General features: G+C 53.3%; 45 protein-coding genes and 1 pseudogene (1 of these 46 only partly in view). 24 read left to right on the forward strand and 22 right to left on the reverse strand.

The genetic code is table 11. The annotated features are described in order from the left end of the window. The first annotated feature begins 837 nt into the window (after positions 1-837). The 4 genes from CKW20_RS22100 (at position 838) to CKW20_RS22115 (ending at position 7,166) form a co-directional block, all read left to right on the forward strand. Positions 838-2,907 carry an ATP-dependent endonuclease gene (locus CKW20_RS22100; protein WP_256585092.1) on the forward strand — a complete coding sequence of 690 codons (2,070 nt, stop codon included), beginning with the start codon at positions 838-840 and terminating at the stop codon, positions 2,905-2,907. After that, positions 2,904-4,886, forward strand: a complete 1,983-nt coding sequence (locus tag CKW20_RS22105) for a UvrD-helicase domain-containing protein (RefSeq protein ID WP_095054774.1) — start codon at positions 2,904-2,906, stop codon at positions 4,884-4,886. The genes CKW20_RS22100 and CKW20_RS22105 overlap by 4 nt, the downstream gene beginning before the upstream one ends. Before the next feature lie 155 nt (positions 4,887-5,041). Then, positions 5,042-6,208: a restriction endonuclease gene (locus CKW20_RS22110; protein ID WP_095054775.1), complete on the forward strand. Its 1,167-nt coding sequence runs from the start codon at positions 5,042-5,044 to the stop codon at positions 6,206-6,208. Between the two features lie 76 nt (positions 6,209-6,284). Next, entirely contained in the window at positions 6,285-7,166 is an 882-nt protein-coding gene (locus CKW20_RS22115; RefSeq protein WP_095054776.1) for a restriction endonuclease, read from the forward strand. Positions 7,167-7,181: 15 nt separating this feature from the next. Here the strand turns inward: CKW20_RS22115 and CKW20_RS22120 are convergent, their stop codons facing one another. Further along, positions 7,182-7,811 carry a hypothetical protein gene (locus CKW20_RS22120; RefSeq protein ID WP_141228974.1) on the reverse strand — a complete coding sequence of 210 codons (630 nt, stop codon included), beginning with the start codon at positions 7,809-7,811 and terminating at the stop codon, positions 7,182-7,184. A 252-nt stretch (positions 7,812-8,063) separates the two neighbouring features. Here CKW20_RS22120 and CKW20_RS22125 point away from each other — a divergent pair, with 252 nt between their 5' ends. The 3 genes from CKW20_RS22125 (at position 8,064) to CKW20_RS22135 (ending at position 10,357) form a co-directional block, all read left to right on the forward strand. Further along, positions 8,064-9,113: a DUF4238 domain-containing protein gene (locus CKW20_RS22125; protein ID WP_095054778.1), complete on the forward strand. Its 1,050-nt coding sequence runs from the start codon at positions 8,064-8,066 to the stop codon at positions 9,111-9,113. Between the two features lie 429 nt (positions 9,114-9,542). Beyond that, a complete protein-coding gene (locus tag CKW20_RS29330; protein ID WP_141228975.1) occupies positions 9,543-9,920 on the forward strand; it encodes a hypothetical protein in 378 nt (125 codons plus the stop codon). Further along, positions 9,917-10,357 carry an antitoxin Xre/MbcA/ParS toxin-binding domain-containing protein gene (locus CKW20_RS22135; RefSeq protein ID WP_095054780.1) on the forward strand — a complete coding sequence of 147 codons (441 nt, stop codon included), beginning with the start codon at positions 9,917-9,919 and terminating at the stop codon, positions 10,355-10,357. The genes CKW20_RS29330 and CKW20_RS22135 overlap by 4 nt, the downstream gene beginning before the upstream one ends. A gap of 418 nt (positions 10,358-10,775) precedes the next feature. Here the strand turns inward: CKW20_RS22135 and CKW20_RS22140 are convergent, their stop codons facing one another. From CKW20_RS22140 to CKW20_RS22155, 4 genes are all read right to left on the reverse strand, one after another. Beyond that, the gene (locus CKW20_RS22140) at positions 10,776-10,958 is read right to left on the reverse strand and encodes an AbrB/MazE/SpoVT family DNA-binding domain-containing protein (protein ID WP_095054781.1); all 183 of its coding nucleotides are present in this window, start codon (positions 10,956-10,958) and stop codon (positions 10,776-10,778) included. A gap of 240 nt (positions 10,959-11,198) precedes the next feature. Continuing rightward, the gene (locus CKW20_RS22145) at positions 11,199-13,277 is read right to left on the reverse strand and encodes a hypothetical protein (protein ID WP_095054782.1); all 2,079 of its coding nucleotides are present in this window, start codon (positions 13,275-13,277) and stop codon (positions 11,199-11,201) included. Further along, positions 13,274-17,281, reverse strand: coding sequence for a hypothetical protein (locus CKW20_RS22150; RefSeq protein ID WP_095054783.1), 4,008 nt, complete (start codon positions 17,279-17,281; stop codon positions 13,274-13,276). The genes CKW20_RS22145 and CKW20_RS22150 overlap by 4 nt, the downstream gene beginning before the upstream one ends. Before the next feature lie 69 nt (positions 17,282-17,350). Next, entirely contained in the window at positions 17,351-17,575 is a 225-nt protein-coding gene (locus CKW20_RS22155) for a hypothetical protein (RefSeq protein WP_095054784.1), read from the reverse strand. A gap of 1,489 nt (positions 17,576-19,064) precedes the next feature. Here CKW20_RS22155 and CKW20_RS22160 point away from each other — a divergent pair. From CKW20_RS22160 to CKW20_RS22180, 3 genes are all read left to right on the forward strand, one after another. Next, positions 19,065-19,514, forward strand: coding sequence for an antitoxin Xre/MbcA/ParS toxin-binding domain-containing protein (locus tag CKW20_RS22160; protein ID WP_256585094.1), 450 nt, complete (start codon positions 19,065-19,067; stop codon positions 19,512-19,514). Between the two features lie 919 nt (positions 19,515-20,433). Continuing rightward, on the forward strand, positions 20,434-21,453 hold the full coding sequence (locus CKW20_RS22170) for a metallophosphoesterase (protein ID WP_095054786.1): 1,020 nt from the start codon (positions 20,434-20,436) through the stop codon (positions 21,451-21,453). A gap of 915 nt (positions 21,454-22,368) precedes the next feature. Further along, on the forward strand, positions 22,369-22,614 hold the full coding sequence (locus tag CKW20_RS22180; protein WP_095054788.1) for a hypothetical protein: 246 nt from the start codon (positions 22,369-22,371) through the stop codon (positions 22,612-22,614). Positions 22,615-22,702: 88 nt separating this feature from the next. Here CKW20_RS22180 and CKW20_RS22185 read toward each other — a convergent pair whose 3' ends face one another. Further along, entirely contained in the window at positions 22,703-22,888 is a 186-nt protein-coding gene (locus tag CKW20_RS22185; protein ID WP_218228011.1) for a hypothetical protein, read from the reverse strand. A 289-nt stretch (positions 22,889-23,177) separates the two neighbouring features. Between CKW20_RS22185 and CKW20_RS22195 the strand changes: the two genes are divergently transcribed. The 4 genes from CKW20_RS22195 to CKW20_RS22210 all read left to right on the forward strand — a co-directional run bounded on the left by CKW20_RS22195 (position 23,178) and on the right by CKW20_RS22210 (position 31,051). Further along, a complete protein-coding gene (locus CKW20_RS22195) occupies positions 23,178-23,708 on the forward strand; it encodes a hypothetical protein (protein WP_256585095.1) in 531 nt (176 codons plus the stop codon). A gap of 437 nt (positions 23,709-24,145) precedes the next feature. Next, positions 24,146-25,687, forward strand: coding sequence for an AAA family ATPase (locus CKW20_RS22200; protein ID WP_095054790.1), 1,542 nt, complete (start codon positions 24,146-24,148; stop codon positions 25,685-25,687). Between the two features lie 379 nt (positions 25,688-26,066). Beyond that, the gene (locus tag CKW20_RS22205) at positions 26,067-30,410 is read left to right on the forward strand and encodes an NACHT domain-containing NTPase (protein ID WP_095054791.1); all 4,344 of its coding nucleotides are present in this window, start codon (positions 26,067-26,069) and stop codon (positions 30,408-30,410) included. A 200-nt stretch (positions 30,411-30,610) separates the two neighbouring features. After that, positions 30,611-31,051, forward strand: coding sequence for an antitoxin Xre/MbcA/ParS toxin-binding domain-containing protein (locus CKW20_RS22210; RefSeq protein WP_095054824.1), 441 nt, complete (start codon positions 30,611-30,613; stop codon positions 31,049-31,051). 663 nt (positions 31,052-31,714) lie between these two features. On the opposite strand, the gene CKW20_RS22220 is transcribed toward CKW20_RS22210, so the two are convergent. From CKW20_RS22220 to CKW20_RS22250, 7 genes are all read right to left on the reverse strand, one after another. Next, positions 31,715-32,593 (reverse strand): hypothetical protein, encoded by an 879-nt coding sequence (locus tag CKW20_RS22220; RefSeq protein ID WP_095054793.1) that lies wholly within the window; start codon positions 32,591-32,593, stop codon positions 31,715-31,717. A gap of 708 nt (positions 32,594-33,301) precedes the next feature. Next, positions 33,302-33,991 carry a hypothetical protein gene (locus tag CKW20_RS22225; RefSeq protein WP_095054794.1) on the reverse strand — a complete coding sequence of 230 codons (690 nt, stop codon included), beginning with the start codon at positions 33,989-33,991 and terminating at the stop codon, positions 33,302-33,304. A gap of 203 nt (positions 33,992-34,194) precedes the next feature. After that, complete coding sequence (locus tag CKW20_RS22230; RefSeq protein WP_256585096.1) at positions 34,195-34,506, reverse strand: hypothetical protein; 312 nt, start codon at positions 34,504-34,506, stop codon at positions 34,195-34,197. Positions 34,507-34,721: 215 nt separating this feature from the next. Continuing rightward, the gene (locus tag CKW20_RS22235) at positions 34,722-35,099 is read right to left on the reverse strand and encodes a hypothetical protein (RefSeq protein ID WP_095054795.1); all 378 of its coding nucleotides are present in this window, start codon (positions 35,097-35,099) and stop codon (positions 34,722-34,724) included. Next, positions 35,099-37,021: an integrase gene (locus CKW20_RS22240; RefSeq protein WP_095054796.1), complete on the reverse strand. Its 1,923-nt coding sequence runs from the start codon at positions 37,019-37,021 to the stop codon at positions 35,099-35,101. The genes CKW20_RS22235 and CKW20_RS22240 overlap by 1 nt, the downstream gene beginning before the upstream one ends. Then, positions 37,018-38,874: an integrase gene (locus CKW20_RS29335; RefSeq protein ID WP_141228976.1), complete on the reverse strand. Its 1,857-nt coding sequence runs from the start codon at positions 38,872-38,874 to the stop codon at positions 37,018-37,020. The genes CKW20_RS22240 and CKW20_RS29335 overlap by 4 nt, the downstream gene beginning before the upstream one ends. Before the next feature lie 10 nt (positions 38,875-38,884). Next, positions 38,885-40,291 carry a site-specific integrase gene (locus CKW20_RS22250; protein ID WP_095054798.1) on the reverse strand — a complete coding sequence of 469 codons (1,407 nt, stop codon included), beginning with the start codon at positions 40,289-40,291 and terminating at the stop codon, positions 38,885-38,887. A gap of 1,722 nt (positions 40,292-42,013) precedes the next feature. Here CKW20_RS22250 and benA point away from each other — a divergent pair. The 4 genes and pseudogenes from benA to CKW20_RS22270 all read left to right on the forward strand — a co-directional run. Beyond that, positions 42,014-43,198: pseudogene (gene benA, locus CKW20_RS22255) on the forward strand (benzoate 1,2-dioxygenase large subunit); the annotation flags it as partial. Continuing rightward, entirely contained in the window at positions 43,195-43,683 is a 489-nt protein-coding gene (gene benB / locus CKW20_RS22260; protein ID WP_095054799.1) for a benzoate 1,2-dioxygenase small subunit, read from the forward strand. The pseudogene benA and the gene benB, both read left to right, overlap by 4 nt. A 10-nt stretch (positions 43,684-43,693) precedes the next feature. Continuing rightward, entirely contained in the window at positions 43,694-44,707 is a 1,014-nt protein-coding gene (gene benC, locus CKW20_RS22265) for a benzoate 1,2-dioxygenase electron transfer component BenC (RefSeq protein WP_095054800.1), read from the forward strand. A 47-nt stretch (positions 44,708-44,754) separates the two neighbouring features. Further along, entirely contained in the window at positions 44,755-45,528 is a 774-nt protein-coding gene (locus tag CKW20_RS22270) for a 1,6-dihydroxycyclohexa-2,4-diene-1-carboxylate dehydrogenase (RefSeq protein ID WP_095054801.1), read from the forward strand. 161 nt (positions 45,529-45,689) lie between these two features. On the opposite strand, the gene CKW20_RS22275 is transcribed toward CKW20_RS22270, so the two are convergent. Continuing rightward, a complete protein-coding gene (locus CKW20_RS22275; RefSeq protein WP_095054802.1) occupies positions 45,690-46,052 on the reverse strand; it encodes an NUDIX hydrolase in 363 nt (120 codons plus the stop codon). A gap of 222 nt (positions 46,053-46,274) precedes the next feature. Here CKW20_RS22275 and CKW20_RS29980 point away from each other — a divergent pair, with 222 nt between their 5' ends. After that, entirely contained in the window at positions 46,275-46,493 is a 219-nt protein-coding gene (locus CKW20_RS29980) for a DUF2188 domain-containing protein (protein WP_095054803.1), read from the forward strand. 50 nt (positions 46,494-46,543) lie between these two features. Here CKW20_RS29980 and osmE read toward each other — a convergent pair whose 3' ends face one another. After that, the gene (gene osmE, locus CKW20_RS22285) at positions 46,544-46,909 is read right to left on the reverse strand and encodes an osmotically-inducible lipoprotein OsmE (protein WP_095054804.1); all 366 of its coding nucleotides are present in this window, start codon (positions 46,907-46,909) and stop codon (positions 46,544-46,546) included. A gap of 11 nt (positions 46,910-46,920) precedes the next feature. Further along, complete coding sequence (locus tag CKW20_RS22290) at positions 46,921-47,160, reverse strand: hypothetical protein (protein WP_095054805.1); 240 nt, start codon at positions 47,158-47,160, stop codon at positions 46,921-46,923. Positions 47,161-47,251: 91 nt separating this feature from the next. On the opposite strand from CKW20_RS22290, the gene CKW20_RS22295 reads away from it, so the two are divergent. The 3 genes from CKW20_RS22295 (at position 47,252) to CKW20_RS22305 (ending at position 49,159) form a co-directional block, all read left to right on the forward strand. Next, positions 47,252-48,478 (forward strand): RtcB family protein, encoded by a 1,227-nt coding sequence (locus CKW20_RS22295; protein ID WP_095054806.1) that lies wholly within the window; start codon positions 47,252-47,254, stop codon positions 48,476-48,478. Positions 48,479-48,576: 98 nt separating this feature from the next. Beyond that, positions 48,577-48,813, forward strand: coding sequence for a hypothetical protein (locus tag CKW20_RS22300; RefSeq protein WP_095054807.1), 237 nt, complete (start codon positions 48,577-48,579; stop codon positions 48,811-48,813). A 115-nt stretch (positions 48,814-48,928) separates the two neighbouring features. After that, positions 48,929-49,159, forward strand: coding sequence for a hypothetical protein (locus CKW20_RS22305; protein WP_095054808.1), 231 nt, complete (start codon positions 48,929-48,931; stop codon positions 49,157-49,159). Between the two features lie 247 nt (positions 49,160-49,406). Here CKW20_RS22305 and CKW20_RS29985 read toward each other — a convergent pair whose 3' ends face one another. Then, a complete protein-coding gene (locus CKW20_RS29985) occupies positions 49,407-49,601 on the reverse strand; it encodes a hypothetical protein (RefSeq protein ID WP_095054809.1) in 195 nt (64 codons plus the stop codon). Between the two features lie 189 nt (positions 49,602-49,790). Here CKW20_RS29985 and CKW20_RS22315 point away from each other — a divergent pair, with 189 nt between their 5' ends. Beyond that, the gene (locus CKW20_RS22315) at positions 49,791-49,985 is read left to right on the forward strand and encodes a hypothetical protein (protein ID WP_007895586.1); all 195 of its coding nucleotides are present in this window, start codon (positions 49,791-49,793) and stop codon (positions 49,983-49,985) included. Positions 49,986-50,610: 625 nt separating this feature from the next. Here the strand turns inward: CKW20_RS22315 and CKW20_RS22325 are convergent. The 5 genes from CKW20_RS22325 to CKW20_RS22345 form a co-directional block, all read right to left on the reverse strand. Then, positions 50,611-52,002 carry a VOC family protein gene (locus CKW20_RS22325; protein WP_095054811.1) on the reverse strand — a complete coding sequence of 464 codons (1,392 nt, stop codon included), beginning with the start codon at positions 52,000-52,002 and terminating at the stop codon, positions 50,611-50,613. A gap of 128 nt (positions 52,003-52,130) precedes the next feature. Next, entirely contained in the window at positions 52,131-53,348 is a 1,218-nt protein-coding gene (glcF, locus tag CKW20_RS22330) for a glycolate oxidase subunit GlcF (RefSeq protein ID WP_095054812.1), read from the reverse strand. Between the two features lies 1 nt (position 53,349). Beyond that, positions 53,350-54,399, reverse strand: coding sequence for a glycolate oxidase subunit GlcE (gene glcE, locus CKW20_RS22335; RefSeq protein WP_095054813.1), 1,050 nt, complete (start codon positions 54,397-54,399; stop codon positions 53,350-53,352). Next, the gene (gene glcD / locus CKW20_RS22340; RefSeq protein ID WP_095054814.1) at positions 54,399-55,898 is read right to left on the reverse strand and encodes a glycolate oxidase subunit GlcD; all 1,500 of its coding nucleotides are present in this window, start codon (positions 55,896-55,898) and stop codon (positions 54,399-54,401) included. Before glcD ends, glcE begins: the two co-directional genes overlap by 1 nt. A 98-nt stretch (positions 55,899-55,996) precedes the next feature. Next, a complete protein-coding gene (locus tag CKW20_RS22345) occupies positions 55,997-56,926 on the reverse strand; it encodes an alpha/beta fold hydrolase (protein ID WP_095054815.1) in 930 nt (309 codons plus the stop codon). Positions 56,927-57,133: 207 nt separating this feature from the next. On the opposite strand from CKW20_RS22345, the gene CKW20_RS22350 reads away from it, so the two are divergent. Then, positions 57,134-57,671: the 5' portion of a diguanylate cyclase gene (locus CKW20_RS22350; protein ID WP_095054816.1), read on the forward strand. The gene runs 536 nt beyond the window's last position; the window shows 538 of its 1,074 coding nt (coding positions 1-538); it begins with the start codon at positions 57,134-57,136; the stop codon falls past the right edge of the window.

The raw sequence follows: 57,671 nt of genomic DNA on the forward strand, positions 1-57,671 counted from the left end.
AAGTCGTAGTGAAATATCTAAAAGACGCTGGTAATGTCCTGGCCACGTTCGCCAAACCATTAAGGGATGGAGGCGAAAATAGAAGCCCTGGAGCCGCGAACCTCCGGGGCTTTGTTTTTCTATCTGGCAACTACGTTGATGATCGGCAACACGGCTGTGCTGCTCAAGGTTAGAGAAGGTATTTGATCGCGACGGCCATCATTGCCCCCACCATAGCGATAACGCAAAACACGTACACCATGGTTTGGCAGAAGTGAACGAGCGGCCTGAAGGGAGGGAGGCTGACAGGCGCGATGGCAGGCACTGTGACAGGCTCTCGGGCTCCGCTTCTGATACGCATGGAGTCAGTCCTCAGTTGAGCGATTTGAGCGTGAATTTCTTCGAGTTCAGCGGGAGTGAAAAGTGATTTGGACATTGTTGCCTCCGCTAGAGGATTCAGGCGCATCGCCGCATTCTATCGCTGATTCGGATTTAGGGCTCTCCTGACTACTCTCCCGACCATCGGGTGATGATTTTTTTGATCGCTGTTGGCCAATCGATAGGGAAGCTAATGACCGTAGAAAACGTTTCTTGATATCACAAGGCCGCAACGTAACAAGTGATTGTGTGAGTACCTTGATGGGCTTTGCTCTTGCTTCATTAGCAGGGAGTACACACTTACGAAGTGGGCTTGCTCAAGCGTAGTGATTCTACCGCCCATACCGTTCTTTCCGTGGCACTGGTTTCCCGAGCAATATCATGACATATAGCTATCAGCCTTCAGGGATGAGTCTTGTAGTGGCGTGAACGGCCAAGATGCCAATCCCTGTCTCGACATGTGTTTCAGGGAGCGACGCTGTGTACCTATCTGCTTTAAAAATCGAGAATTTCCGACAGTTTGGTCTGGCTGGGCATGGCTTGGAAATCAGCTTCAACGAAGGTGTGACAGCGCTGGTAGGGGAAAACGATGCTGGCAAGACAGCCGTCATCGACGCAATCCGCTATGTGCTTCAAACCCGTGATGCCGAGTATCTGAAGCTGCAGCTCGAGGATTTCCATATTGATGATGCCGGTGTCCAGGCTGACGCGATCACCTTGGTCTGCACTCTGGATGGTTTGAGTAAAGCTGAGCTAGGTGCCTTCGCAGAGTATGTGACCTACAAGAACAAAGTCGGACGTTTGCATATTTATTGGTCAGCCAAGCGTGTGCTCGGCTCTAGTCTCACTCGCAGGTGGGTGGACATCAGTGTTCGCTCGGGCGAAAAAGGAGAAGGCCTGTCCCTAGATGCCGGCGTTCGCCAATTGCTCGCCACTGCCTACCTTAAGCCATTGCGGGACGCTGAACGTGAGATGTCACCAGGGCGCAATTCCCGTTTGTCCCAAGTGTTGAGTAGTTTCCCGAATATCGATGCCGGTAAGGACTTCGACACAGCAGCTCCGCCAGCCACTACGTTAGATGCTGAAGCGCTGAGCGTCGCGGGTATGGGGGATTACATGCGCCACTTGGTGAATAAGCACAGCGCTATTGTCAGTGCCGAGCAGGCGATCAATGTTAACTACCTTGCACCTCTGTCTCTCGCTGGCCAGCCGCTGACAAGTCGTATCAGTTTCGGTGAGGGTGGCACTGAGTCGGCGCGACTCAAGCAGATCCTTGAGCGCCTTGAGCTTGGTTTGCTCGACCATGCGTCGGGAGAGTCGCGCGGCATTTACGGGCTGGGCTCCAACAACGTGCTGTTTATGGCCTGTGAGCTGCTGCTCCTCGGAAAGGAGCCGGACGGATTGCCTCTGCTTCTGGTTGAGGAGCCCGAGGCCCATCTGCATCCGCAGCGACAGCTGCAGTTGATGGAGTTCCTTGAGAAAGCAGCGAAGTCTGGCGAAGGGCTTAGGCCAGTTCAGGTAATTTTGACCACCCATAGCCCCAACTTGAGCTCCAAGATCCCGATTCAAAATTTGGTGATGATGCAACGAGGACAGGCGTTCTCGCTTGCAGAGGATCAGACCTGCCTCGGTGCCGATGACTACAGATTCTTGAGTCGCTTCCTAGATGTTACGAAAGCCGGATTGTTCTTCGCGAAAGGGCTCCTGGTGGTTGAGGGAGATGCCGAAGCGATACTTCTGCCAGCGCTCGCCCGAAGGCTCGGAAAAGACCTCACCAAGCACGGCGTCTCCGTTATCAACGTCGGCGGAGTAGGGCTTAGGCGCTACTCGAAAATCATGCAACGCCGAGATATTTCGAAAGGGGAGATAGAGATTCCCACTGCATGCATCACCGATATGGATGTCATGCCGGATTGCGCTCCAGAAATACTTGGATTAGTGAAGGGGGCGGCAGATCCCAAATGGGCGAAAACGGATCGACGCTGGAAAGCTATTTGTGATTTTGGAGTCACGTCAGCGGATCAAGAGGCCGGACTGGAAGAGCATCGAAAGAAGCGAATGGAAAGCGATGGCCAATGTGTCCGAACCTACGTCGCGGATCATTGGACTCTCGAATATGACCTAGCCTATGCCGGCCTTGCTCGTGAAGTACATGCTGCTGCGTATCTCGCAATTAACGAGGAGAAGATCGACCAAGGCAAAGCGACCAAAGCTACTCTCCTGGGCGCTGCGGATGGCGCTTTCAAAGTTATTGAGGCCACCCATTCCTCCAAGGAAGCCCGTTGCTCTGCAATTTACAAGCTGTTCAAAAGGGCCTCAAAATCCATTGCGGCTCAGCATCTTATCGACCTAATCGACGAGCGATTCGTCGCCGGCACCTTGGATGTTACTGGCTTGCGTGGCCTGTTACCCAAGTACGTTATCCATGCCATTGAGTACGCAACTCGTGGATCAGCGATACCTGCTGCGGCAAGCACCGCGTCTGCAATCATCGCCAGTGTTGTCACCGATCCTGAATCTCCTGCTGGTGTCGAGGAGAGAAAGGAATGAATCTCAACCAGCTCATTAATCCGATAACTGATGATGACGTGGAATGGGTCGTTGGCCTAATGGAGTTGGAAGCACTGGATGAGCCACGTCGCAACTTCCTCAAATCCATGAGCACGGTGGACGTTTCTGCCTGCCCTGGTAGCGGGAAGACCACACTCGTTGTCGCCAAGCTTGCGATACTCGCCCGCCACTGGAAAAGCCGAACTCAGGGGATCTGCGTTCTATCGCACACCAACGCAGCGAGGGAGGAAATTGAGCATCGCCTTGGTGGTTCAGATATTGGGCAACGCCTGCTTCGTTATCCGCACTACATCGACACGATCCATGGTTTCACAGGGCGATTCCTCGCTTCGCCATGGCTACGGTCGAAGGGCATCGCTCTGGCTGCGATTGATGATGAGCTCACGCATACTGCTCGCAGGAAAGCGCTAAATTCTTGGGAATACGGGGGTATGAAGAAAGCCTTCGAATCTGCGTATCTCAACATAGAGAAGCTGCGTATCGAGACTGTCGACTTTGACAATCCCCTTGCTGGCCGAGAATTCCACTTTGCACCCCACACGGCAACCTACAAAAGCGCGTCCAAAGCTTTAAGCCATGCAGCAAAGACGGGGCACTTTTGCTTCGATGAGGTCTTTGTCTTAGCCAATGCGCTGCTCGATGAGGAATCAGCGGTGCCTGCCGCGTTGCGCGTGCGCTTCCCCTGCATACTGGTCGATGAGATGCAGGACACAAGGCATGACCAGGCCAGCATTCTCGGCAGGGTGTTTCCACGCCATGATCCAGATGTCTGCGTCATTCGTGTGGGAGATCCAAACCAAGAGATTTTTGAGGAAAAGATCGTACTTCCGGAGCCCTTCCCTGATCTGACAAGCTTTATGGAAATTGCGAGTAGCTTCAGGTTCAGCCAGGCGATTGCGTCGATTGCCAACCCCTTCGCCTATCTTCCAATTACAGGAGGGTTGGTTGGCTTGCGTCGGGACGTCGACAACCAACCCGCCCCCAATACAATCATCGTATTTCCAGATAACGACGTCAGCCAAGTACTCGATGCGTATGGGCGTCTACTGGTTGAGCATCTTCCAGCAGATGTCCGCAAAACCAATGTCTTCGCGCTGGGTGCGGTTCATCGGCTAGGGGATGACAAGCCAAATCACTACCCCAAGGCGGTTGAGCATTATTGGCCCTCGTATCAGTCGGGGGTGAACAAGGCTTCCTTCAAGCCACGTACATTCGCAGAGGGGGCGCATATTGCGCGCCGATATCTTGAGCGCGATGCGACGGCGGCGTCAGGTGTGGAGTTAGTTGCGTCCTGCCTGCTCACATTGGTACGACTGGCATTTCCCAAAGAATTGATTTCTGCCAGGTCGCGCCATCACCAGTGGCTCGAGCAACTGATGATAGGACGGGCAGAGCTGGTTGCTCTCTACCGCGAATGCCTCCAAAGGCTCCTCTTCGACTCGGCTGAGCTAACAAAAACCGTATGGGATTCGACTGCGGCGCCCGCACTCTTGGAGCTGGTAGCGGAGATGACTGGATCAGATTCGGCGCTGGCTGCAGCTGACGCTCATCCCTACCTTGAATGGGCACATGCTCCAGTTGCGGTAGATCCTGGCGACAACGGAAGCGCTCTCCTCAACACGTACAGATTTGAAGAGGGGATGGACAGCGTTCACATTCGATTGTCTTCCATCCATGCCGAGAAGGGCAAAACCCATGCTGCCACGCTGATTCTCGAAACCTACAATCGCACCCACTTCGTCAATAAACTTTTGCCATGGCTTGAGGGTAAGGCCTCAGCTGCGAAGCGTCCCAACGAGAGCGCGAAGAAGAACATGATGCTCATGTACGTTGGGATGACTCGGCCAACACACATGCTGTGTTTAGCCATGCGCAAAAGCTCATTGGGGGAGGGGAACATTGAAGTGAAGAGAAGGGCAGCGTTAGAGCAGGCGGGCTGGTCAATTCTAGAAATATAATATGAGACTTATGGGCGATTATGGATACGGCTACAAGCTAGGGGGTGCCCGGCAAACCTATTGCTAGGTTTGCAAGTTCTACCTCCAAGGCAGACCGAGTAATGTGCACGATCACGCGTAAGATCGCGTGATGACTCAGGAAAGGAATGGGCGCGATGATTTACCAATGCAATGGATGCAACAGGACTACTTTCGAGACGGCGTGCCCATGGTGCATGGGCTCCCAGGTTTTGCCCTCATCAGAGCTCACTTTGCGACACATCACCCCGCTGGATCCCTCGTTCTACCCAGACTTCCAGTACCGATCGAAAGGCCTGATTAAGGATTTTCTCGGTAAGAAGAAAGAGCAAGCTCAGCTCAATGACCTTCTAAACAACGTGTTGAGAAAATATGCGGAGCTGAAGCAGCCTTACTTCACGAATTTCATTCACACCACTCGCGAAAGTGCAGGCAGTAGCGATGACGCGGGTGTGCCTGGGCCGCGATTGGATGGCGTGTACAGCGAGAGGGAGCTGTTCAGGGAGGTTTTGATTCGTAAGGGCTTTGATGAGCTAGAAGGTCTACCATCTCTCTTAGATAAGTTGCTGCAGACCACAGCCTTCAACTCGGCCTACCTGGGTTTCTCAAGAGAACTGACCCGCCACATTCGAGCTGATCTGGCTGGTACCTTGCGTTCCTGGATTGAAGAGGCCGGGACAACGTTTAGGTCTGATCTGGCCTTGTTCTACTACTACCTTTGGGAAAATGACGTTCCATATCCCAATGTTCAATTCAATCCCCAGGCAGCCTCCACATCTGGTGTTCCACTCCTTCCGTTACAGGCTTTTCGAAATGGCTTAAGTCTCTGCGAGGAGATTTATTTCGACATTCTCGTGGAGCGGCTGGGATCTCAGCTCGAGCATTTCAATCCGAACCAATTCATCACCATGTACCTGGTGGATGCTATGGACGGATTTCAATTCGAAGCCTTCCTGGTCGAGATCTTCCAGACCATTGGCTATGACGTCAAAGAGACCAAGAAGACGGCTGACCAAGGCGCCGATCTTTTCGTCAGCCGCTTTGGCAAAAACATGGTGATCCAGGCCAAGAATTACGCCGGCTCAGTAGGCAACGCCGCTGTCCAGCAAGCCATTTCTGCTAAGGCTTTCTACGGGTGCGACGAGGCCATGGTGGTTACCAATTCCTACTACACAAAATCCGCAAAGGAATTGGCTAACACTGCTGGAGTACGGCTGATCGACAGGGATGGGCTTCAAAACTATTTGGACGACTACAATCAGAAGCTTATCGAGGTCTTTCAGGCCGAGGAAGAAAGTGTCTAGAAATACATGCCCTCCATGGCAAAAGCCTTTGGCTCGCGACGTCGGGGAGGGGGCGAGATGAGTGATGAGAAAGAGCATGGCCAACTTCAAATCGACTGAGATGAAATTCCTTGATTCGATCTTCAATATGGGAGGAGGGTACGTTCTCGATTTCTCAAATCGAACGATGGGCGAGTTCTTCCTTGAAGAGCTGAACATCGATATTGACCATGAGATGTTCTCCAAGGACGGCACTTCAAAAGCCAGACGCCTTCGGTGCCTACTACAGAGCGCAGATTCTTCGACTGTCTGCCGCGTCCTTGACGCGCTCTGGAAGTATCGGCAAGCGATGCAGGAGGAGGCTAGAACTGAGGAAACCATCGTTAATGCAGAGGGGCGGTTTCTCTCCTTGCTCAATTCAGTTCGATCCCCTGCACAGCGGGCAGTAATTGTAGATAACCCTTTCGCTGCCGCTTCTATCATCGACCATGCTGAGGTCTATGAGGCACTTCGGAAAAAGCTTTTCGAAATACGCGAGCTTCCACCTCACCAGCGTGGCTATGCGTTCGAAACTTTTCTGAAGGAGCTGTTCGATTCTTCAAGGCTCCAGGCGCGTTCGCCCTTTCGCCTGGTGGGTGAACAAATTGATGGGAGCTTTCAGCTTGGCCATGAAACCTACCTGGTTGAGGCCAAATGGGTACGGGATCCGATAGGAGTGGCTGAACTCCATTCCTTCCATGGCAAAGTTGAACAAAAAACCGCTTGGGCCCGTGGGCTTTTCATCAGCTACGGCGGCTTCACCGAGGTGGGCTTGCAAGCTTTTGGCCGGGGCAGAAAAGTGATTTGCATGTCCGGCGAGGACATCTATAAGGCCTTGGGGCGCCGCATTCCCATTGCTGAGGTGATTGACCGAAAAGTACGTGCAGCAGCGGAAACGGGTGCTCCATTTGTCCAAGTAGACGAGCTATTCACCAAGTAGCCACACCTGGTCGGGTTATGAGAGAGGTTGGGATCGCGTGAGTACCACTTTTTTCGTTTTTTGCCAGGAGTGCAGCAGGTCAGGAAACTCGTCTGTCACCCCCCACCTCTGGCCAAACGGCGGAAGCTTGTACTCCTTCCTCAACTCATTCGCTAACAGATACACCTCGTACCCAAAGTATCCGACGATCTCTGCCTCATGGCCATAAACCTCTGTAGGGTCAAAGGACGCATCATGAATCGCGTGAAGGTGCTGATTTGCCAATGCCTTCTCGGTTGCTATGGAAACTAAGGCGCTCGCATGCTTCGAATCCAGATACTTCAGTGCATCACGAGAAATATCGAGGTCAGGGTAGGCGCAACTCGGCCAATTTTGATAGTCAGTGTGTGGGTCTAAAGAGGCCGCGTACTCGTGGTAGTCCCGGACGTTTCGTCGTGACTGTAGTGCGTAAAGATCGAGCACTGCAATCAGCTCAACGGCTGCAAATCTCGCATCTAGTCTCCGATCACGAATTTTGAAAAACCAATCCTTTAACCATCCGATCAGGGCCGCGACGACACCACTTGCCAAGACTATTTTGGCAATGTCTCCCCATCCGAGCCCTGTACTGACGGCGGCGGCTGCCGATCCCTGTATTGCATCCACTTGGCACCTTCCAACGCACATTCGCAATCGAGGTTCATTTGAGCTTCGTTGTGAGATCTTTTGCAAGCGGAGCGCGCAGGCCATCAAGGCCGAAGGCGCGAGGCTGAATGCCCCAGGGCCCAAACATGGCACCCTGCCAAGGCTTGGTTCTGCGCGGCGCCATGTTACTACCAGCGTTTTGGTGCCCCGGGGTGTCATGACACAGTGCTAAAGTCTCCGCACATTGCGTAGAGAGTAAAGGGAGGGCGCGATATGTCAGGGGTACGACAGCACTTCATTCCAAGGTTTTTGCAGAAAGGGTTCAGAATTCCAGGTAACGGCAAAATCGTCCGTTGCTGGGTGTACGAACAGAGCAGACCCCCCAGGTCTGCAAACATTCAAGACGTAGGGCTCGAAAGGCATTTCTATGCCATCGACAATGAACCTGATCTGGACGATAAAATTACTGACAAAGAGAGGGACGTCTACGCACCGTTGGTAGAGAACCTACGTGCCGGCAATCTTACTGAAGCGGTGGTCGAGAGGATTCCAGGGCTGTTAGCTCACCTAGAAATCAGAAGTCGGCACGTGCGCCAGAATATGCAGTCGATGGTCGATGAATGTGCCAGTGGCATTCTTGAACATCTATCAGATCCGGCGAACCTCAGTGCGTTGACTAAAGAACATTTCAGACCAGGCTCCATCATCTTTGACAAGGCCCTGGCCGAGCAGGGTATTAGTCAGCAGCAGGTTCAAGCTTTGCTCGCTATGGACGAGTCAGTCTTCGACCAGATATTCAAGCCCCTCGTAGCCATATTTGCCGCCCAGATGCCTGCTCAGTTGGATCGTATCAAGTCTTCAATACCGGGTCTGATCAGAAGCAGTCATGTCCGCTTGCTCAACGAATCCGTGTCGCCAGTTGCCCGCGCCCAGCGTTTCACCGCGCTCCATTACTCAGTTCAAAAGTTTGAGCCTGGCGATCTGCCGCTGGGGGATTCCGTTGTACTGTTCCATGTGAGAGGCGAGCGAACCTTCAAGCCGTTTATGGATAAGGATGATGAGCTGCTTCACGTGATTCTGCCGCTGGCGTCGGACAAATACCTCCTTGGTGCGACAGATGTCTCTCAGACATCGCCTCCCCAAAATTTGCCGCTTGAAATCGCCAGGTGCTCTATGGGGTATTTCATATGCGCGCACCAGAATGATCGTGCTGTCGATCTTCAGGCACAGATAGGAAGTAATGCCAGCTGGCTTTCGGCACGAGAAATGAACTCGATACTCAACGAAGTGCTTTCGGAGTTGATGAGCAAGAAGCTAGCTTGAACGGAGTTTGCAAAGGCTGTTCTGCGCGGGGGTGATGAAGCTTACGAGATTCGCTTCACCACCTTCCAAACACCGCGACTCAATCACGGAGGAGACAGACGCAAGCGGAGCGCGCAGGCGGAAGGATGGAAGCCCGAAGGGCCAAGACTCGGCAACGACGAGGCTTGGTTCACGACAGCCGTCCCCGGAGGGGCACGCTCGACACTGACCTTCCCTAAAGCTCCATCAGGAGATGGGTGATAAGGCCTACCGTCTATGGCTAAGAGATCCATTGGCTCTGTATGGGGTAGAGAGCTCAATGTTCACGCACCCGGATACAAAAATCCGAATAGCGAAAAATAACCGCCAAGCATGAAAGCTATAGGGAGTGAAGTTTCCTGCAACTCCAGTCACGCTATACCGTAGCTCACTCTCAAGCGGAGGTCGTAAATGCGTCGACCATTGGTGATGGCATTAGCCAGAGATGCACACAAATGGGGAATGCCAGTGCCGCAGACTAGAGAAGAAGCAGTGTCTGTGAGGGAGCTATGCGCGAATGCAGGAATTCCATGCCGTGCGTTCGGTCATCATGCAGAGGTTAAGATGATCGCTCTGATTGAGGACGAAGATAACTTCCTTTTTGTAGCGGACGATGGCCCGTTCTATAGCATCGGTCGAAAGCTGATCACTGAAGATGACCCGGCTGACGCAACGTTGAGAACGTTGGAGATCATGGCGTATACCTTTCACGAATACGCTGCGAGAGAGTGCCTGTATCGACAAAACCTTTTCACCGCTCCGCCAGGCGCATATGGATTTGAGAAATGAATTTCGAATACCAACCTAGCCCATCAGTCTCTGGGAGCATTTGGGAAACCCTTGGATTGCCTTCACGCGGAACAAGGCTCCATGACCTCATTCATGTAGGTCTTTCTTTTGAGCTTCTTGATCAGGTAGCGAGCCTGTTACAGATGCAGCGAGCGGATATCTCCAATGCTCTTTGCATGTCACCAGCGATGTTGGCGCGAAGGGCGAAAACTGGTCGCTTTAACACCGCTGAAAGCGATCGCTTGGTCGCATTAATAGCTGTGTACGAGGAAGCCCTTTCCCTGTTCGAGAACGATGCCGTCGCCGCGAAGAAATGGATGAACTGCCGGGTTCGTGGGCTTGGATCAAGGCGCCCACTCGACATGTTGGGGACGAGGGTAGAAACGAATGCTGTCTTGGATCTTATCGGTCGACTGGAGAGGGGAGTGGTTGTCTGAGTTTCGTCAGGGGCGTCGCTCAGCAGTAGCACCTGACGTTGATTGTTGTATTCGCCCCTTCGGGCAACGCCCGGCTTGGCTTAGGTCTTTCGAAAGGGCAGAGTCCAATATTGAGGTATCAGCTAACCAGCTACGTAGACGGAGTTGAATGACGCTTTTGAGCTCTTGACGCTGCATTTATTGGCTCGTAACGCACTTTTCTGATGGTAACCCTGCGATTGTTACGATGCATAAAATTACGTTACACCGAAGCTTTCTGGCCTGCTGGCTAAATGCTAAAACTGACGAAAATAGGTCTGTTAGAGGCGAGCAACATTAAGGCCTAATACCGAGTCGCAATCTGCCTTTCTTTGACTCCTCATGTGGCATCAGCGCTACCGTGCTGTTCGCTATCCCAGGCTTCAGTGAGCTCGTCTATTCAATCTGCGATTTGAGGCGTTTTTGATAGGACAAAGCACCGTGTGTTGCCGACAAATTCTTCAATCAGATACACGGCGTCGCCGACGTCCAACTCCAACTCTTGCAGTGCTTCATCGGGAATCCGGATAGCACCGTCACCATCCCATTCTTCGATCATGATTTTCATTGTTGGCTTTCTCACGTGTGGTCTCCATTGCTTTTCAGTCGGCAATGGTAGCGTGCTTTGAAGGATCGGCGCAGCGAGCAACGTTCGAGTTGTACACGCTCCGAGGTACTTAACAGGTCGATAAGATCAGTTACGTAGCCACGGAAGCCGCTTGATCAGTGTCCCTTACGAGCGGCGCCAATTTGGAGAGCCATCGTCTTCAGAGTGGCGATACAACTCGAGGTGAAGTGGCCGGCGTTGCACCGGCCACCACGCTCAGTTGTGCAAGCAGAGTTCGACGATCTTCTGCAGGATAGAGGTCTTGGCCGACTCCCGGAGCTTTACGATGTCGAAGGTGAAGGTAGAGAAGAACAGTTCGCCCAGCGGATGGCTCAGCACAGGAACCCGCGCCCCGGACTCATCAGTGATTACGATGTTGTAGACGAGGCTCTGCTTCGGGATGGTGTTGTTGGCCGCTTTGTTAGACGCAACAAAGAACCAAGCGCCTTCAATGCCGTTGTCCTGAATGAAGACGCTATGGCGCTGCCTCTGCCTGGTCGGCGTGAGGTAGTACGGGAGGGTAGACACCTGGATGCCGACCTCTCGTGACGGAGGGATGCCGTTATCCTGGCGCTTCTGGTTGTCGAATAGGGTGTTCCCAATGATGGCGGGTATCCGGTCGGTTCTGTAGGCGCTTAGCCAGGCGTTCGTTGCTTTGTCGCGGATCAGGAACGCACTATCCCAGATGACATCGAAGGGCTTCTCATCACCTTTGCCGAAAATGGCACCGAGCTTCTTGAATTCGTAGTTGAACTCACCCTTGGAGGTCTCGTCGTATCGCCGCGAACTCTCGATTTTGATTGTCTCGCCGGCAACAGCTACGTCAAGAACCTGGATATAGACGTTCTCATTCCAATCCCTCCGACAACTCACCAGCTCTAGGGAAATGGTAGGCAGAGTTGCTCCGCTGATGGTTACGGCCTTGTCCTTATAGATCGACTCTTTCAGCGCCAGCTCCTGCAAGGATTTTTCGATAGCCGTTGCAGACGGGAGCTTGCTGGGGACGACGTTGAATCCCTGGCAGATGCTGCCAATAGCCTGGGTGAAGCGATGCAGCTTCATCGACGTGTAGTAGTCAAACTCAGCTTTTGGGTTGCGCTGCTTGGCAGCAAGAGCCTGCCAGAAGGTGTTGAAAGACTCGCCGGCGGAAGTGTTGAAGATGCTGGAGCCGTTCTTGCTCCCCCCGAGGGTTTTGACCTTCTCGCTGATTACCAGGTAGTTCGTCGTACCCACTTTCAGTTTGGTGGGGTCTGGAAGGCAGTCGGCGGTCAGTACTTTGGATGCTCCGAACTTGTCCGCGAGGTAGGTGATGAAGCTAAGCCGGGCCTCGTCACTCGAATAGCTAGTGACAGTGTCGAGCAGCCAAAGTGGGTTGGACATGGTCGGAAGCCCCTCCAGGAAGGCTTTGACCTGGTGGGTTGCCTCGTACACGACAGGGTTGAATTCAACCCCTAAGAGCTTCAGCAGGCGCTGGATTCGATTGACGCAATCGGTCTGGTGGTAGTTGATGCTGTTCTCATAGCGGTCGCAGGCCTCGGCATTCTCGTTGTTCGTGGCGAAGGCCATGTAGTTGCGATTACTGTTCGTTGTAGCGCTGAGCTTGCGGGTGCGCTGGAACCGCTTTCCGGCCCAGTCGAACATGAGCGTGCCGGTCTCGGTGACTGGCCGGCTGATGGCCTCCTGGGTGGAAGAGCACACCATGGCCACTCGATTGAGCTTAATGGCTAGCTCCTGTTCCTTGGAGAAATACAGGTCGTACTCCAATGCATCGAAGACAAAACTGCCGTCCCTGGACGTCCGACTCAGCATCAGCCCAATGTACAAGTCAGCGTTGAACTCGACCGGGGCAATTTCGTAGTGCTTGTTCACGTCCATTAGGAACGAAAGCTTGAGCCTCAAGTCCAGCAGGGCCTGAGTCGCGTAGTGGGGGTTAAGCGAGTGCTCAGCGATGACCCCGCGAACCTGGCCAGGCACCGGAGGCCGGGTGCTCAGATACAGGAATCCGAAAACTCCCTTTCTCGCATTGAATTTGCTGTAGTGCACCCCTGTGGAGGCAGACAGACCAAGCTTCTTGCGGATGAAGTCTTTGATAGTCGAATCGACTCGCTGGTAGTACCCATCGGTCTTCTCGTCAGACTTGCGGGTTACCTCAACCACTGCTGCCTGAATGTGCCCAACCCCTTCGGCGGGTGCCGACAAGCGATCAATAATGGCCTCCAGGTCGCCGGGAAGCTTCAGCATGTTGGTGCGGGCCTTGGCGGCCGCTCCTGGTTCCAGGACATTGAAGAGGGTCATTCCGCGCTCCTTAGCAGATGTACCAGAGTGGGGTTGATCATCAAGCGGTCATCCACTTTATAGATTCGGTTCTTGTCCTTGGTCGGGACGTAGCTTGTGATCATCTTAAAGGCGTTGAGGAAGTGGATCGGCGCCCCGATGGTGAACTCACGCTCGGTATTGAGGTCGTTGTGGTCGGGTTGCGTGTTGACGTAGAGAAAGCGCGGGGTCAGTTTCAGGGCACCGCACAGCTTATAAATTTCGTCCCTTTTTTTCTCCGCCCCGTCAAGGGTTTTGAGGGACTGCTCCTGGTTGTCCAGGGTACCCGACCACCGCTTCACGTCGATGCAGATGATGGTGTCTTCATAGTGGACGTAGGTGTCGTAGTACTCGTACACCGTCGGCCCCAGCAGATTGATCAACTGATCCAGTTTCAGTGGTTTGATCCCAAGAGCGGAGAGCACCTTCGGGAAGATGAACTCACCCACGTTCCCCTTCAGGATCGGAATGAGGGCCGGATTAGGTAGGTGTACATCAATCCCATCGCTGGCCATGTTGCACGCCAGATTGACGATGCCAGGCCCTGAATTTTGGTCTTTGCCGTCGGTGCGCACGTAGTCAGGAACCAGCCATTTCCCAGGCTGGTAGACGGCCTGTCCATGAAGCAGGTCGCTGAGGTGGTAGAAGCTTTCCGATGTCGTGCAGACGGTGACCCGATCCGTTATCTGCCTCGGAAGGTAAAAGGTGTTGATGACCCCCTGGTAGTAGCTTGAGGCCTTTACAAGAGGGGATGCCAGCAGCTTGCGGACGTACTTTTCAGGGGCGGTGATGCTCTCGGACGACCTGAGCAGCTCATTGAACTCAATAGCGTCCCGGTTGCCTTGACGCGCGCTGCTGAGAATCTTGTTTCGGAATGCTCCACTGAAGAAGTTTTCGATGTTGCCGGCAGCTGCGGCTACGGTGGCGGTGAACTGCTCAAGTTCCTCTTCGCTAACGAAGCAACGGCTCTCCGCTTGTTCCAGGCAGAACTGCATGAGCCTGTGATTCAGCAGCGAAAGGCTGTTGAGGAGAAGGTCGTTACCCTCACGGCGAAGCCGGCAATACCTCACCACCATGTCGTCGATGACGTCACTCGGCAGGAAGATCTCGGTGTGGAGATGGCTATCCCGTCGTTCAACTCGACCTACAGCCTGGATGATGGCCTTGAGCACGGTAAGATCATGCTCATTGTTCAAGATGCGGCGGTTCTGTGGCTGCATCAGGTTCGAGTCAAACTCAGACAAGCGAACAGCCTCGTTTTCCCCGGATGAGATGTGCTTCAGCAGAAGGATGTGGTTCTTGACTGTGTTGAGGCCGGTGTCCTTCTCACGGATGGCGCTGTAGAAGGGGGTGTTGACCAGCACCAGACGGTCGAAGTCCTGGTGGAAGTTGTCCTCACTCCGCTCAACGAACAGATTGAGCCCGGTGCCGGCGCTGCCGTAGGCGGAGATCAGGCAGATGCGGGTATCTGCATCCACCTTGAGGTACTCGTCGATGTCGACCTCTTTAGCCAGCTGGGAGCTGAAGAGGATGACCCTGATCCTGGTTTTGTCATCAAAGGGTTTCAGCTCGAAAATCTTGTCCTGGTGCTTGCGCCGAAACCCCTTCAAGCGACCCTCAATTCCCTTTTGTGTCAGCAGGGTTCTAAAGAGATCCGTGAAGCGGTTGTTCAGGGAGAGGATGAAGGTGTTCTTCCCATCCCAGGCCGCCATGAGCATGGCCTCGATCTGCCGGCGGTAAGCTGACATTCGATACTTGCTTTCACGGTAACCCTGGGGAAGCAGGGAGTCTGACCAGAATCTGTAAGCGCTCTTGAACGCAGTATCGCGGCGCAGGCCGCTGATGTCGTCGGCGGAGGTGTTGTGGAAGGGCCTGACTTGCATCGTTCTGGCTCTAGCACGGGCATCCCGGAGGTCTGCCATCGCACTTACGTCCACACCAGACCGCTGAATCACGCGTACATCAAGGTTATTACCAGGCGCATCCCCATAACGGCTCAGCATTTTCCTGGAGAAGTTCCCGGAGTAGGAGTCCTTGAAGCCTGTTGTGGCGCTCAGGCACATCGCACTGTTCTGTGTTCCGTGGAGTATCCGAAGCAGTTTAACCTCAGGTAGCTCCAAGATCAGGTCGAGGTGGAAGTCAACGAATACACGGTTCTTCACCGCGTCGCTTCCGAAGGGGATCTTGTCCACTTTGACCAGCGAAAACACGATTTTCGGGGCGAAGAAGGTGAAAAACGCATCGACGAAAATCTCGGCGTCCTTGGCGCGGTCAAAAACGGATGCGACGTAGGAACGATGTTGGTGAGACTTCTTGATGAACTCAGAAAGCGGGGCGTTCTGACTGGCATCCTCGCCCAGCGCCAGCAAATGCCTCAAGGGGCTGTTCTGGGGGATCTTTGAGCACGCGTACAGGGCACAGAGCATGACCTGCAAGAAGTCGTGCAGGGTAGGGTCGGCGCAGGAGCCGCCATCATCGAAGGACAGGCGGATCTCGCTCTTGCCGCACACAGACCGCATTCGAATCCGCTTGAGGGCATCCTCGTTGTAGAAGCGTCTGGGCGTCATGCTGAAGATGTTGCGTGACAAGGCGAGGATCTGCTCGACGTCGCGGTTGTCGATGGTGATGTGGCCGACATTCCCGGAGCACATTTGCAGAATGGAATCCAGACTGACACTGGTTTCGCAGTCCTCATCGTAATGCCGCCGGAGATCATTCATCAGCTCAACAGCTTCGTTGAACGCGATGGGCTTCTCCTCGCCAAGGCCATACGTTGCCGAAATCATCTCCATTAGACGGTGGAGGCCGGCAATAACATGGGGCGGCTTAACATTCTCGCTGATCAGCTTCTTCTTGCCGTCCTCAAAAAACCGGTCGTAGCTGTCGTGCTCCTCGTCAACGACGAGGTTGAAAGTGATTCCTTTCAACCGGAAAAAGTTGGACTCGTCAGGGATGAAGAAATAATCCTTCAGGTACGCAATTTGCTCGTCATGGCTCAGGCTGCAGGCGGCCCCAATCGAGGCGATGCTGTCCTCTTCGGCATCGGTTGGGCTGCGCTTGGCGCCCAGGATTTCGTCAAAGCTCAGCTTCTTGATGTTGGGCTCTTTCTTGTTGTCAAGATACCCGATGAACGCACGCCTCATGAATCGAGCAGTGGTGGCGACGAAGATGGTTGGCCCCACCTTGGCCCGCTCGAACGGTAGAACATGATCGATGATTTGGATCTTGGCCCGATCACGGGCATCATTGGTGCGCTGGAAGAGCTCTAGGGTGGTCAAGAACTCAAACCCGACCTTCTCTCTGATCACCGCCTTGGCCAAGTCCTGCAGTGCATAGAGCAGGCGGTATTTCGCGGCATCAATTCGTCGTTTCAGGTCAGCTTCGCGCAGGTAATCAGTGACCCCGGACTTCAGGAATCGATTCTGCTCGTCCTCAATGATCTTGAGCACGGTAATCGCGTTGCGTAGCTCGCCGATGGTCTCTTTGTAGTAGTCGACCTTAAGGGCTTTCGTCCAACCGACGTACAGATCTTCATTGCGAATACCTGATACCCAGCCGACGAAATTCAGGTCAGCCATGTCCTGCTCGGCCAGGAAGCTCAGGATGCTGACGCCACGCGCAGCCGCCTTCTTCTGGGTGACCTTCGAGACGTCGATCTGCGCTTTGTGCGGGGTGATAAAGAATAGGTTGCGGTGGCCACCACGTTCGCTACGTACCTCAGCGTGCTCGATGAACTGGTCGAATACGTTGTACGACTTGCCGAAGCCGGTGCCATCGTTGGCGAAGCTTACCGAAGGGTTAGGCTTGGCGTGCCCGTTGAAGAACGGCGCCAGCCGGCCACGGTGCGAGTTGATCTCGTCGCTAAGCTCAGCACTGATCGCACTCTTCGACGTTGGAGGTGTGTTGGAGAACAGGTCGCTTTGGTGACGAGGCGGTGCCTCTGGGGGGCGGTTACCGCCCTCGGTGTCCCTCGGTTTCTTTGGCATGTGGCAATCCAGTGGTCGTACGCTTAAGGTGTTGAAGAATCCCGGCCATCGGGGGGGGCTTTGCTTTTCTCAGGTAAAAGCATTCGATTGAAACTCAATGCCGCGCTCAAGCATCGCTATGCGCCGCCGTACCCGATTGAAGACGGCGGCAATGCCGTGCAGGCTGGCCTTGTTGTACGGCGCCGCAGCATGACCTGGGTCGTAATCCCCTAAATCGATCAGGTGGGCGAGCAGCCTTAGCAGGTGCTCGGCATTTTGCTTTTCTATATCCCCCCACTCACGATCGTCTTTCAAGGCGTGAAGTGCTAATGAGCATTGTTATTAGCAACGGATCGAACTGATTCGACTTCACCGATCCAAGGTCGACGCCAAGCTGTTTTTTATCGAAGTGTTCTGACTTTGCGTCTTACAGCGTGCGCTGTTCCAATCAAATATTTTAAGTCGAGCGCTGGGGTGCCATTAAAATGGCCTGCCATTTTAACAACTGTTAATTTGTGAATATGTTGTCCGCTTCAGGCTGATTGCTTTTCATGGGTTGTTTTTTGATGAAAAAAGTATAGAAAGTATTTCTGCGGTTTTGCAAGAGTTTTTTTAGAAAAGTTTGGATGTACAAAACAGTCGTACAAAGCGGGTGTTATTCAAGGTTTCCGGATTTCCAACTTCTAAAGGAGAGGGTTGAATGTCGTGCAATCACTTATTTTTTTGCCCGGAACGACAGGAATAGTATTGGCTGTGAGAGCGGAGTGGGGAGGGGGCGACAGACTGCCGCTAGATTAGTACTCCAAAAACCAACTGGATACAGCACCTAAGTCAGTCTTTCAGCTCGGCCACGCCTACCTAAGGTAGGGGCACGCAGCTAGCTCTAGCATGGAGGTTTTGAGCAATATCTATCCCGGTTGGATTCCCACATCAGGACTGACATTGCTCACTCATCGACACAAGTTTCCCAGTATCGTAGTGCCAGTACCTTATCGTGATCTGCCTTGGAATGAGTGAGCTAATAATGATGAGGGTCTATCTCTTGATTGGCGAAGAAGGGATACGACTCGCACTAAATGGGAGGACGTTCTATGTGAAAAACGATGTGAGGAATGGAAGGAATAGAAGGAAAGGAGGGTAAAGAAAAATCGAGTTGAGAAGAGATGCATATAGGGATGCAAGAGAGAGGGAGAGAGGATGGAGAGATGGAGAGATGGAGAGATGGAGAGATGGAGAGATGGAGAGATGGAGAGATGAGAGAAGATAGAAGATAGAAGATAGAAGATAGAGAGATGGAAGGAAGTAGAGAGATAGGAAGAGAGAGGGAGGGTGATAGGAAGAGGGAAAGAGGAGTAGATCTGCCTCGCATTGTCACCCAGCAATAAGACATTAACCTAAGTGGGCTTGCAGTGCATGCTAGCACGGTGTCGTGTTGTTTTTAGTGCTGTTAGTTTATTTTTCTATGCACTTGCAAGTCGCAAAGATTCACATAAAAAAGATACATTTAACACGAAGTTTATTAGAGCGTTCATGAATGAGCTACAGCTCTAGTCTGCGGTTTTCAGGGTGTTTTATCGATGAGTTGGGTATCTGTTGCGACGCATGATGGCGCTCACGGTGTTAACGCCATTAGGTGGCGATCGAAAACTTAACACGTCCACTAATTTCTACGTCGGGAGTAGAGTGCTTGGTTCGATAGTTACTAATATTTCCCGAGTTCTGGACGGCTCGGCGTCCAAGAATTTGTCGCCAGTTCGGGCCACCTAGCCCGGCTTGGCGGTAGGTTTTTCAGATGGAGGTAAATGTGCTGGCACCTATCAAGAAATACCAACCAAGGCCGCAGATCCCACAGAGCGTTTGGATGTCCCTCGGGCTGCCGTCACGCGGCACCAAGCTTCATGACCTAATTCGCGAAGGACTGCCTTTTGAACTCCTCGACCGGATAGCGAGCCTTCTTCAGGTGCAGCAGGGAGCTATCTCCAAGGCTATTTGCATGTCACCCACAACGTTGGCGCGTAGGGCGAAAGCAGGACGGTTCAACACCCTAGAAAGCGACCGCTTAGTCACGATGATAGCTGTCTTTGAGAAAGCCATTTCCTTGTTCGAAAGAGATGTCGCCGCCGCAGCGGGATGGATGAGCACGCCCGTTCGTGGGCTTGGTTCGAAGCGTCCTCTGGATATGATGAGGACGAGGGTGGAAACAAAGGCCGTTTTCGATCTTATTGGTCGATTGGAGAGGGGAGTTCTCGTGTGAGACTCGATAGCGACTCGTTGGGCTGCGGAGCTAAAGCAACTTTTGCTATCGCTTCTTCGGGCTTAAGCCCGGCTCGACCCCAAATTTTCACATGCCCTAGGCGAGTCACTCCACAGTTGGCCCGTCATGATTGATTCAAGAAGCGTATTACGGATGCCTTATTTCACCTCGGCGTTGCCAAACTGTCCGCTATCCCGGGCCTCAGTCAGCTCGTCTAATCGCCCATTCGGGCCACGCCCGGCTTGACTTAGGTCTTTCGGAAGGGCAGTCCTCATATTGAGGTGCCAGTGAGCCAGTTACGCAGTGGGGTTTGAATGACAGTTTTGAGCTCTTGACGCTGTATTCATTGGCTTGTAACGCACTTTTCTGGTTGTAACTCTACGACTGTTACGATGCATAAAATCACGTTACACCGCAGCTATCGGGCTTGCTGGCGAAAGGTTAAAACTGACGAAATTGGAGAGCGATCCTTGGCTGAAATCGTGGCTCCGAGAGCGCTATTTTGTGCAGAGCTCGTCGATAAAACTCTCTTGGCCAGACAAGTCGATTTGGCATTTGACTGTCCATCTGCCGTCACCGAACACGAGCTGATAACTCCAGCAATTTCTAAACGGTTCCCGTACATCGAAGGCTCGGAATTCACGCATGAGTTCGTATGAGCAAGCGTGGTTTCCATGCTTTATCAACCAAGCCGCGACTCTGATGAATTTGCGTGCGGGCTCAGAGTGAGAAGAGCAGTTGATTCAAGCAAGCACTTCCCACGGCAGTCGTCGAAAAAAATGTTGAGCTGACGGGCGGATAATGGTGTTGTGACCGCCCGGCCAATGCACCTTGCTAGAGCTTGGGGATCCTGCTGGGAAAGGAGACAATACCGCCATCATGCCAAAGTAACGGCTGATTCTCCGGAGTACATGTGCGCATGAAGCAGAAGCTGTTAAGGCTCCCCCGCAATGAACATGGTCGTGACTTCGTCGTCGGCGACATTCACTTCAAAACCATTGATCTGCACAATGGGCTCCGGGCGCTTGGCTTCAACAGCGCGGTCGACCGAGTCGTCGCCGTTGGGGATCTAATTGATCGTGGGCCAGGCGTGCTGGATGGTCTGAAGCTTCTTGGTGAACCCTGGTTTTTCACAGTGTTGGGCAATCACGAGCAGATGCTAATCGACGCCTACCGGGCAAATCCAGATGCTCGCTACTCCGCACACGGGGCCGGGTGGTGGTCGACCATCGCCGACGAATCGAAAGGAATGATCATTGAGAAATTCGAGATCCTTCCAACCGTAATCGAGATCGAGTCAGCTCGCGGGACTGTCGGTGTCGTCCATGCAGATGTTCCCGCAGGCATGTCCTGGAAGGAATTCGTCGGGAGTTTGGACAATGCCCAGATCGAAGAGCTGGCTCTGTGGGGAAGGGAGCGGGTCATCAAGCACTATCGGGTTGGCGTCCAAGGCATCTGGCGAGTGTGCACAGGTCATACTTGGATTCCTCACCCTTTGCGTCTCGGAAACTTTCTGGCGATGGATTGCACGGGAGGTGGGGAGGGGGCATTAGCCATTTACTGCGTCCAAGACGACACGATCTATGTGGAAGGTCGATCCGTTTCACTGGATAGCGCTGAGGTAATTACAGAGCAGCTCCACGTTCTCGAGCAGACGCTGGCTGGCCTAAAGATCATGACACACAGTAATAAGCTGATTGAATCGCAGACCCTGAGTCTTGAGGCTGAGAGTCTCGTTAAAAAGGTCAACTCTGTCTGGCTAGCAATGAGGGACGAGCTGACGGATTCTCAGCAGCTGATCAATGCGCTCCACGGCATTAGCCTTCTTACTGGCGAACGTAAAGCGGCAAAGCTTGAGGAGCTGAAAGCACGGTATGAGGGGACGCAGATCGAGCAGCTACTAGAACGCCTTCTTAGACAAGAAGAGGCTCATAAGTAACCAATGACCGCGATTCCTTCTAGTGATAGCACTCACGAGAGACGCGCTGGGGCCAATCACAACATTTCGATCTTGTCGGTCGATAGGAGAGGGAAGGGGCAGAGGACGGGAACGCCTACTGTCTCGACGGCATGTTTTATAAATCCGGATAGTCATCAAGCCTAAGGCTGGGAGCCACCCCGCCCTCTGGCTCGCGCTTAGGCATATGTATTACTCCATCTTCAGCGTCTGCACGCATCTGCTCGAGTTCTTTGTGAAATGCTTTGTCCTGAAGCTGTTAGATGGGGGAGCATCCGGGCTGGATTGCACTCGTGCACTGCTCAAGGCTAGAGAAGGTATTTGATCACAACGGCGGTGATCGTCCCCACTGTGGCTACTAAGCAGAACGCCATTGTTATCGTTTGCAAAAAATGCACATGCGGCACGAAGGTAGGTGCGCAGATAGTCTTGCTGGTTTGATCACAGAGACGCATCGACTCAGCTCTCAATTGGGAGATCTGAGTATGAATTTCTTCGAGTTCAGCGGGAGTGAAGAGTGAGCGCGACATGACTACCACCATCCAGCGGAGTTAGGGCTTGGCGGCATTATATCGCTGATTTTTGGAAGGTGCTGCACGCCGCCGCGTATGGCTGAAAACTGGGGCACCTACGTTGCCGGTATGCCAATCTGTGGGTGAGGCTAGTCGCGACCTGGCTGTTTTGCAGCCTGCGACTTGCTTTGTATGAGGGTGCTGGAATCGGACTGCTGAATCTAGCTTCGGGTTTCGCTGCATTTTTTCGGTGCGCTTGATCGCTTGGGCTATCGCCTGGGTGATCTCGGGCTTTTCAGAAACCAAGCAGAAAAGCTGACGCAGTCTTCGTCATTTTCAGATCGACTAGGATAGAACGGACGACATCTCTCAAGGACGCTATTCAATGACTGTGGGCCAATCGAAATTCAACTCCATGCTGTCCACGCTTCTGACCATGCATGAGCAGGGAAAACTGCCAGATAGAGCCTTTATCGAAGCCAATGCCGAAGTCTTCGAGCAACTTTGGGCCAAGGGATTTGGTTGCTTCCAGATTACGCGGATGGACGCGGGCAATCTCAGGTCTAGAGCTATGTATTCGGGGGTGCTTACCCCCGGTGGCATCGCGGCGGCCAAGGCTCTTCAGCAGTAAGAGCCCGCCGAGCGCAGGGCCACCGATTTTAAATGGCCCTGGTGCTGTCGATAGATAATAACGCCCGCTGAGAGCGGGCTTTCAGTCATTACGTCGTCAAGTTAAGCAAATCAAATACCACCTTCGCAAATTTACTGGCTTTAGCTGGGTCAGATAACAATTTCATCATCTGATTCTGGTGAGCATCACCACTGTCCATGATTGCGTCATCTACTGCGTTGGCAAAGTTGCCCAGCAGTGCTTGCTCAGCGGTATTGTTGGCCAGTTGCTGCATGACCAATTGGTTCTCACTGACCTTGTCACGGATGGTGACGAAGCCATCGAGCTGACGGTGCGGGAGTTGAACCTCCTACTGGAGGGAATCGACCTCTGGGGCAGTCAACCTCACAAGGTGCTGACGCCACGCTTCGTCACCTGATCCGGTGTAATCCACGGCATGATTTCCGTGCCCGAAACCTTCCTGACGACCCTATTTTGCTGAAACAGCTTTATCTGTCGCTGCATGAACAGATGTTTTCGAAGGACAAGGAAATTTCTGCCAAGGATGAGCAGATCGAGCGTCTATGGGCGCATCGTTCGAGGGTTCTGACGACGATCAGACGCTTGATGCCAAAAAGAGGCGGAGAGTTGATCGCTGGCAAGCGATGAGCAGACATTTTTTTGCGATTTACTCTGATACGCTGCTGAAACACTCGTTTACAGGAGTTGTTCGCATGATTGGCAAGTTGATTTCGACGGGTTTCAGTTTGGCCACCTTGCCCGCCCGCCTGACTTTTCGCAGCGTCCGCGCCTTGGCCATGACGCCTGCCGAAGCCAGCTGCCTGCTGGCGGACATGCGTCAGGCATCGGATCAGGCGGTGCAGGAACTCCAGGGGCTGTTGGCCAACGTCGATGCGGACATGACCCACAAAACGGCGCACCTCAGTGCTGCCGACAAGCGCCTGGCAGCCGAACTGGCCCTGCACGCCGCCGAACAACACCTGAACATGGCTGCGATCAACATTCTGCGGGCCGTCTGGCTGACGCTTCACTCGACGCCGAACTTGCCGCCAAGCGAGCTTGATAAGCGGCTTGAACAGACACGTAACGACTAACAGACCGTCCGGCGGATCGGTCGATCCGAGCGAGAAATGGGAGCTCAGCATCCTTGAATCGGCGCTTCATGTGCAGGCGGGGTTTATGGAGCGCTTACATTCCTGCGCGTTCTTTCATTCAGACCAAGTCTTTTTCTGCGCGCATCACATAGCCGTTGAACCAGCTCTCGATAGTGACGGCTAGCGATGTGACGGAGGAAGTATCTGGGTGAAGTGGGGCGAGTAGGTTCGCTTGCGATGTAGAGCGTTAAGCCCGGCGCCGCCTATCAGCCCACCCTAGTGGGGGTTGTGAAGCAATCTTTTGCCGATAGCCCTAAAGGCTCAGAGCGTCATGGAAAAGTCTCATTGCTGGCTCGATAGTCTCCGAAATTTGTGATACGTATAGCAAATCGCCACATAGCCTTACAGCCAGTGCTAAGTCAATATTTGGAGAACCGATGAAGTACAGGGAAAGTAATCTAGATAAGAAATTACGAAAGTGGTTTTGCAAGGACAATACCAAGGCCCTACTTCGAAGCATTCAAATCTCAACGGGCGGCATTCGCGGGCTAACGTCATTCAAGGTAAATCTCGACTATCCGATCACCGCATTTGCCGGAGTTAATGGATCCGGAAAGTCAACTATGCTGGCGCTCGCCGCCTGTGCTTATCACAATAAATCGGACGGTTTCAAACTTCCGAAACGCACTAGAAGTTATTACACTTTTTCCGATTTTTTCGTGCAGCATTCAGAAGAGATTGCTCCTCCTGGAGTAGAAATTTGGTATAGCTTTGCTCATAACAATTGGAAAAGCTCACCAGAAGGAATTGCATCACAAGTACGGAAAAAGAAGGCCGGCGGTAAGTGGAACGACTATGACACCAGAATCAAACGGACGGTAGTGTTTTTGGGGATTGAACGTATTGTTCCTCATGCTGAGCGCAGTCAGTCACGATCTTACTCCCGAGCCTTCAAAGACTTGAGAGTTCATGGCTGGGAGCAAAAGGTTAAGGACGCGGTCGGTTATGTCCTTGGCAAGCGATACGATGATTATCGGCAGCTAGAATACAGGAAGTACGGCCTTCCGATTGTTAAGGTTGGAGACGTTATCTATTCTGGCTTTAACATGGGCGCAGGTGAAAACGCGCTATTTGATATTTTCTCCACAATTTATGCTTCTGGCGAAGGTACCTTATTAGTTCTCGATGAGATTGAGCTTGGCCTCCATGCGAAGGCTCAGAGGCTATTTATTGAACGTCTGAAAGAAGTTTGCATGAGTACAGGTACTCAAGTTGTATGCACAACACATTCAAAGCAAATATTTCAATGCTTGCCTGACGACGCCAGGTTTTTTATTGAGACAAACGGAGCTAAGACGAAGATCACTCCCGGAGTTTCAGCGGAGTTTGCGTTCTCAAAAATGGGAGCAATTGGCGAGAAAGAACTCGAAATATTTGTTGAAGATCCAGTTGCAAAGGTAATGATCGAAACCGTGTTAGATGGAAATACCCGCAGTAGAATCAATGTCACTCGTATAGGCTCCGCCGCCGCAGTGGCTCGCCAGTTAGCAGCCAACTATTTGAGAAATGAGCATGCAAACATACTGGCTGTATACGATGCTGATCAGAGAAAGCTCCAAGCTAAAAATATCGAACATGCCAAAAGCATGGCGGAGCGAAAAGACGATGAAATCAACAATTGGTTACTTGCACGAACAAGCTATCTCCCAGGCGATACATGGCCTGAAGCTTGGCTTTTACAAAAGTGCAGCGAAATACCTCAAGAGCTCGGCGTTGAACTAGGCGTTGATTCTGAGCGCGCGTCCACAATTGTCGAATATGCATTGCAAGCAGGTAAGCATGAGGAGTTTGCCGAAGTTGGTGAGCAAGTAAACCTTGAACCGGAACGTTGCCTCATACTGGTGTGCGGTATTGTATATAAAAACTTCCCTGACGAATTCGACGACTTAAAAAATACGATCTCACTCATGCTACCTTGAGATGCTGAACTCAGGACTCGCCAAGTTTGGCCTTGGCGAGAGGCGATTGGAGGCAGCAGCCACTCTCGCCGAAAAGGCCCGTTCTGGGCGGCTGAAAATTTTTCAGGTTCGGGTTGGACTGGGAGGAATTCCCGCAGACGAAGGTACGCGTTTTGTCATCGATTAAAAAACATTGGCCTGTGGAGCCAAGCTCAGGAATCTTTGAGCACCTCGAGGGGGGCCTTCGCGTGGCACGAATCTCGAAGACCTCATTCGGTTTGCATTGGTACTGTCTTTGAGCAAGCCCTTTCCTTGTCCGGCGGAGGTGGCATTTCGAGTAGGATGGTTTAGCCTCTGCAGCCCGCGTCGGGACTGCTCCTGACCTGCTTTGAGACTCGATATGACCAAGCACTCGGACGCCTTTATTGACCTCGATCGAACGTTCTCCAAAATCCCTCTAGATGCTGATGCGTCTGACGATGTAGACCTAAGCGGTAGGCATAGCCGGCAGGGAGAGCTCCACTGGCCTGACTTGCTAACTCATAATCGGGTGATACTGCTGTCCGAGGCGGGATCAGGTAAAACTGCTGAGATCCGAAACGTCGCTTGCCAGCTCCGGAGCCAAGGCAAAACTTCATTCTTTCTTCGTATTGAGAACGTCACTTCAGACTTGGAGGACGCCTTCGAAGTGGGGACGTTTGATGAGTTCGAGAGCTGGCTCGCTTCAGACACCGAGGGCTGGCTGCTGATGGATTCAGTCGACGAGGCTCGGTTAAATGATCCGAAAGATTTCGAGCGCGCAATTCGAAAACTTGGCCGATTGACCCAAAATACTATGGCCCAGGCGCACATAATCATCACTGGACGAAGCACAGCATGGCGCGCAAAGACGGATCTTGCGATCTGTGAAAAGGCGTTTGCGTTTGGGCCCGTAGCTCGGCAAGCACCTTCCACAACAACTGATGGTTTTGAGGACGTTGTGCAAACGGTTCCATACAAAACGGAGCCAGATACGTCGTTCCTCTTGGTGACGTTGGACGACATCCATGACGAGCAGATCGATCGCTTCTTAAATGCCACTGGCGTCCAAGATATTAAAGCGTTTCGCGCTGCAGTTGAGCGCAAGGAAGCATGGTCGCTAACCACGCGCCCTCTGGACTTCCTGGAACTCGTCGACTTTTGGCTCGAGCACCATCGAATAGGCTCGCGCTTGGAGCTCATGAAAAGCAGCATTAATCGCCGCCTTGAAGAGCGTGACCAAGATCGCGCCGAATCTAGGCCCATTGCTCCAGATAGGCTCAGAGAAGGCGTGCGCTTAATTGCAGCAGCAACAACATTAGGGCATACATCTGCGATCCGCGTCCCTGATGGTGAGACCAATAAAAGCGGGATTCCCATTCGTGACGTGCTGACGGATTGGAATGACACAGAATCCGCAGCCTTGCTGAATCGACCAATTTTCGAGCCGGGCATCTATGGAACGGTTCGTTTCCACCATCGTACTGTCCGAGAATACCTAACAGCGGAATGGCTCCACGAACTGATCCGTGGCGCAGGTTCGCGGGTCAAAATCGAGAACTTGTTCTTCCATACACAATATGGGCTGGAGGTTATCAATCCTTCGATGCGTCCAGTTCTACCCTGGTTGGCGCTGTTGGATGATCGCATTTGTACACGGCTGGAGGAGGTTGCTCCGGAGGTATTTTTTGAGGGCGGCGATCCTGGGCAGCTCCCGCTGAGTACACGCCGTAGAGTGCTGCGCAAAGCGTGCGAGCACTTGGCTCAGCCGGCTCACAGCTGGACGATGACTGACTATTCAGCCGTACAGCGATTCGCGCACCACGATCTCACTGAAGACATCAAAGAACTACTGACGCTTTACCGCACCAACGATGACATCGCCTGGTTCCTCTTAAGAATGGTATGGCAGGGCGAGGTGGTGGGTGCACTTGCAGAGACTAAGCAATTTGCCCTCGATGCTCAGCACAAACATACTCGTTTGGCAGCAATCCGAGCCGTTATCGACCTGGGGACGGCCCAAGATGTAGCTGATGTGCGCCTAGCGCTGCTGGCAGGAGACTCCAAAGTTAACCGGGAATGGCTAGCTGAGCTGCTTGACGGACTTGCGCTCGATAGCCAATGGATACCTTGGCTGCTACAGGCAATCGAGAGAAGCGCGAAGAAGGAGCGCTATGGCAGTAGGGATACGTTAGCGTTGAAGCTTTCCTCCCTGACAATGGATTGTCCGCTAGAAAACCTGCCAGCCCTCATTTGCGGGCTCGGTGTGCTTTTAGACAAGCCTCCAACTGAAGAGCACGGTTTCAGCGCTATCTCTAAGAGGTACGGCTGGCTAGCCGAGATAGCTGGTCTGGCAGTGCTCCGTTTGCTCCAGGCACGAGACCCGTTTGCGCTCGAGGAGTCGGCCCTCGCGATTCTGAGCAAGCTGGCCCAGGCGCACATTTATGATGAGCGAGATACTCGAGAGCTCGGAGAAGAACTCCGGGAGATCGTGCCTACTTGGTCGGAGCTCGATTACAAGCTGTTCTGGTATGACGTTGGGTTAGCTCGTAACGGCCGAGTGCATCGAGGGGAAACTGTAATTCACGTCTGGCAGTTGCTTGGTTTCCGGCCATTCTGGTCGCTGAATAGGCAAAACTTTAGCCTTGCCTGCGACGACATCATTAGTCTCACGAATATGCATGATCGCCTGATGGCGCTCAGTATGGCTTTCAACATCTTTACACAGCATGACAAACCATCTTCTTGGGAAGTTCAGCTCAGGCAAGCAGCTGAGGCCCATGATGAGCTTCGCGAGAAGCTTGAAACTCTCTTGAATCCACCGGAGCGAAAAGTTGAGGAGTGGGAGGTCAAGCAGACTCAGTGGAAGGAAAAAGCCGCCCGACGGCAGTCTGAAGACGCAGAGCGTCGTCGCTCTTGGCAGGAGGGGCTCGCCTCTGAAGTGGCCCTGATAAACAGCCCTGAGCCAGGCGTGATGACTCAAAGCCAAGCTTATCTAATGGAACAGATGCGTGAGGACTCATTTTCTTCAAACACTTGGAGCAGCGGTAATTGGCAGTCGCTCATAAGTGAGTTCGGCATACCTGTTGCTCAAGCGTTTCGTGCCGGCGCTATTAATTTCTGGCGGGGCTATTGCCCAACGCTGCCATCGGAGGGGGCTGCTGCCAATTCGACCCCATATCATGTGATTTTTGGGCTGACGGGACTCGCTATTGAGGCTAAAGAGGAGCCATCCCACTTCTCGCAGATGTCCTCTGAAAACGCTGCATACGCAGCTCGCTATGGGCTGCTTGAGCTGAACGGCTTTCCGGAGTGGCTTCCCAAGCTTTTCGGGCTATACCCGCGTCTTATCCAAGAAATCGTAGTGCGTGAAATCGAATACGAGCTGGATGCGCCACTTTTGGAATCGGGCGGCAATCGTGTGCTACAGAGACTGCGCTGGGGCGGGGGCTGGATGTACGAGGAGCTTGCTGCTCCGCTCATGGCCCGGCTGGCACAGCACATAAGCGACCTTGAGTTGCTCCAGCTCGTGTTGAGCATTGTGCAGGAGTCGTCGGTCGTTGATGAGGTTCTGGCCGAGCTCGCCAGCAAGCGTGCCATAGAAGAGGTCAATTCGGAGATTGCGCCGACCTGGTACGCCGTCTGGGCTGGAGTGGAGCCGGTGCTTGCTATCCCGGCATTAGCAGCTCGCATCGACTCGTTATCCTCAGATGAGGAAAAAGCCAAATTTGCCATGCTTTGCCTGATTGCCATTGTCGGAAGCCGCACTGCCAGCCGTTGTCGGCAGAATTACAAAACGGTTGAGCATGTCAAATCGCTGTATCTGCTGATGCACACATACATACGTATTGCAGAAGACATTGACCGCTCAGGAAAAGGGGTCTATTCGCCAGGACTTAGGGACGATGCCCAGAATGCTCGTGATGGGCTTTTAGCTTTTATCCGAGAGACGCCTGGGAAGGAATCTTTCCTAGCATTGCAGGAAATCGCACAGGCTCACCCTGCGGAGCGATTACGTCCCTGGAGCGCATTCTACGCTCAGCAAAAGGCTACAGCCGACTCGCAGACGCCGCCGTGGGAACCATCGAAGGTCGTCGATTTTCATGAGTCGCTGGAAAGCACGCCATCCACCCACCGTGACCTCTGGAATCTGGCGATCGATCGTCTTCTGGACTTAAAGCATGATCTTGAAGATAGCGACTCGAGCTACGCAGAAATTTTGCTCCAGACCAATCAGGAGACTTCCATTCGGAAGTTCATCGGTAAGTGGTTGAGGGATAATGCTGCGGGACGCTACGTCGTTCCGCAGGAAGAGCAGCTTGCCGATGACAAACGCCCTGATTATCGATTCCAAAACAGCCAGTACTACGCGCCCGTGCCAGTCGAACTTAAGCTTTCACAGAACTGGAGCGGCCCCGGGCATTTCGAACGACTCGAGAACCAACTCTGCGGGGATTACCTACGCGACATAAGCTCAAGCTGCGGCATCTTTTTGCTGGTGAACCATGGAGGTCAGGCCACGTGGGAGACGCCAACCAAAGGCCGGCTCGGGTTTAATGATCTAGTAATCGCATTGCAAGAACACTGGTTGGTCATCGCTTCGAGGTTTCCTAACGTTGAAGACATCAAGGTCATCGGCATAGACCTCACCAAGCGAGGAGGAGCGGCCGCGATCAAAGCCATCGAAGCCAATCAGGCGGAGGCTAGTCAGATCGATGGTGAATGAGAACATGCGGGGCTGACCTACTTGAAAAAGAGCGTCAAAGGCGGCGGAGTTTATGGGGTTTCTCAGCTGTGCAGCCAGCCGATTCAAAAGCGATTGCTGCGCCCCAGAAGCTAGCCCCACTCTTCACGAATACGCTGCGAGAGAATTTCTGTATTGGCAAAGTCTTTCTATTGCTCCGCCTGGCACATAGGGTCTTAGACATGAGTATTGAATATCAGCCTGGCCCGTATGTTCCAGGTGGCATTTGGGAAGCCATTGGATTGCCGTCGCGTGGAGCCAGGCTGTATGAGCTCGTACACCAGGGCTTTCCATTCGAGTTACTTGATCAAACAGCGACCTTCGTTCAGATGCCTCGAGCGGATATCTCCCATGCTATTTGCGTGTCGCCTACGACATTAGTGCGTAGGGCAAAAGCTGGTCGCTTCAACACCGTCGAAAGCGATCGCCTAGTCGCACTCATAGTGGTTTTCGAGGAAGCCATTTCGCTGTTCGAGAACGATATGGTCGCTGTCGCAAAATGGATGAGCTCTCCGGTGCAAGGTCTTGGGTTGAAGCGGCCTCTAGACATGTTGGGGACGAGGGTAGAAACAAACGCCGTCTTGGAGTTGATAGGCAGGCTGGAAAGGGGAGTGGTTGTCTGAGCCTGAGCGCGATCGTTTTCCGCGTTTAGACTTGTCCGAAATTTTTGCTTGACGAGAATTATGTATGAATATACAGTTATTTCAATTGCATTGACGGTGCCAATTCTGGTCGTAGCTTCTGGGGACGCCAGCACGGATCGTAATGCATGTCGAAAAAAGTCCCTTAATTGGGGCTTTTTTTTGCCTGAAAATCGAGTATGAATTTGGCGGCCCCAGCGCAATGCACCGTAAGGTCGCTGAGCACGATGCCATTGCTGTTTTGCTATCGTTCCTTCGAGCCAACGGCTCGGCTCAGTACGTCAGATGAATCTCAGTTGGTCATCGCACGAATCGCTTGAGTGACTGTCGACTCGCTATCACGTTCTCTCGAATCTCGTTGGGATCAATCGACATGCCGCCGTCTGGCGTAACGCGAAGAGACTGAAGACTATTGAGAGCGGTTATGAACGCGCGATCTCTGGCTTGCTCGGGGACTGATCTTTTGTCCCGACAAACGAATCCTATCAATTGACCTAACCGCTTCATGCCGCGTTCCTATTTTCGTGATACTGAGACGTGTTAGCGCCTGTTCCGACTTGGTAAATGCTCAAGGCATCCTCACTGCTTTGGTTAAAGATATGCCCTACCGAGCTATTGAGCTAGGAGGGGCATAGCCAGAAACCTTTATCGAACTGGGGGCTTTAACAAATCGCCTATGTAGGCCCTGGTCGACATTTTCGGAACGTGTCCTAACGAAAGGGCGAATTTGATCGCGAGGTCTTGCCCCGACTTACGGATACTATGGGGACTTAAGAGCCCCGCTTCGATGCCCGCTTTTTCAGCCCAAGAGGCGCAGATTTTGGTCAGCGTGAGCGGTGACATTGGTTTCTTGGAGTCATGGGTTGAGTGGAAAAGATAACCTCCCTCAGGTACGCGCGAACTCTTCAAATACTGGTCAACAGCTGCACCACAACTGCTCGGTAACGACTCCCAGGCGTTGATGGAAGTGAATTTCCTGCGATACACGGCATTGCCACCTTGAACAGTTGCCATAAGAAACTCACCTCGTCGCATGTCGGCCAGCATGCAAGCGAAAATAGCTTGATCGCGCAGATTGCCGGAGACGTCGATGACCCGTTTAATTAATCTCAATTGTTTGGCAGTGAGTGGGGGCACCTGGCCCGTCTTTTGGAAGCTTTGAATAATATCGCAAGCGACCTGCATGCGATTAAACGCTACAAGGGATGAGATCGGGAGCGCGCCTACCAACCGCTCAAGCTTAGCCAGATCTGCGTGGAATTCAGATCCCAGGGCAATGTGAATCGCAGATTTGATTGCTAGCCGGGTATCAGCTTCTGAGGGTGGAAGCTCATGCGCCATACGAAGATTCGACGATTGCTCAAGGTCGCGGTAGTCCCGATATCCAAAACCCTTAGCGAGAACATCTTGTACGAATAAAAGCGAAACTGAACTTGGGCCACACCAATGCGTTTGCAGCTTTTTGGCAAGACTTTTGAAGCCACGATTGCGTTTGAGATCGTCTGGATAGACTGGGACGCGCATAGCAATTCTCCGGTAGCGTCAGGGTGTCGGCTGCCCGCTGACTATCGTCGAAATGCGTGCGTAAGGAGGGTACTACTACCTGTGGCTTTAGCCTTTGCGAGCCGACCGCCCGATGCAGGTACATCGGAGGCTGCAAATTAGCATGGGGCCTTTCAGCTGTCCACGGGCGGGGAACTTGAAGAAAGAGTGCATATGTACTCCTGGTGAGGTGTGCATGACGTAGGCGTACTCGTGGACGTGTAACGGGCTGCGATAATCATCGCCGACCGAGATACACATGTGGCGTCTTACTAACCTTCATGCCGGGTGAAACATCCGGCGTCAGAAGCCATGCTATTAATGATCTGTAACGTGATTTTGCGCTCTGTAACACTGCTTATGTTACAGCTCACAAAGTTACGTTACAGACCCTAGAAGGCGGGCAGGCAAGCGGAGCGCGCAGGCGTGCGGATGGAAGCCCGCTAGGGCCAAGACCAGCGCCTTGCGCGTGGGTTTGGTTTACGACAGCCGTCCCCGACCAGGGGCACGCCAAAAACCATGGCCTCTAAACTAGAAGCCTTATCAAAACCCTCGCCCAGTCGAGCCTTGCAAGCACATGGAGGAGACGCATGGCGTTTTTCGGCCATTACAGAAACTCTTGGGAGTCCGATGACATGCCATCCTACTGCCGCCTGCCCTGGGGTGGATGCGTTCTCATACAACCATTGCTTACCAGCCCGCGTAATGAGCAACCAGGTGGCCCCAGTCCGAGAGCGCCGACCCATTTCTGCGCAGGATATCCATTGCCTCGGCGGCAGGAGTTTTTGTCGGACAGCCCCCAGTCAGATATGTCTCGTCTTTACCCTGGTTGTATAAGTGCATGATCGTTAAAACCATGATCTGTTGCAGCGGCGACATTGCGCGATAACTCTTACGCATTGCCTTCAAGGATTCGGGAACAGACTCTTGTCCGCCTGCCCAATCGAAGCCGCGAGGCCGCAAGTTGTAATGGCTGCCTTGATTACCATAGGCGAGTTCGACGTGCTCAAAACAACCCTCAAGCGAGTAAGCCTCTACGATCCCCCACACCGCTTGTCCAAAAATATTTTCGCGCTCTGAAGCACTGGAGAACGTAGGGATGGAAGCTCCGCAGACCATCGCCAGCGCCGTAAGCTCAGCACCGTCCATGCAAGGCACTTTGTCCACCATATCAACCAATGCCCAGTTGGGAAAACGGCCAGCAGCAAACATGGCGTTAACTGCCGCATAGGCAGCAAGGGCGACTGGTTGTTGCGAGTGATGGATGTAGGCTTGGTTGGCAGATTGAACGTCCGTGAATGCCCATACACCTTCCGAAAGCTGGTGTACGCCAATCGCAGACAGAAGGCCTTTGGCTCGGGCTACGTAGTTGTTGTTCATGTATCGAATTCCTTGAAAGCAACAGCTGGTGACCCACTAGATACCTTGGAGACCATTAGCATGAACAGCAGGCCAATGGCCGGTTTTTATCCAGCAGAACTCTGTTTGAAAGGATTGACAATCCGGACGATCCTCGCTGGCCCCCAGGGGCTCGGTGGCTAAATCTCCTGGCCTCGCAATGTGGTCGAACAATGAAAAATTGTTCAGATATGACGAAGCAGTTCCTCTAACTGTCGATGCTCGTCCGGGGATAAAAGACCAACTGGATCAAACACATCTTTTGAGCTGAAGTCATACTTTCTACCGTCAGGGGAGACGCAGTTGTCGCAGTAATCCAGATCACCGCAGTCAATAAAAAATGTGATCAGCCAGCCGTCGACGTCCATGGTCATCAGTCCGCAGTAAATCTCATCCCAGCGTTCCTGGGTGATTCGCCGCATTGATCGTGACGTAACAACTGTATCTCGTAAAACTTCGTAGACCTCGCGAGCGGTCAGCATTTTCATACTGGGCATGAAATAGTCCTGAAAGCTGTGTAGGCTGACCGCTGAGTCACTTAGCAATCACCTGGTTAAGCATGAGAGGATGGCGAAATGCGGGCAATGCCTATCCGTATCTTACAACCGCATTAAGCAGTCTATGAAGGCAGCTTCAAAGGCTGTTCAATACTCTGCGGGGCGTGACTCCCAATGAATTAGTTTGGCGAAAGATAAAGTGCTAGTAGTTAAAATCAACTTAGTTTTGGTTTGAAAGGTTTAACGTTGCCAATTTCCGACAGGTTACGTTCGAGGTTGTCGATTTGTCGGATGAGCATTAGTTCTCGTGCTAAGCTTTGTTGATATAAGACTTTGTCGTTTTTATTGCTGGCTACGTCAATATTTTTCGGCGTAAAAGTAATTAACTGTTGTTTTTGTTTTTTTGCACCTGCATCAATTTTAACATTTAGCCCGTCAAAGCATTCACGATCCTTTCTTATTGATCCCTTTCCACGACCCGCCTCAAGCGCAACTGAGTTTTTAGTGATTTTAGTTCCTGCGGGAACGCGAGTAGGTTGACCTTCAATCAGGCGATTGAGAGCATTTTCGTATTCGGCTATGAGGTCTGACATCAAGCGGTCTCCAGGATTTTATTTTTGAAAGTAAATAGCATTTCTAATTTGATCATTTCAGTATTGTATGCAAATGTGCCCTCTTCAAGAGATTTAATAACTTGAGTTTGTGAGCTGATCGTCGTGTCTAATTTGCTTTCCTTTATACAAGCACCGACGCAGGTCAGGCAGGCCACGAAGTTATGATGAGCGCGCTCATAACATTCGCCTACTTTCATGCATCCACCCAAAATGGTTTCCTTGTAGGACATCAATCCTCGTTTGACTTTATCGAGCGTATCTGCAAACGAAGTTCTGATATTGGCTAAGTAATTTGTCTTCCGATTTCTGTCACTCCATATGCCCGCAGCACCATGGAGCTTCGTTTCTTCTAAGATCACGTCCTTGAGAAACAAACTCGCTTCCGCATTAGGTTGTTGAGTTTTGAAAAATGCAACCACATCTGGGTTGTCCACGTTAAACAGATATTTGGCAGTCGCAAACCCCTTCACGTAATAGAGCGACATCTGCAACAGTGTATGTTGCAACATGCGCTTCAGTGAAGGTAGTGAAACCAGGCCGCTTTGAGCTGCGTATACAGCCATTGATCGTCTAAACTGGTGGGTCGTTAAATGCCAAATTTGTCCGGGTTGGAAATTCTCTTGTGATTGCCATTCTCTCAGTGGATCGAGCATCAGAAGCTCTTCGAAGTCTCTCTCAGTGATGACGCTTTGAGGAAAGTATTTTTCGAGAATAAATGGGGTGAGAGATGCCTGAGTTAACTTTTTTGATTTAATAATTCTTTTGTACTGATTTGATATTGGTAAATATGTCGCTGACAAAAATAAAAGTTTGGAACTTTTGATATGGTCGGGGCCAAATTTTTTAACCATTTTAGTTATATTTATGGCTAGGTTATATGGCAAAAGAATTTCTTTGGATGTAATCCAGTTTGCAGGTCTCGGTTCTTTGGTGAGTTTTACCGTAAGTCCCTTAACAATGTAAGCTGTTTTAGTCAGGCGGTCTACGCAGCCTTCTTCAAGTAAATAAGCCTCCGTTTCACGCATGGCAGTGTAAATGTGAATCAACATTTTTGCAGCGTAGTAACAACATTTTATGAAGTTGCACAGGGATGATATTTGTTTCATGTCGTTTGTTTTCATGAGTTCATTTAGTCCGCATTCATGCATCGCGGTTTCAAATGATACTCTGCATTCATTAGCGTTACGTGGTTTGCGTTTCATCCGTCCGTAGCAGGGGTTCTTTGATACGCGTTCTACCAGTAGTTCAATCCCTGTCATATTTTTGTTGTATTCTTTAATTGTGTTAATGTAATTGGTTGTTTTCTTTAACAAAATTGCTCCTGGAATAACCGGGTGTTGCTCGGATTCGTCATTTGCCTCTTTAATGGCTCGTTCAAAAATCCTCATTATTTTTGGCGAAATAGTAAAGAAATTTTCGGCAATAATTCTGTTGAAAATTGCTTGTATGTTCCTCAGGTAGTTCAATGAGTTGGACGCGGAGATAAACTTGACCATCTGTACATGGTCGTTAAGCATAGCATCCAGGGTGATATTGTGGGCTTGAGCATGGCAGTATAGTTTATATATTCCAGTGAGCGCCAAGGCGACTTTATCGTGACTGGGATACGTTCCGGTGCGCTTCGATGGTCGAAAAATCATTACAATCATTAGTAATTTGGTGGTATATAAATTTGTTTCGTCTATTTGGTTAAATGCTGCGAATTTAGAGAAGTTAATTTTGTCTCCTGATCTCGCATGTCCTTTGATTTGCGGAAGTTTCCACAGATTGTCGCTAACGACTGAAAGCGGCTCGTCCTTTGAGTTTCGGCTAATTACTGTAAGCGGAGTAATTTCGGAAAGCGGAATACCCAAATATGCATCTTGCGGCTGGTTATTGATAATCTGTACAGTGCTATTCATTTTATTCCGCCAAAGTTGACAAATTTGTCCAATAAAGCTCCCCAGTAGTCAGAAAGCTGTTCGTTGTTGTGTACTGTCTCCTGTACTTCAGCAAGAATTTCTTCAAACTGTTCAGAAGCGCCTTTGAGTTCTTTGAGTATTTGATTTATCTTGTTGATAGTGGGCCCATTTATTTTTTCGAATTCGTCACTAGAAACTGATGCTGTTTTGATTTCATTAAGAAAATATTTCAAGCTCACCAGTTTTCTCGCGTCTGTCTCAGTGGCGTGCGCTACAAAATTTTTGCAGAAGAGGCAAGTAATAAAGTCTTTGCAATCTGTCGTGGATACTTCAGCAATATCAATTAATTGAGTGGATGGGTTGCCGGGCTCAGTACAATGTCCCACTGGGGTGCTTTCCTGGTACTTGCAGACAGTCTCCGAAAATAAATTGTAGAACGCAGATATCTCTACAGTCGCTTTACCTTCCTCTGCTGAGGAGTACGCTTTGGCAATTGTGCCTAAGCTGCTCTGCATAAGTTGGCTGGCTACAGTTATTCCATAATTCGTGAGCAAATAATTATATTTGTAAAGCCTAAGCTTTCTATATCCTAGGCAAGGGTACTTCGAGTCAAAACGCTGCCGAAACGCTATTTGTAATTTGGTTAGCGCTCCAACTTGAAGGGGCTTTACTCCTTTTTGTCGATTTTTAAGAGGGATGGTTATGAATAGCGTATTAAACTTAGATCCGTCGAGAATGTATTCTCTAAGTTGTAAGTATTTCTCAAAGTCTTTAACGAAGTTTGTTGTTATGATGAAGCTTTGTACTTTGTTTCCTGCGCGCCACTTTATAGTACGAAAACCTTGTAGGTGTGGAATTATCTCGTAAGAGCCGGAATCCCATTCGAGATCAATAATTTGGTCTTCATTAATTCCTGTGTTTGCTACAAATATATGAAGGAAACAATTATGCGCCCACCTAGAAAGCTCATGATGGTGATGTCCTTTGATTTTCAGTTCTGCACATCTGTTCTCCCTCTCAAGAGCTGTTAATCTGGGCCCTATAGGCCTTTCTACTGATAAGGCAACGGTTCCTTTTTCATAGTTCCAACCGCTTTTTGATGTTCCCGAAGATTCAAAGCCATTCGGTTTGCAGAAATCTTTGTTGGGGACAATCCATATGTCGTGATTTTGAAAGTTTATTTGAAAAGGATATTTTGTCCTGTTGATCAATGCATCTGTTAATTGGTGAAACAGCGCTGAGCAAGAAGATGTTGCGTGTGCAACCTCTGAATCTAATGGGATTTCGGTGCCTTTCGTTTGCTGGGAGCGTGTTGAAACTCTATTTTTTGGCGGAGTGAAAATGTATTCGCTATCCGGGAAAAACTTATACGCTGCGGCTAAGGGGTATGATTGTTTTATCCGAGCTGTATGAGCTTTATTGGTTCCTTTTAAGAGTTTTTCATAAGTAGCCTCTGCGAATGAATCATAAGCTTGCTGATATTTTTCCTCGGAATGGAATAGATCGTCATGATCTTTACGTTCGCTTTCCCTAACCAGTTGAAAGATAACGCCGGCATAAGATGTAAATGTTTTTTCTCGTAAGTTCCCTGTTTTTATGTCGGTGATCGATTCTATCGCCCATGCAGTGATCGCTTTCACTCTATTAGCGTCTAGGTCAGTGGGTAAAATTTCATATATGGCTGAATTTCTAGTTTTACGTCTCTTTCTGTAGCACAGTGCACCGATATGAATAATTTCGCCTCGTCCCATTCGGAAAGCAATGTTTTCAGCCCCGTGCGCATCAATTTCTTGCTGGGCTTTAACTAAAGAAAGTTTGCCAATTTCTAATACATGTAATGCTTTGTTTTCCATTTGGTCTCTGCTACTGGAAGCTATACGATTGCGCCATTGCTTGAAGATGTGTCTCAAATTCGCTCTGTGCTGAAACAGCTAGCGCTTTTTCATGCTTATATCTCAAGTAGCGTTCCGTTGTAGCTATATCTTTATGTCCCATCCTTTTTTGCACGAATCCTAAAACCAGCATTATGTTGGTTGTGTTCTGAGGTTTTGACAGTTGTCTTAACTTGTCTTCTAGGAGATTCATGCAGAAGGTAGCCCTAAGATTGTGGAAACGAAATTTAAAGGTAGCTCCTTCTGACTCCAAAATAGGAGCTAGGCTTTTGTGAACAAACTGCCGTATTGAGTATCCATCTTGGATCGGAGCATCGGCGCCTCTTCTTTCGTCCTTTTTGGATATGTAGAAAGGATTGCCGTGTTGGGTCAGGAAAATATATTGAGACTCTCCATGGGATTTATCAAATCGATCACACCTCTCTTTATGTCGGGCGGAGTGTATATATGTATAAATTAGGCTGTTCAGCCATGCCGGAATGTAGATGTGCATTTTTTTATTGAATTTATTGTCGACATTAGTACCTCGTCCTATCAATATTGAAACTTCTTTCCCTTTTATTTTTTTCGGGTCTTGTATGTTTTCATGTCTAAGTGTGAAGGCGGTTTGTAACCTTGCTCCGCTAGTGATTGCAATCAACGACCCAAGTATAATTTCTGTATTCTTAGTTTTGAATAAAACTTTGATTAAGGCTTTTTGTTGATCTTCGTCATAGGGAATGAGTTTTCCGCCGTCAATTATGTATTCTCCTGATGGAATTTCCTCTGAATATTTTATTTTGAGGTCTGTTACAATAACAGTTCGGTCTTGCTGGAATCCTTTGCTGTTCGTAAAATGAATTTTCTTCTGTTTCTCTTCCCACAGGTTTTGAGTTGGATGAAAGTCGTGTCTTAGTTTTAAGTAGCGATATAAACCAATTACCGTTCCGATCCTTCCATTCGCAGTACGTATTCCAAGGGTATTTTGCTGTGTTTTTTCGTAAAGTTCCGATTTGTAGAAATACGTGGGTCGCCAATGTCTTCTCAAAGGCGTGCTCAAATAATCAACATTGCTTGCAGCTAATGTATTTCTGAAGTCAACCAGATTTTTGGCGTATGTCTTCAGTGTTTGATCCCCGACTGGGTCGTAACACATTGCTCTTGAAAGTATGTAAAGAGAGCCATGTTTCCAAATGGAGCCATCTGGATTTAGTATCACCGGTATGTTGTGGAGTATGGTTCTTCCATTCTCATCTTCTATTGACTGTGTTTTGTAATTGCTCTCGCGTGCGTTTTTTTCAGAACAGTCAGTGTCGATGCTCCCAAGTACGTAAAGGTCTGAGGTTTTTTCAAAAAGCGTTACGCGTGGTAGAACCGTGTATGTAAATTTACCAGCCATGTTGGATTTAGTCGGTCTTTGTCGTCTAGATTCGGCAGCATTTTTGATGTCGGCCTTTGATTCGGGCTGGATTTTGGATAGCGGTGAAAGTTCTGTCAATACCTATTAAAAGTATTCAAAACTTATACTCGTCAGTTGCTATTGTTGTTTGGTTTGGTTTAGTTGTCGTATATTGACAATATATGTCTAGGTTGTTTGAGTTATTGCGTAATGCTTCTGTCCTTAGGGGTGAGCCGAAATTGCTGGCGCCCGCTATGGGCGGGCTTATTTATTAGTGGTTTATTGACGCGGCTTAAATTTTTAATTTACGTTGTGTTTATATTGTTGCGTGAATTTACCCGACTGCTAAACCGTTTGAAGTTGATCGGTTTTGTCAGATGAACGGTCGAATTTTTCTGGTGGACGATCGGCTAATGGCGTGTTTTCGTGCGGGCCCGCACACGGTAGAGATCTATTTCTCCCCAGAAAACTATGGCCTGACTGAGAGCAATGCAGGGTGGAGGGTACTCGGGCGGCACGCTTCAATCGCTGGTTCCAGAGGGATATTCGCCCTTGCTTCGTGTTGTGTGCCGAAGACCCTCCCGGTCGGAGGTATAGGTGTGGTTCGCGGATATCTCTCGCAAATGTTATTTCGGAATCTGGACGGAAATGCCTGAATTGAGGCGAGTCGAACTGGACGACTCTTATTGCTTGGTCAAAGCATGGGATACCGAGTCATTGCCCACAGCTTCCGTCGGGCCCTTGTTGATCTCATCACGGCCGTCAAATCCTGGCCCCGCCTTCAAAGGGTGTGTGGGGGGCGAGGATGTGATGCAAGATCACAACTCTATGCAGAACACTGGATCAATTTCGTTCAACGTGTCGCGCCGATGATGAGGGAATGGCTACTTTGAACCCGCTTGTATGTTTCGCTTCTCGAAGTGGAAGGCCGTTGCTGCGAGGACGACAACGACACTCAAGTCACCTTCAGCCTAGATCGCGTGATTTAGTCGCCGTTTTCTGTTTTCCAGGCTAGAGCTGGTAAACGGCGATCTTCTCCATTGCCTAATGCTGGAACGCGTGTAAACGCCTTCTGGGTGATTGATCGCACGTCACGCAAGTGGGTTGGTTTGGTGACATCTGGCTTGGGCTCAATTTCGGGGCCGCTTCGTCTGTTCGGCGATTCATGGGTTCGTAGCTGGAGACCATCAGTAAGCGCGACTCACAAAGCAACTGAATGAAAGAGGGCATTCCGAAGTCGCTCAAGCGAAGCTCTGTACTGCGCATGCCAAGCTTGGATCAGGAAACATCGCTGTGTAAGCGGGAGGTGTCTTAAGTGCTGCCGCGCTGCTGCAAAGCAGTTTCTAACAATAGCTTTGCGGATGGGATTTACCACCTAGCAGTGACATCCAATTGACGGCTCTTTATGACCAGTTTTGTGTGGAAAGGGTAGACACAGCTGGCCGGAGCTCAGCGGATATTGGTTTGGCTTATCAGGCATTGGTACACCCAAATAGCTTAGCTGCGCCCTCATACGGGCAACATGCTTGATTCTTCCACTTCTACAGATGTTGTTCGAGTGGCTGTGCTTGCCACTCCAAGGTAAGAAATCAGGCCCTTAATCCATGCTCACGATTAAGGTGTTTCCATGCCCTAATCCCGGCAGCTGAAAATTGGTGTCCCATGATGTCCATTTTTTAGAAATCTTCGGGTATCCGTCGATTTCGATAAAGTCACGGGTGTTTCTACACCACCACCATGGGGCGTCAGTCGATCTTCATCGCGCGCAACAAGGACGGTGAGTTGAACGCCTTTATCAATGCGTGCAGTCACCGTGGCGCAATGCTTTGCCGGCACAAGACCGGCAACAAGAGCTCGTACACCTGCCCCTTCCACGGCTGGACCTTCAATAATTCCGGCAAGCTGCTCAAGGTCAAGGACCCTGCGGCAGCCGGCTACCCGGCGAGCTTCAATTGCGAAGGCTCCCACGACCTGACCAAGGTCGCGCGCTTCGAATCCTATCGCGGTTTCCTGTTCGGCAGCCTCAAGGCCGACGTGGTGCCGTTGGTAGAGCACTTGGGCGAGTCGGCGAAGATCATCGACATGATCGTCGACCAGTCCGCCGATGGCCTGGAAGTGCTGCGCGGTTCCTCCAGTTATATCTATGAAGGCAACTGGAAACTCACCGCCGAAAACGGTGCCGATGGTTATCACGTCAGCTCGGTGCATTGGAACTACGCAGCCACCCAGAACCAGCGCAAGCAACGCGAAGCCGGCGATTGTAATCCGACCATGAGCGCCGGCAGCTGGGCCAAGCAGGGCGGTGGTTTCTATTCCTTCGACAAGGGCCATATGTTGCTCTGGACCCGTTGGGCCAACCCCGAGGACCGGCCGCTGTACGAGCGTCGCGACGAGTTGGCCCAGGACTTCGGCCAGGCCCGCGCCGACTGGATGATCGAGAACTCGCGCAACCTGTGCCTGTACCCCAACGTCTATCTGATGGACCAGTTCAGCTCGCAGATTCGCATCGCCCGGCCGATTTCGGTCAACCGCACCGAAATCACCATTTACTGCATCGCCCCCAAAGGCGAAAGCGATCACGCCCGCTCGAGCCGGATTCGTCAGTATGAGGATTTCTTCAACGTCAGCGGCATGGCCACCCCGGACGATCTGGAAGAGTTTCGTTCCTGCCAGACGGGTTACCAGGGCAGCGTCACCGCCTGGAACGACATGTCCCGTGGCGCCGAACATTGGGTTGAAGGCGCCGATGACGCGGCCAAAGAGATCGACCTGCACCCGCTGCTCAGCGGAGTGCGTACCGAAGACGAAGGCCTGTTCGTGCTGCAACACAAGTATTGGCAGCAAACGATGCTCAAGGCGTTGGCCGCTGAACAGTCCGAACTGATTGCAGTGGAGGCCGTGCAATGACTATTACCTACGACACCGTACGCGATTTTCTCTATCGCGAAGCGCGCTACCTCGACGATAAACAATGGGACGACTGGCTGGAGTTGTACGCGCAGGACGCAACCTTCTGGATGCCGTCCTGGGACGACAACGACGAGCTGACCGAAGACCCGCAGCGGGAAATCTCGCTGATCTGGTACGGCAACCGCACCGGCCTGGAAGACCGCATCTTCCGCATCAAGACCGAACGTTCAAGTGCCAGCGTGCCGGACACCCGCACCTCGCACAATCTCAGCAACATCGAGCTGATCGAACAGGCCGACGGGCTGTGCAAGGTACGCTTCAACTGGCACACCCTGAGCTTTCGCTACAAGACCGTCGACAGCTATTTCGGCAGCAGTTTCTACACCCTGGATGTACGCGGTGAGAATCCGCTGATCAAAGCCAAGAAAGTGATCTTGAAGAACGATTACGTTCGTCAGGTCATTGATGTTTACCACCTCTGAGGCGGCCGTCATGACTCATTCCATTGCGTTCAATTTTGAAGACGGCGTCACTCGTTTCATCGACGCCAATGCCGGGGAAACCGTGGCCGATGCCGCGTACCGCCAAGGCATCAATATTCCACTGGATTGCCGCGATGGCGCCTGCGGTACCTGCAAATGTTTCGCGGAGGCCGGCCGCTACGACTTGGGCGAGGACTACATCGAAGACGCCCTCAGCCCTGAAGAGGCCGAGCAAGGTTTTGTCCTGACCTGCCAGATGCGTGCCCAGAGCGATTGCGTGGTGCGGGTGCCGGTCTCATCGGATGTCTGCCGCACCCGTCAGGCCAGTTACGACGCGACCATCAGTGCCGTGCGTCAGTTATCCGACAGCACCATCGCGCTGTCGATCAAGGGCGAGGCCCTGAGCAAACTGGCATTCCTGCCGGGGCAGTATGTGAACCTCGGAATTCCCGGCAGTGAACAGACCCGCGCGTACTCGTTCAGCTCGTTGCAGCGGGACGGCGAAGTCAGCTTTCTGATTCGCAACGTGCCCGGTGGCTTGATGAGCAGCTTCCTGACCGGCATGGCCAAGGCCGGCGACAGCATGAGCCTGGCCGGGCCGTTGGGCAGCTTTTATCTGCGCGACATCCGCCGTCCATTGTTGCTGCTGGCCGGTGGCACCGGTCTGGCGCCGTTCACCGCGATGCTGGAAAAAATTGCCGAGCAGGGCAGCGAGCATCCGCTGCATTTGATCTACGGCGTGACCAACGATTTCGACCTGGTGGAACTCGATCGACTCGAAGCCTTCGCCGCACGAATTCCGAATTTCAGCTTCAGCGCTTGCGTGGCCAATCCCGACAGCCGGCACCCGCTCAAGGGCTACGTGACCCAACACATCGAGCCACGGCACTTGAACGATGGCGACGTCGACGTCTACCTGTGCGGCCCGCCGCCAATGGTCGAAGCGGTCAGCCAGTTCATCCGCGAGCAAGGCATCGCACCGGTGAATTTCTACTACGAGAAATTTGCCGCCAGCGCGGCATAAAAATTTTCTGCAGCGATGCAGGAAACGGTCGTCGTCACGAGGTATGTATGAACCGATTCCATGAAAAAATTGTGCTGATTACCGGTGCCGCCCAAGGCATCGGCCGGCGTGTGGCTGAACGCATGGCCGCCGAAGGTGCGCGACTGATTCTGGTCGATCGCTCCGATCTGGTGTTCGAACTCCAGAAGGAATTGGGGCAGAGCAGCCAGGTACTTGCCCTGACCGCCGACCTTGAGCAATACAGCGAATGCAGCCGCGTGATGCGTACCGCTGTCGAGCGTTTTGATCGCCTCGATGTGTTGGTCAATAACGTCGGCGGCACGATTTGGGCCAAGCCTTTCGAACACTATGAAGAGCAGCAGATCGAAGCCGAAGTTCGCCGTTCGTTGTTCCCGACACTGTGGTGTTGCCATGCCGCGCTGCCGTTCATGCTCGAACAAGGCAGCGGCGCCATCGTCAACGTTTCGTCCATTGCGACCCGTAGCGTCAATCGCGTGCCGTACGGTGCGGCGAAGGGCGGGGTCAATGCGCTGACCGCTTGCCTGGCGTTCGAAACGGCCGGTCGTGGCGTGCGGGTCAACGCGACTGCTCCCGGTGGCACCGAGGCGCCGCCACGGCTGATCCCGCGCAACACCGCGCAGCAAAGCGCCGAGGAAAAGTTGTGGTATCAGCAGATCGTCGACCAGACCCTCGACAGCAGTTTGATGAAGCGCTACGGCACGCTGGATGAGCAGGCAAGCGCTATCCTGTTTCTGGCCAGTGACGAAGCCTCTTACATCACCGGCATGGTCATGCCGGTCGGTGGCGGCGATCAGGGCTGACAGGTTCGAAAAACACTATCCATAAGGCGGAGCCATCCTGATGAGCGACAAACCCACCATTGTGCTGGTTCATGGGTTTTGGGGCCTCGATGCCGGTCGAGATTGCCGCGTTCATCGATAAGGCCGCGACAGCACTGGCTAACGCATAGAGAAGCTGTGACCTACAAGCGACGCTGAAACGCTTTGACGATTCTGAGCGTGGCGTCGCTTGTGTTCAGGTTGTGGACGGTGTCCAGCGGATGCCAGATGCAGTCGAAGATTTCATTCAGAGGCCGAGCCTCTGCCTGGTTGACGACCGACGCCTCGTACACATGGTGCCGGGTGCTGGCCGTTTCCAACTCCATCAGGTACAGCAGGCCGTCGACCCCAAGCCCTGTTTCTTCGTAAAGCTCGCGTATGGCGGCGCCCGCAACGGTTTCGCCAGGCTCGATTTTTCCGCCGGGCAAGGTCCAGCGGCCCTTAAGTTTGCGCACCAGGAGAACATGTCGATCCTGCTCGCAAATGATGGTTGCGCGTACTTTCATGGATCACCCGATTGCCGCCTGTCATTAAACAGTCATAAAAATGCAATATTCAGACCGCAAACCGTTTAGGTGTCTGTTTCAAGGGTTAGAGTCAAACGGGCGGTTGAAAGTGCGATGAGATGCCGGAATCCCGACGCGACGTCTGGTTGGCACTTCAGCAGAGGTCGGGTGTAAGGTAGTTGAGTCGAATCCAGGACTATCACTGCCGAAATGGAGGTGACTATGAGTGTTCCGATGCTGACCAAAATGCACATGAACGGTTATGACGTACTCAGCGTGAACAATGGCCCCTGGCGGGTATGCACCAAAGGTGACCGGCTTGGTGCCTTTGGCAGCAGAGAGGAGGCACTGGCCTACGCGGCTTCGCTTCCCGCCTACAGAGCCCGGTCGGGTAAAGCGTCGCGTAGCCACAAATCAGAAAGCCGGAAATCAGACCAATAGTGTGCTTGAAGCCCCGGTACGCCGGGGCTTTTGATAACCGTCGGTCATGGTCAGTAACCGCTGCCACCCATCCCGCCCGTAGAGGGGGAATAATATTCTCTGGCTTTTTGTTGGGCACGACTCCATTGCGCGCAGGTCATGAAACTTTTGTGGTCGACCTTGCCCTTGCCGTCGAAGCTGACGTTGTACGGCTGCTGATGGCCGGCCTGGGTCAGCTTGTAATCGAAGCAGGTACCAGGCTCCACCGTGCGCTTTGTTATCGATATAGGCTGGCCGCCAATCTGCTGAACTTGATCCTTGCTCATGCCGGTCTCGACCTTGGCGACCAGCGGTTGGTCTCGATAAATGTGTGATTCCGTGTTGCAGCCACCTGACGCCGCCAGCACGGCGATCAGCGCGCATAGACGCTTGTTCATGGCAGCGCTCTCTAGTGAGCTTTCATTCGACTGATGGATTTTGCTTTTACTTCTTCAGCATAGCCCGCCAGTCGCTCTTCATCGCCCTGGAACAATGCGCACAGTCTTAGTGTTGCCTCTGCGTCCACATCATTGCCGGCCAGACGCAACTGCTCTGCAATGCGCAAAAGCTCTACCGCCGACCACCTCAGGTCCGAGGCTACACCTTGCAGGTCGCGCCGAAGTTGCTGTTCATATTCATTAAGCCACATGATGACCTCCTGCAATTCCCCGCTACGAAATAGTAGTCCCATTTACCTGTCTGGAGCGTTATGTTCGTCTGATCGCAAGAGAGTCGAAATCATGCAACAACCTGTCTACCAACTGCTGGAAGTCGCCAACGGCAAGCCGATCAAACTCTGGACCGAGGGTGTGCCGGTTGAAAGCGAAGCCCGGCAGCAATTGATCAATACCGCGAAGATGCCGTTCATCTTCAAACATCTGGCGGTGATGCCGGATGTGCATCTGGGCAAAGGGTCTACCATCGGCAGCGTGATCCCTACCATGGGCGCGATCATTCCGGCGGCCGTGGGAGTGGACATCGGCTGCGGCATGATTGCCGCGCGCACCTCACTGACCGCCGCCGACTTGCCGGACAACCTGCACGGCCTGCGCAGCGCCATCGAAAAGGCCGTGCCCCATGGCCGCACGTTGAGCCGTGGTCGCCGCGATGAAGGGGCCTGGAACCATGTTCCACAGCAGGCCGATCAGGCCTGGGCGGCGCTGAGTTCACGGTTCAAGGCGATCACCGACAAATACCCGAAACTCGCCAGCACCAACAACCGTCAGCACCTGGGCACCCTCGGTACCGGTAATCACTTCATCGAGGTATGCCTGGACGAGGCCAACTGCGTCTGGTTCATGTTGCACAGCGGTTCCCGCGGCGTTGGCAATGCCATTGGGACCCTGTTCATTCAATTGGCCCAGGCGGATATGCGCCAGCACATCGCCAATCTGCCGGACCGCGATCTGGCCTATTTCAAGGAAGGCAGCCGGCATTTCGATGACTACGTCGAAGCGGTGGGCTGGGCTCAGGACTTCGCCCGGCAGAATCGTGCCTTGATGATGCAGGCGGTGATTCAGGCAGCGCGGCAAGTGATTCGCAAACCCTTCGAGGTCGCGCTGGAGGCTGTGAACTGCCACCACAATTACGTGCAGAAAGAGCGGCACTTCGGTGAAGACGTTCTGGTCACCCGCAAAGGGGCGGTGTCGGCGAAGAAGGGCGAATTGGGGATCATTCCCGGCTCCATGGGCGCCAAAAGCTTCATCGTTCGCGGTCTCGGCAACGAGCAATCGTTCTGCTCGTGCAGCCACGGTGCCGGTCGGACCATGAGCCGCACCAAAGCCAAAAATACCTTCACCGTTGCAGACCAGATCCGCGCGACTGCTCATGTCGAGTGCCGCAAGGATGCGGCGGTCATCGATGAGATTCCGATGGCCTACAAGGACATCGACAAAGTGATGTACGCGCAGCGTGATCTGGTGGAAGTGCTGCACACCTTGCGTCAGGTGGTGTGCGTGAAAGGGTAGGGATGGAAGGTGCTTCCACTGGTCGGGAAAATTAATGAGAGTGAACAGCTCTGCTGTCGTATTGAGGTAGTGATTTATTCGCTAGGGGGCCATTTCAAATGACGACTACCGATGATTTCAAACACCATGCACATGAGCTGATCGTTGATCTGGATGCGGCAACCACGGAAATGATGAAACTGATCTCGGCCCATCAGTTGAGCGGCCCGGAATGGGAGCGGGTCACGAAATGGCAGCATGAAGCGTATGAGCGATGGATGACGTACCTGAATGCGAGGTCGTATCCCGATTCCGGCTCGGGCCCCGAGCCGGGGCAGGGCGAAGCCCCTCTATAGACGGTCGCTTCGTTCGTGCTTCGTTTGTGGGTATCGACTTGTGCCGTATGTCGGAAGCGAGGAACGGCCATTCCTTAATCAACTTCCAAGAGCTGACATCCTTGGGAGTTTGGCCATGAATGATGATCGAAAAAAGGCAGCCCTCGATGCCTGGTACCGACTCTTGAGAGAGCCGGAGGTCGGGATGGATTGTGAAGAACATTACGATAAATTGCTGAAGGCGGCGGATGAAATGGCGGGCGCCGGGCTCATTAACAACGCCGAATGGCGTGAGTTGGTGCGCGATGCACGGGGCGCTTTTTCCATCGCAATCGATGGTGTCGGTAGCGGAATAGTCAGCAGATGACTTAAAAATAGTGTGGATATTTAATGGCTTAGGAGATTTAGTAACTGGATAGTGAGTTAGAATATCTTGTTACAAGTCATGCATTTAGGTAATATCGTCCCGCGTTCACCACCACGGTTTATGCATTTTTGAAGCCCAGGCGTCCATCAGCTGCCTGGGCTTTTTTTTGTCTGGAAATTGGGTGATTGTTTATGAGCACGCTGCCGGCAAAGCGCCAGCAGCGTGGGTGAACGAAAGCTTGATGCCGTTATATGGCCGGATCAGCCTTGCGCCGATCATTGCCAGAAGGGTTTCCGGTGTTTAAAAGCCTTCTCTCTACCAGGACATTTTGCAGGGCCTGGCGTGCCGAAGGGTCTAGCTGATGTTCTCTCTCCTTGAGCTCGAGCAAGATGGGGTTGGACCATCCACGATAGGTTTGCTCGGAAATACGAGTAGATGTCATCTATCTCTCCTTTGATGAGTCGCCCGACAACACAGTGGGCGAGGTCCTGTGCGATAAAAATCCTAGTTGAGGAAACGATTTGTCGCCAGCGATGGGCACTGCAATGAGATGCCGATCATCCTCCGCAACAGGGGTTGTCCACGATTCGGGCGTAAACTAAAAAAGCTACCTCATCAAAAGGAGCCGCATATGATCGCCGACCAAATGAACAGACAGGAGTCGGAGCAAGGCGCTGTTTGGGATCAATACTTCTGTGCCGCGTTGATTGCGGAAAGCAATCTGACGGCACCGGTGGTAGGAGAAGCCACCCACGAAGACAGGCAGAATCTGTTAATCCAAAGGGCCAAAGCACTCGCCGACAAGATGCTGGAAAACAGAAGATAACCGGAGCCCAGCCATTGCGCTGGGCTCTTCACCTTTCGAGGCTCATATCTGGCCAGGCGGTCATTGCTGTTGGCGCGACGGGATGATCGGGTTTTCTGTCAGATGAACGTTCCTTGGTCGCGGATCGTCTACAGTTGGTAATTCAAGGATAGGGAGATCGAACATGAAGTGCTTAATCTGTCAGGCTGCCTCTAACACTGTTCATGCGGCTGAAGACTGGTCAGAGATCGCTTGCTCGGCCGGATGTGGACGCTACAGGGTCTCGGCGAACCTTGTTGCAAAAATGAAGTTCAGGAACGAGTTCTTTGACATCGAACGCACAAGACGATGGCTTAAGATGTCGCGCAATGATGATCCGGTACCGTTGATATCTACCTACGATTACAACGTTTCCTTATTGCATCGCGACACTGAGGAGAGGTCGGTCATTGCGCCGCGTCGCGCCAGGCAGTCGTTGACTTCGGATTAGAACCTGTCAGTCCTGGCTGTAACACCGCCCACCCCGTAGGAACTGTAAACGACACCGAACCCGGAGCCGGCTTGCCGGCGAAGGCGTTTTCATGGGCGGTGCAGGACGCGAGGCTGCTTTCGCTGGCAAGGCAGCTCCATCGTGTGGCCGTAACACCTAATCAGAAACGTTCAAACCCAGTGCTGCAAAACACTCATCAATCGACCGCCGCTGCGTCTCGGTATATAGCGCCAACTCATCAATCGTCGACCTTCCCAAGGCCTTTTCGAACGCTTGCCGGTTCGAATGCACGCCATAACGGGTTTGCGCGACATCCCCCAGGTTCGACTGAAAAATCCCCGCCGCACTGACCGGCAAAAAGTCTTCGTACACCAGTGGTTCAACCCGCACATAGCCGCCTTTGAGCAAATCCTCCAGCGATGCGCCTTGCAGTTCATCCGCCGCCAAGCCTTTTTCCGTTACGAAGTAGCGAAAGTACGCCAGTTCCTGTTGGCGCATGTCCTCGAGGGTGTCAGGGAATTCGCCGAAGTGCTGCGTCATTAGCGCGTTGTAGCGTGCGGCGTTGGCTTCGTTGGGGAAATCCTTGAGTTCATCGCGGGCAGCGTTGAGTAAGCGGTCGTAAAGCGCCCGGCCTTTAGGGGTTAGCGCCGCACCGCGTTGCTCGATTTCACCGAAGCGAGCGCTATGGCTGCCACGGGTTTCGGCTTGATCGGTAAAAGCAATCGGCTCGTCCAGCGCCTTGAAACTGGTTTGACGCAGGAGGATCGGGCATTGACGGCGGGGGGGGCCTTCGATCACCGCTTTGGGGGTGATGCCATGGGCAGGCATTTGCGCCTGCACGATATCGATGTCCAGGGTGCGTGGTGTCAGGTGGTTGATGTGCGGGCCTTTGAAGGCCACCACGTCGGCAATCAGTCGATGCTGGGCGCTGAGTTGCTGGTATTGCTCGGCGGTGACGGTGGCGCTGTGGTGCCAGCGGAAGGTTTCCAGGGCTTGTGAAACGAAATCCTGCGCCTCGTATTCGGTCAGACCGCCCTGGTTTTCGGCGCGTTCGATGAGGGTCAGCGCCGCCGGGGTGAAGATCGAGCGCGTGTCTAGCACCGACTGGGCAAAGGCCCGCAGTTCGGCGTCTTCGATCAGCTCCAGGCGCAACAGCGAGGTGAACACCCGGAACGGGCTGACCTGCAACGCCGCCTCATGCACGGCGCGGAACGCGGTGGAATGCACCGGCACGCCGGCCGGGGTCAGGTCGTAATAGCCCACCGGTTGCATGCCCATCACCGCAAACAGGCGGGCGAGGGTCGCCAGTTCAGCGGCGGTGCCGACGCGGATTGCACCGTGGCGTTCCAGGTCCAGCCGCTGGATTTCGCCGGTGCTGTTCAACTGTCGGGCGATCTGCGGATCGCAGTCCAGCACGTGGCGGTTGGTCTGTTCCACCAATTCCATCAGCGCGCCGTACAGCGGCACTTCTTCGCGGTACATGTCGGACATCGCTTTGGAGAAGCGTTGGCGGATCAGGTCAGGGCTGACGAAGTTCGGATGGCTCATGAAAAAGTTCCTGGCGCAGTGACGTAACGGATGCCGGAAAAGATCGCAGCCTTCGGCGGCGCCGACAAACGAAGTTTCTGACGAACTTCATTCTGCCAAGGACTGTTCTTGCAACGCAGGCTGTTCGGTCAACGGAGCACTTGGTCCACCAATTCGATCCAGTGCCTGACCGGCGTTCGTCCGGCGCTGTTGAGGTGGCTCTGACAGCCGATGTTGGCGGTGGCGATCACTTCGGGGTGGCCGCTTTCCAGGGCGTTGAGTTTGTTGTCGCGCAGTTGCCGGGCCAGTTCCGGTTGGGTGATCGAATAGGTGCCGGCCGAGCCGCAACACAAATGGCTGTCGGGCACCGCCGTGAGATTGAAGCCCAACCGGGTCAGCACGGCTTCTACCGCGCCGCCGAGTTTCTGCGCGTGCTGCAAGGTACAGGGGCAGTGGAAGGCGATCCGCCGGTCGGTGGCGGCGCAAACCCGTTCCAAAGGTTCATCGGCCAACACTTGCACCAGGTCCAGGGTGAGTTCGCTGACCCGCCGGGCTTTGGCCGCATAGACCGGATCGCGCTCCAGCAGATGCCCGTAATCCTTGATGAACGCGCCGCAGCCGCTGGCGGTTTGCACGATGGCTTCGGCGCCGTTTTCCAGGTGCGGCCACCAAGCGTCGATGTTACGTCGGGCGCGGTCCAGGCCCATGGCTTGGGCGTCGAGATGATAATCCAGTGCGCCACAGCAGCCGGCGTCTGGCGCCGGGATCACGCTGATCCCCAGCCGATCCAGTACCCGCGCGGTCGCGGCATTTGTATTGGGCGACAGACCGGGTTGCACGCAGCCTTCGAGGATCAGCACCCGACGAGCATGCCGAAGAGCAGGGCGCTCGCCTGCGGCGGGGAGGTCGTGGGGCAACTTCGCCTCAACGCCCCGTGGCAGCAACGGCCGGAATGTGGCGCCGATTTGCAGCAAAGTTCTGAACAGATTCGGATTCGGCGCCAGTGCCCGCAGCCCTTGGCGCAACAACCGCTGACTGGCTGGGCGCGGCACCGCTTGATCGATCACGGCGCGGCCAATGTCCAGCAAGTTGTGATAATCCACCCCGGACGGGCAGGTGGTTTCGCAGTTGCGGCAGGTCAGGCAGCGATCCAGGTGCAACTGGGCTTTGGCCGTGGCGGGGGCGCCTTCGAGCACTTGCTTGATCAGGTAGATGCGCCCGCGCGGCCCGTCCAGTTCGTCGCCCAGCAGTTGGTAGGTCGGGCAGGTGGCGTTGCAGAACCCGCAATGCACGCAGGTGCGCAGAATCTTGTCCGCTTCTTCGGCGCGGGGCAGTAGTTTGGACTGTTCGCTGAGATTGGTTTGCATACTAGAATTCCGCGTACATCCGCCCAGGGTTGAACAGCCCTTGCGGGTCCAGTTGCGCCTTGAGTTGCCGGTGATAGCGCAGCAGTGCCGGGGCCAGCGGCTGGAATGGTGTGTCGCTGATGCCATGGCTGAAACAGGTGGCGTGGCCGCCGAGTTCATGGGCCCGCGACTGAATGTTCTCGGCCGCGGATTTCAACCAGCGTTGCGCGCCGCCCCAATCAATCAGTTGCTCACCGGGCAAGTCCAGAGGCCCGAGGTTGTTGGGCAATGACAAACGCCACAGCGGCAGGCCCTCATTAAAAAAGTCTAGTCGTTGTTCGTTGAGGTCGGCCCAATAATCGGAATCCAACGGTTTGCCGCCGAGCCGTTGATGGGCGGCGGTCACCGAACCTTCGCCGCCTTCCAACCGCAGATACAAACGCTGACCGTCGTGGCTGGCAGCGCTGATGGGCAGTGGTTGCTGGCCCCATTGCGCCAGATTTTCCAAGGCGCGGGCGCAGTCGATGTCCAGGCTGATACTCAAGCATTGCCGGGGTTTGGGCAGCACTTTGAGCGAGACTTCGGTCAGCACGCCGAGGCAGCCATAACTGCCGACCATCAGGCGCGAGAGGTCGTAGCCGGCGACGTTTTTCATCACTTCACCGCCGAAGCGCAGGTGGGTGCCGAGGCCGCTGATCACCCGCGTACCGAGGACAAAATCGCGCACCGAACCGGACCACGGGCGCCGCGGCCCGGACAGTCCTGCCGCGATCATCCCGCCGACGGTGGCGCCTTCGCCGAACGATGGCGGCTCGCAGGGCAGCATTTGCCCCGCTGCGTCCAGTGCGGCAAACAGTTCGCTCAGCGGCGTGCCGGCGCGAACGCTGATCACCAGTTCCGTCGGATCGTAGCTGACGATGCCGCGATGGGCGCGGGTGTCGAGTATTTCTCCGGCCACTTCACGGCCAAGAAACGCCTTGGTATTACCGCCCTGAATGCGCAGTGGCGTGGCGTTCTCCCGCGCCTGTTTGACTTGCTCGAGCAGGGCTTCACTGGCATCGAAGTCCGGCATCAGAATCGCTCCAGCTCAGGAAATGGCAGTTGCCCGGCGTGGATGTGCATCGCGCCGAATTCCGCGCAGCGGTGCAGCGTCGGGATGTTCTTGCCAGGGTTGAGCAGGCCCTTTGGGTCGAACGCGGCTTTCACTGCATGAAACAGGGTTAATTCGTCACTGTTGAACTGCGCGCACATCTGATTGATTTTCTCCCGGCCGACGCCATGTTCGCCGGTGATGCTGCCGCCGACTTTTACGCACAGTTCGAGGATCTTGCCGCCGAGGGCTTCGGCCCATTCCAGTTCGCCGGGCTGGTTGGCGTCGAACAGAATCAGCGGGTGCATATTGCCGTCGCCGGCATGGAAAACGTTGGCCACTCGCAAGCCGTATTCTTGTGCAAGATCGGCGATGCCCTTGAGCACTCCGGGCAGTTCGCGGCGGGGGATGGTGCCATCCATGCAGTAGTAATCCGGCGAGAGGCGGCCAATCGCCGGGAAGGCGTTCTTGCGCCCGGCCCAGAATCGCACGCGTTCGGCTTCGTCCCGGGCCTGGCGCACTTCGCTGGCACCGGCCTGTTGCAGCACCTCGCGGACTCGCTCGCAGTCGTCGTGGACATCGGCTTCGACACCGTCCAGTTCGCACAGCAGGATCGCCTCGGCGTCCACCGGGTAACCGGCGTGGATGAAATCCTCGGCGGCGCGGATCGCCAGGTTGTCCATCATCTCCAGGCCTCCGGGGATGATTCCGGCGGCGATGATCTCAGCCACTGCGCGACCGGCCTTTTCCACAGAATCGAAACTGGCGAGCAGGACCTTGGCGACCTGGGGTTTGGGCAGCAGTTTGACCGTGACTTCGGTGATGATCCCCAGCAAGCCTTCGGAGCCGGTGAACAACGCCAGCAGATCGAACCCCGGCGCGTCCAGCGAATCGGCGCCGAGGGTCAGGTGTTCGCCTTCAAGGGTCAATACGTCGAGTTTCAGCAGGTTGTGCACGGTCAGGCCGTATTTGAGGCAATGCACGCCACCGGCGTTTTCCGCGACGTTGCCGCCGATGGAGCAGGCGATTTGCGAGGACGGGTCCGGCGCGTAATACAGACCGAAGGGTGCCGCCGCCTGGGAAATCGCCAGGTTACGCACCCCCGGTTGAACCCGTGCGGTACGCGCGGCAGGGTCGATGTGCAGGATGTTGTTGAACCGCACCATCACCAGCAGCACGCCTTTGTCCAACGGCAACGCACCGCCGGACAACCCGGTGCCGGCCCCGCGCGCCACCACCGGCACGTTGCGGGCATGACAGAGCCTGAGCAGCGCCTGCACCTGTTCCAACTGCCGGGGCAGGGCGACCAGCATCGGCGTGGTGCGATAAGCCGAGAGACCGTCGCATTCGTACGGTTTGAGTTCTTCTTCGCGCCAGAGGATGTCCAGGTCCGGCACCTCCTGCTGCAAGGCCTTGAGCAGCGCAGCCTTGTCGACGTTCGGCAGAACACCGTCGATGCGTTCGTCGTAAAGAATGTTCATCGTCGCGCCTCGTATGAATCGCTGAACATCACCCCGAATTATCTACCAAACATCTCTGTAGCAGCTGTCGAGCCTGCGAGGCAGCTGCTACAGGGGGCTTATGAACGATGTGTCTCCAAAAACTCCCGGTACAACCGTGCCGTATTGGCCGGTTGCTCAACCATCGGCATATGGCCGACACCGTCCCAGATGTCCACCTGCAGGTCGGCGATGCCCTTGCTCCAGACCGGTACGCTGCTGACGTCGATCAAGCGGTCCTTGCGCCCCCACAGCAGCAGCGCCGGACACTTGATATCGGGCAGTTTCGGCTCCATCGGCGGGCTGGCGTGGAAGTCCCTGAAGATTTCTTCCAGCTCGTCGCGCTGCTGTTCATAGCGCTGGGCGACGGCGTCCAGCACGATCCCCGGCACCCAGGGCGGTGAGGCCATGGTCATAGCGTAGAAGTACTGGAATTCTTCACGGGAATGAATCAAAAACGGGTTGTGACCGCGAGCCAGGTGTCGCTCCATGTCGCTGAGCTCCGGGGCGGTGACGCCGGCTGGGTCGAGCAGCGCCAGCGAGATAATGCGCTCGGGGTAAGTGGCCGCCAGCCACGCCGCGATGTAGCCGCCCATGGAGTTGCCGATCACGTGCACCTTCTCGACTCCACAGATATCGAGCAACTGGATCAACCGTTTGGCCTGGACCGGAATGTCGTAGCCACCGCCGGCCTTGAAGCCGGTTTCGCCATGCCCCGCGAGGTCAGGAATAATCACCCGGTAGTCATCGACAAAGTGCCGGGCAAAGCGCAGCCAGATGTTCTTGTCGGCGCTGCAGCCGTGCAGCATCAGCACACTGCTGGAGGCTTCGTAAGGCCCGCCTTGCCAGGTCGAGACGGTCATTTCGGCGATCGGCACGACGATCTTGTGTAACCGATACAGCCGGGCCTCCAGCGCCATGTTCAAGTCATAGAGCCAGTAACCGATGGCCGGGTAACTCAACCAGCTCCAGGCCACGAAGACGGCGATAGTGACAACCAACAAAAGCATCAGGCTATTCCTTTGCAATGATCAGGACAGGTTGTTTATCGATCCCTCCCTTCATGTATAGACAAACATTGGACACTCGCCTCATGGCGATGCCAGGTAATTCAGACCGCTAACCGGTGATGGCTATTTGCCGTTGCCCTGATAGACTTCAAACACACTTTTCAACCCGTGTGTTGTCAGGCTCCGTTCAGCAGTACAGAGGCCTCTATGGAAAAAAAGGGAGGAAAGGGACTTTCGTTGGCCAGGAGGCTGTATGCGTCGCGAATCCTGGGGCTGGCCCTTGGGTTATTGTGCGTCGGCGCAGGGATGTACCCACTCGACCCGGCGCCCTGGGTCTGGGGGATGATGCTGCTCAACGGGCTGCTCTGGCCGCATATAGCCTATCAATGGGCGCGCCGGGCGAAAATTCCTTACCACGCCGAGCACCGCAACATCCTGGTGGACGCGTTTCTCGGCGGTTTCTGGGTGGCCGCCATGCAGTTCAATCCGCTGCCCAGCGCGGCAACGCTGTCGATGATGGCGATGCACAACGTGGCCATCGGCGGTTTGCGTTTTCTGTTGGTAGGCGCCGTCGCGCAGATGCTAGGGATCGGCGTGGGGTTGCTGGTGTTCATGCCGGCTTTTGTCCCGCAGACCAATCCGCTTCAGCTGTACGCCTGTTTGCCTTTGCTGTCGATTTATCCGCTGTCCCTGGGCTGGATCTGCTTCCGTCAGGCCTACACCCTCGGCCAACACAAGCGCGAGT

Origin of the sequence: Pseudomonas sp. Irchel s3b2 (assembly GCF_900187445.1) — a bacterium.
Classification (GTDB): Bacteria; Pseudomonadota; Gammaproteobacteria; order Pseudomonadales; family Pseudomonadaceae; genus Aquipseudomonas.

What these genes read in the sequence shown, in the direction of transcription:
- CKW20_RS22105 (WP_095054774.1), top strand. Translation starts at nt 2,904, where the DNA reads ATGAATCTCAACCAGCTCATTAATCCGATAACTGATGATGACGTGGAA.
- CKW20_RS22110 (WP_095054775.1), top strand. Translation starts at nt 5,042, where the DNA reads ATGATTTACCAATGCAATGGATGCAACAGGACTACTTTCGAGACGGCG.
- CKW20_RS22115 (WP_095054776.1), top strand. Translation starts at nt 6,285, where the DNA reads ATGGCCAACTTCAAATCGACTGAGATGAAATTCCTTGATTCGATCTTC.
- CKW20_RS22125 (WP_095054778.1), top strand. Translation starts at nt 8,064, where the DNA reads ATGTCAGGGGTACGACAGCACTTCATTCCAAGGTTTTTGCAGAAAGGG.
- CKW20_RS29330 (WP_141228975.1), top strand. Translation starts at nt 9,543, where the DNA reads ATGCGTCGACCATTGGTGATGGCATTAGCCAGAGATGCACACAAATGG.
- CKW20_RS22135 (WP_095054780.1), top strand. Translation starts at nt 9,917, where the DNA reads ATGAATTTCGAATACCAACCTAGCCCATCAGTCTCTGGGAGCATTTGG.
- CKW20_RS22145 (WP_095054782.1), bottom strand. Translation starts at nt 13,277, where the DNA reads ATGACCCTCTTCAATGTCCTGGAACCAGGAGCGGCCGCCAAGGCCCGC.
- CKW20_RS22150 (WP_095054783.1), bottom strand. Translation starts at nt 17,281, where the DNA reads ATGCCAAAGAAACCGAGGGACACCGAGGGCGGTAACCGCCCCCCAGAG.
- CKW20_RS22170 (WP_095054786.1), top strand. Translation starts at nt 20,434, where the DNA reads ATGAAGCAGAAGCTGTTAAGGCTCCCCCGCAATGAACATGGTCGTGAC.
- CKW20_RS22180 (WP_095054788.1), top strand. Translation starts at nt 22,369, where the DNA reads ATGACTGTGGGCCAATCGAAATTCAACTCCATGCTGTCCACGCTTCTG.
- CKW20_RS22185 (WP_218228011.1), bottom strand. Translation starts at nt 22,888, where the DNA reads ATGCAGCAACTGGCCAACAATACCGCTGAGCAAGCACTGCTGGGCAAC.
- CKW20_RS22195 (WP_256585095.1), top strand. Translation starts at nt 23,178, where the DNA reads ATGGGCGCATCGTTCGAGGGTTCTGACGACGATCAGACGCTTGATGCC.
- CKW20_RS22200 (WP_095054790.1), top strand. Translation starts at nt 24,146, where the DNA reads ATGAAGTACAGGGAAAGTAATCTAGATAAGAAATTACGAAAGTGGTTT.
- CKW20_RS22205 (WP_095054791.1), top strand. Translation starts at nt 26,067, where the DNA reads ATGACCAAGCACTCGGACGCCTTTATTGACCTCGATCGAACGTTCTCC.
- CKW20_RS22210 (WP_095054824.1), top strand. Translation starts at nt 30,611, where the DNA reads ATGAGTATTGAATATCAGCCTGGCCCGTATGTTCCAGGTGGCATTTGG.
- CKW20_RS22220 (WP_095054793.1), bottom strand. Translation starts at nt 32,593, where the DNA reads ATGCGCGTCCCAGTCTATCCAGACGATCTCAAACGCAATCGTGGCTTC.
- CKW20_RS22225 (WP_095054794.1), bottom strand. Translation starts at nt 33,991, where the DNA reads ATGAACAACAACTACGTAGCCCGAGCCAAAGGCCTTCTGTCTGCGATT.
- CKW20_RS22230 (WP_256585096.1), bottom strand. Translation starts at nt 34,506, where the DNA reads ATGCCCAGTATGAAAATGCTGACCGCTCGCGAGGTCTACGAAGTTTTA.
- CKW20_RS22235 (WP_095054795.1), bottom strand. Translation starts at nt 35,099, where the DNA reads ATGTCAGACCTCATAGCCGAATACGAAAATGCTCTCAATCGCCTGATT.
- CKW20_RS22240 (WP_095054796.1), bottom strand. Translation starts at nt 37,021, where the DNA reads ATGAATAGCACTGTACAGATTATCAATAACCAGCCGCAAGATGCATAT.
- CKW20_RS29335 (WP_141228976.1), bottom strand. Translation starts at nt 38,874, where the DNA reads ATGGAAAACAAAGCATTACATGTATTAGAAATTGGCAAACTTTCTTTA.
- CKW20_RS22250 (WP_095054798.1), bottom strand. Translation starts at nt 40,291, where the DNA reads ATGGCTGGTAAATTTACATACACGGTTCTACCACGCGTAACGCTTTTT.
- benB (WP_095054799.1), top strand. Translation starts at nt 43,195, where the DNA reads ATGACTATTACCTACGACACCGTACGCGATTTTCTCTATCGCGAAGCG.
- benC (WP_095054800.1), top strand. Translation starts at nt 43,694, where the DNA reads ATGACTCATTCCATTGCGTTCAATTTTGAAGACGGCGTCACTCGTTTC.
- CKW20_RS22270 (WP_095054801.1), top strand. Translation starts at nt 44,755, where the DNA reads ATGAACCGATTCCATGAAAAAATTGTGCTGATTACCGGTGCCGCCCAA.
- CKW20_RS22275 (WP_095054802.1), bottom strand. Translation starts at nt 46,052, where the DNA reads ATGAAAGTACGCGCAACCATCATTTGCGAGCAGGATCGACATGTTCTC.
- CKW20_RS29980 (WP_095054803.1), top strand. Translation starts at nt 46,275, where the DNA reads ATGAGTGTTCCGATGCTGACCAAAATGCACATGAACGGTTATGACGTA.
- osmE (WP_095054804.1), bottom strand. Translation starts at nt 46,909, where the DNA reads ATGAACAAGCGTCTATGCGCGCTGATCGCCGTGCTGGCGGCGTCAGGT.
- CKW20_RS22290 (WP_095054805.1), bottom strand. Translation starts at nt 47,160, where the DNA reads ATGTGGCTTAATGAATATGAACAGCAACTTCGGCGCGACCTGCAAGGT.
- CKW20_RS22295 (WP_095054806.1), top strand. Translation starts at nt 47,252, where the DNA reads ATGCAACAACCTGTCTACCAACTGCTGGAAGTCGCCAACGGCAAGCCG.
- CKW20_RS22300 (WP_095054807.1), top strand. Translation starts at nt 48,577, where the DNA reads ATGACGACTACCGATGATTTCAAACACCATGCACATGAGCTGATCGTT.
- CKW20_RS22305 (WP_095054808.1), top strand. Translation starts at nt 48,929, where the DNA reads ATGAATGATGATCGAAAAAAGGCAGCCCTCGATGCCTGGTACCGACTC.
- CKW20_RS29985 (WP_095054809.1), bottom strand. Translation starts at nt 49,601, where the DNA reads ATGACATCTACTCGTATTTCCGAGCAAACCTATCGTGGATGGTCCAAC.
- CKW20_RS22315 (WP_007895586.1), top strand. Translation starts at nt 49,791, where the DNA reads ATGATCGCCGACCAAATGAACAGACAGGAGTCGGAGCAAGGCGCTGTT.
- CKW20_RS22325 (WP_095054811.1), bottom strand. Translation starts at nt 52,002, where the DNA reads ATGAGCCATCCGAACTTCGTCAGCCCTGACCTGATCCGCCAACGCTTC.
- glcF (WP_095054812.1), bottom strand. Translation starts at nt 53,348, where the DNA reads ATGCAAACCAATCTCAGCGAACAGTCCAAACTACTGCCCCGCGCCGAA.
- glcE (WP_095054813.1), bottom strand. Translation starts at nt 54,399, where the DNA reads ATGCCGGACTTCGATGCCAGTGAAGCCCTGCTCGAGCAAGTCAAACAG.
- glcD (WP_095054814.1), bottom strand. Translation starts at nt 55,898, where the DNA reads ATGAACATTCTTTACGACGAACGCATCGACGGTGTTCTGCCGAACGTC.
- CKW20_RS22345 (WP_095054815.1), bottom strand. Translation starts at nt 56,926, where the DNA reads ATGCTTTTGTTGGTTGTCACTATCGCCGTCTTCGTGGCCTGGAGCTGG.